Source organism: Desulfobacterales bacterium (assembly GCA_034520365.1).
In the GTDB taxonomy this organism is placed as follows: domain Bacteria; phylum Desulfobacterota; class Desulfobacteria; order Desulfobacterales; family Desulfosalsimonadaceae; genus M55B175.
Window position 1 is genome coordinate 1 of the sequence record JAXHNP010000001.1, and the last position, 51,076, is coordinate 51,076.

The window sequence follows — 51,076 nt, forward strand, 5'->3', positions numbered from 1 at the left end:
CCCATGTGTACCACGACCTCGTATCGCCGCTTTTCATCCAAAAGGGGAATGTCTGTCCCGGCCAGGACTTCGCCTTCGAGCAGGATCTGTTCGATCCCGCTGTTGACGCCTTTCGGGTTTCGGACCTGAATATGGTAAATTGATGCGCCGTGGCGGTAGGTTATGGCAAATCCGGGCCAGGCCCCGGGGATGCAGGGGGAGATGCGAAGAACATTTCCCTGGCGGCGAAATCCCAGAATCGCCTCCAGGCCAAGTCGGTACATCCAGGACCCTGATCCGGTATACCAGGTCCACCCGCCCTGTCCGGTATGCGGGGGCATACTGTAGACATCGGCCGCGATGACATAGGGCTCCACCCGGTACCGGGCCATCTTTTCCGGGGTATCCCCGTGGTATATGGGGTTTAACATCCGGAAAAGCGCTTCGCTGCGGTCTCCCTGGCCCAACTCGGCAAAGGCCCATACGGCCCAGGTTGCTGCGTGGGTGTACTGTCCCCCGTTTTCCCGGATGCCCGGGGGATATCCTTTGATGTATCCGGGATCGCGCGGGGAGGTATCAAAGGGCGGCGAAAAAAGCCGGATCAGTTGGTCCTCCGGTTTTACGAGGTGTTTTTGGACCGCTTCCATGGCGCGTTTGGCACGGGAGAAATCCGTCTCTCCGCCGGAAAGAAGGGCCCAGGACTGCGCAATAGAGTCGATCCGGCACTCGTCGGATTTAGACGAGCCCAGCGGTACGCCGTCGTCGTAGAATCCCCGCAAATACCACTCCCCGTCCCATCCGGACGCTTCGATATCACGGTGCAGTTCCCGGGACATGGTGATAAACGTATCCGCCTGCCCGCCCTGGTCCATCTGCCGGCATACATCGGCAAAATCAATGAGGGTGGCGCGCAGAAACCAGCCCAGCCACACACTTTCCCCTTTTCCGCCGATGCCCACCCGGTTCATGCCGTCGTTCCAGTCGCCCGCACCGATCAGGGGCAGCCCGTGATTTCCCCGGGTGGCGGCTTTCCGGATGGCCCGCAGGCAATGCTCATAAAGGCTGAAACCTTCGGCAGTGTGTTCATAATGGCCGTATCGTTCCTCCTCTTCGGCTTCGAGCTCCTTTGCCTGCAGAAACGGAATTTGCTCGGCCAATACGGAACCGTCGCCGGTGACTTTCACGTAATGGGCGGTCACATAAGGCAGCCACAGCAGGTCGTCGGTGATGCGGGTGCGCACCCCGCGTCCGGACGGCGGGTGCCACCAGTGAAGGACATCGCCTTCTGCGAACTGGTGCCGGGCGGAAAGCAGGAGGTGCTCCCGGGCGATTTCCGGCCGGTGGTGCAAAATACCCATCATATCCTGGAGTTGATCCCGGAAACCGAATGCGCCGCTCGACTGGTAGAGCGCCGAGCGCCCCCAGATGCGGCAGGAAAGATTCTGGTAAACCAGCCATCGGTTGAGCATCAGGTCCATGCCCGCATCCGGGGTTTCAACCGTCACGGAGCCCAGAAGCGCTTCCCAGCATGCTGTTGTCTCCTGCCATGCCGAATCGATGCGCCCCGGCTCGCGGTATTTTGCCACAAGCTGCTGCGCATCTTCCCGGTTTTTGCCCTGTCCCAACAGAAAACAGACTTCCTGGACTTCTCCCGGGGCCAGATTGAGGTGGACCTGGACTGCGCCGCACGGATCAATCCCCGCCGTAATGTCATTGGCCAGACCGATCCGTCCGAGAGCGGCCGGACGCCGGTAGTCTCCCATGCGACCCAGAAACTCGGAGCGGCTGGCGGTAAACCCGTGAAGCGGTTTGTCTGCCGAAAGAAAGGCCACCTGCCCGCCGAATTCGGTATTGTAGCTATTGTGCACAAACAGGGCATGATTTTCGTTGTCATACGACGTTACGATAAAGGGCTGCATGCCCTCCCGATCCGGGCCGAGCACCCAGTCCGCGTAATAGGTGGCTGTTATCCGGCGCATCCGTCCGCTCATGTTCTCCAGACGAAGGCAAATGAGCTTGATTGGGTCGGCAACAGGCGTAAACAGGTGCATCTGCTGACAAATCCCATGGCTGCGGTGTTCAAAGACAGTGTAGCCGGCACCGTGCCGGATCAGGTGGGGCTGGCGTTCTCCGGCCGGCAGCGGTGTCGGCGACCATATCTGTGCTGTTTCTTCATCGCGCAGGTAAAGGGCTTCTGCCGGGGGATCGGAGACAGGGTCATTGTGCCACGGGGTCAGCCGGTTTTCGCCGCTGTTAACCGCCCAGGTGTTGCCGGATCCGCTTTCCGAGATTGTAAAGCCGAATCCCGGATTGGCGATCACGTTGATCCAGGGGGCGGGGGGCATCTGCCCCGGTGCCAGGTAAATGACGTACTCGCGCCCGTCCGGCGTGAATCCGCCCAGCCCGTTGTCGAACAAAAGATCGTCCGGGCGGCGAAGCGGCGGTGTCTGCGCCGGCGTTTCAGCCGGGGCGGGTCCCGGGATGAAATCCGGAAGCGGCGGTGTCGGTGCGGTGTCAATGCCGGCCAGTTGGTCGGCCAGCGGGCCTTTATCCGCGTCGAGTATCCCCCTTGCGGCGGTGTCGAGCAAAACGCGGTCTGCTGGTTCCATCTGATCGGCATTTAACAGAAAAATGCCGCCGCGCCGGTTGACCCACGCATCGCTGTTGGTGCGCTGCAAAAGCCGATGAATCTGTCCCTGCAGTTCCTGGGCATATCCGCTTTCCTTCATGTTGACAATGACCAGATCGATTGTAAAACCGCGGTTGCGCCAGTAAGCATGCGCCCGAAGCAGCTCCTGGACAAGGGCCGTTTCCTCCTGGCTGGAGATGCGAACCAGGAGGATGGGATAATCTCCGGATATGGCATGGGGCCACAGCCCCGGCTGCCCCCTGGTATTGGCCGCCAGCGTTTGCGGATCGGCCCGCAGCACCGAATGGGGATAGAGCATCACGGAAAGAAGCTTTTCAATGGATGCCAGATCCGAACTCGAAAGCTCCAGCTGCCGGAGCTCCGATCGGGTATTTGTTTCAGCCTTTGAAAACGCGCGATCCACGGCTGAAAGGTTCCGGAAGCGTTCGGCGGTTTCCATGGCCAGTTCCTCTGCATTTGCCGCCAGGGTATACCATGCGATCTGGATTTTCTGATTCGGTTCCAGTTCAATCTCCTGGCCCAGAGACATGATCGGATCAAGTGTGGCTTCGCTGCTTTTATCCGCATCGGTCTTGTTCTGCCCGGGCCAAAGGGGATCGCGGACCGTCCGCCCCCTTCCCAGAAACCGAAGCCGGTTGGTTTCATGGGCGCCTGTGGCGGCTGTGCCTTCCGGGAGGATCAGACCGTGGACCAAAAAAATCGGGGACTCATCCGCCGAGCGCGGGCGGCGCCGAAAGAAAAGCCCGTTTATTTCTTCTATGAACCGGCTTTCAATAAACAGTTTGTTAAAAGCCGGATGACGCCGGTCGACCTCCGGCGGGGCAAGGACGACCTCCCCGTAGCTGGCGGCAAATAAACGGCGGGTTTGATGGCCCTGGTTGGTGATGGTAAGCCGGCGGATTTCCATGGCATCCTCCGGCGGCACGGTGATTTCGGTGTGCAGCATTATGTCTTGAAATTCTGTTCGAAAGTCGGCTTTATGGGGGGAAAAATGGGCCTCGGCCTTGTTTGGCGCCTTTCCGACGGGCTGATAAGTGGCCGACCAGAGCGCACCGCTTTGCTGATCGCATACATAGATCCAGCTCCCCTGGTTGTCGAGGGTGGTATCAGCGCGCCACCGGGTCAGAGCGGTTTTCTCCCAAAAGCTGCAACCGCCTCCGGCGCTGGTGATAAAGAGTCCGTAATGGCCGTTGGAAAGCAGGTGGACATGCGGAAAAGGGGTATGGACCGGCACGGGCCACGAATTCATCCCGATTTCCGGCTTTTCCGTCACCCGCCGGACGGCCGCCATTTCCGGAAGTGTTTCAAGCGGCGCCTGATTCGACGATTTCTCCTGCAGCAGGAGGTCTGCGCTTTGAATCCGGGGATCACTGTGGAACCGGTTGATCATTTTCCCGTCAGTGAGATAATTGGCCAGAGACAGCATAATCATGCCCTGGTGATGGCTGTAAAACGAGCGGATCACGGCCTGCTTTTCTCCCATGGAAAGCCGGGACGGTGTGTAGTCTATCGCCTCGTAGAAGCCGTACGTACCGAGCGCATTTTGTTCGATGAGCGCGGCAATATTGTCCACCACGGCCCGGGGCCGGATTGTCAGCGCCAGAAGGGATGCATAGGGGGCGATGACCAGATCTTCTTCCAGCCCCCGCTTGAACCCCAGATCCGGCACCCCGAAAGCGCGGTACTGGTAGTGCATATCCGCGTTGAACCGGTAATACGCGGACTCGGAAACCCCCCATGGTACTTTTTTCTGCTTTCCGAAAGCAATCTGGCGGGCCACTGCGGCCCGGGCGCTTTGCCCCAGAAGCGTGGATGCGTTTTCCCGCATCAGAAGGATCGGCATGAGGTATTCAAACATGCTTCCGCTCCAGGAAAGCAGATATCGTGTATGATCCACCCGCATCATCGGCCGGGACAGATGCAGCCAGTGGCTCTGGGGGATATCTCCCTTGGCGATGGCCACCAGGCTTGCAATGCGTGCCTCGGAGGCCATCAGATCATAGTGATTGGCGTCCAGGGCGTCTGCATCCACGTTGTAGCCGATCCGAAAAAGCTGGCGCTGCGGATTGAACAGAAACGGGAAATCCATGGCCGCCACCATTGCTTCCGCCTGGCGACCGATTTCCATGAAATCCGACAGGATATAACGGGCGTTTTCCTGCGCCGAGAGCAAGCTCTCTTTGAGTTGCGCGCACCACGTCACGGCTTCATCGCGCTCCTGTGTGGCGGCCATGGCATTCAGTGCCTTCTGCAGCCGATCAAGGCGTTCCAGAGCTGCCCCGCAAATTTCTTCCACCTCATCGATAGTCGGCATAAGCGGCAGCGAGCCCTTTAGCCCATTCCATTCCTCGGCTGCCGGTGTGTTGGCGGACTGCAACAGCGCCGGTACGTCATCGAGCATTGAAAGCCAGGGGGCGAGTTGCAAAATTTCCCGCCGCGCATTGCGCAACTGGTAATGAATTCGTTGTGTCCACAGGCGCAGGGTGTTTAAATCCGCTGCGTTCAAAAGATGTCCTTTGGCTTCCACCATGTCGGCCAGGCGCTGGTCCAGTTCCGGCAAAACCGCTTTTTCCATTTGATGCAAAAGGGGTATCCACTGCTTGGGTTCGTCCTGAACGGCCAGAATTTGATTCCGGATATGGTCCCACTGGGATTTCACCGGGCTGACCGCCTCGTATGCCTCCTTTTTTAAATTCGACACGATGTCGTCGAGCACATCAAGGGTATCGAGAAGGCCCTGGCATTGCTGCCAACATAATATCGGGGCATTCTGCAAACCGGCACATCCCTGGCGCAGCGTCAGGAGGCATGCAGCCAAATTCCCGCTGTCCACCGCGGACACATATCTGGGCTGAAGCGGCTGAAGGCTGCGGGTTTCATACCAATTGAGAAAATGACCCCGATGCCGCTCCAGTTTTTCCATTGCGTCAACGGTGTTGCGCAAACGGGCGGAGAGCAGCGGGAGGCCGATATATCCCAGGTCGTAAGCCGACAGGGTAGACAGCAGCAAAAGCCCGATATTGGTGGGCGATGTGCGGTGGGCCACAAGCCCCAGAGGCGATTCCTGAAAATGATCCGGCGGGAGCCAGTAATCTTCGGGGCCCACAAACTGTTCGAAAAAAAACCAGGTACGCCGGGCCAGACGGCGAAGCTGGTAGCGCTGCCCGGTCTCCAGAATCTCCTGCGCTATCTCTGCGGGCCGGCTGATCCGGTAGGCGATGTATGGAGAGAGTGACCAGGCAATCAGCAGCGGGGCTGCGCTGAAAAGAGCCGTGGCATTAAAGGCGCTCAGCAGGAAAAAAACGCCTGCGGCAATCATCAAAGCGCCCCACATCCGCTGCCAGAACCAGCCTGATTTGGCTTTGTTCTCAAGCCCCCGGGCGGTGCTGGCCGATGTCGTCCATTCCAGCAGTCGCCTGTGGGAAACCCAAACCCGGTAGAGGGTCCTGAAAACGGCATCCATTGTAATCAGGGCTTCATAGGGCAGAAATGCCAGCATCAGCAGCCAGCGCAAACCCGACAGCCGAAAGCTGGCCGCGGTATCCCGCAGAGACGCCCGACCCCGCAATTGTGAGGGAAGTTGTGTGATTGCCTGAAGTGCCAAAGGAGCCGCCGACAACAGCAGGGCGAGCAGTGTCCACACAATGACCGGCCCGGGAAACAAAAGCCATACGGCGATGAGCAGAACCAGCATTGCCGGCTGAAACAGGCTTCGGATCAGGTTGTCGAGAATTTTCCAGCGGCCGATCAGCGAAATCCGGTAGGGACTGGAAATGGCTTCGGGATGGGGTTTGCGAAACAAAAGCCAGGGCAGAAGCTGCCAGTCCCCCCGAACCCATCGATGCAGCCGGCGCGCATACACCGGATAGCTGGGCGGGTATTCTTCGAGCAAAACAATATCGGTCACCAGGCCGACCCGGACATGAAGGCCTTCGAAGAGGTCATGGCTCAACAGTGCATTTTCCGGAACCCGCCGGAAAAGGATACATTCAAAGGCGGTAATATCATAGATGCCCTTGCCCGTGTAGATGCCTTCTCCGAACAGGTCCTGGTAGACGTCCGAGGCTGCGGTGGAATACAGATCCAATCCGCTGCTTCCGGAAAAAATTCCGGAAAAAGGGATCGGTTGGCACTGACCGGATGAATCTCCGTTCTCGGCTGAAGAACCGTATATCCGGTGATGCCTTCGCCGGTTTGAGAATCGAATCGGACGCGGTTTAAGGGGTGAGCCAGGGTTCCGATCAGGCGATGGGCCGTTTCGCGCGGCAGCAGGGTATCGGCATCCAGGGTGATGACATAGCGGATATCCGACAGGGCGGCCATATCCCCGATCCGGACCACATAGGAAGTGTTTTCGTCTCCGCTGAGCAGGCGGTTGAATTCATCGAGCTTTCCTCTTTTGCGCTCCCATCCCATCCATATGTTTTCTTTGGGATTCCACATTCGTTCCCGATGGAAAAGAAAAAAGGGCGAATGCCCCGCCTCGTCTCCGGCAGATGCCCCGTAGCGCTGGTTGAGTCGTTCGGTGCCGGTGATGGCCCTTGCAATCAGCTCCCGGTCGTCGGGGCTCTCTTTTTCTTGCGCATCAGCCACGTCGGTCAGCAGCGCAAAAAAGAGGCGGGGATCGGGATTGCCCAGATAATGGCGTTCCACCTGGCGCAGCAGCGTGTCGATCTCATCGGTATCGCTCAACATGGCCGGGATCACCACGATAGTGCGGCAATCGGCAGCAATGCCATCTTTAAAGTCAAGTTTCGGAAGCACCCGGGGGGAGATGATGCGGGTAAGGCCCCAATTGGTCAGGGTGACAGCGGCGGTGATAACAGGGATCAGGGAAAAAACCGAAATCAGGCACAACTGGAAAGTCCCGGCGCCGGCGCTATACCCGTAACCCATGAGCAAAAGCAGAATCAACAGGGTCAAAATCCCGATTGTCCCCAAATAGACCAGGGTCGGACGATTCAGGAGCCATCGCTTCAGACCGGCCCCTGCGGCGGGCTTAAATCCCATTTGGGCTTCGAGCCGGGCGCGCCCGGCGTCGATGAGATAATAACCGACATGGCTGTGGTGATCTGCTCCGGATGGATTTTTTATGCCGCCTTGTTGCGCCAGCCGGACCACCTCCCGGGCCACTTCGGTTTCGCTGTAAGGCGTTTTTTCCGCAAGCGCTTCAACGGCTTTCCGGTACCTGTCCCGGGATTCAAAATCCATGAGACCATAGGCCGCTGACGGATCTTGCCTCAGGATCTGCTCCACAAGGGAAACCTGTTCAAAAAAATCTTTCCAGTCCTGGGTCTCCAGGCTGCGCAGGCTCTGAATCGACAGGGCGACCATGGACTCGTCGGAAACCGTTTCCAGAGCGGGCAGGGCCGCCGGGGCAAAGTCTTTTTCACTTTCCTGCGGTTCCAGAAGATTTCCCGCCGCCTGGGTGAGATAATCGAGAACACCCAGCCGCAGCATTACCGGAAGCGCCCAGAGTTCACCGATGTCTAAAATTTGGGATTGCTGATACGTCGAGATAAAGTCCTTTAACTCATCGGTTTTCAGGTCCGCCTGACATGCCTGGATGGCTTCCAGGGCGACCCCGTAGATGCGGGGTTTGCCCCGGAGCGCGGAGGTGTTTAGCTTGGGCAGTTGCCGGTAGAATTGTACCGGCATCGCCTCCTGAATATTGCGCCAGGCCTCCTGGATGATGTGGAAGTTGTCCAGAAGCCATTCGGATGCGGGAGACCGGGTAAACTCCTTTTCGGCCTCCCGGACGAAATGCCGGTAGGCTTTCCAAAGCACTCTTTTTTGTGCATTTAAGCGATTGTTGAGCCAGGCGGGACTGCCTGTCAGGCCAATGACGGAGCGGGTCAGCATTCTAATGCCCCTTTTTTTCAGCAGCCGCTGCTTCCGCCGCGGTCGGCTCTATTTTGTCGCGGGGGAAGTCCTGCACGAGAAGCAGCGGTGTGGTGCCATAGGCGATAAAGGTATGCGCGATGCTGCCGAAGGTCCATCTCGATTTTCCGGAATAACCGTGGGCGCTCAGGACCACCAGGTCCGCATTTTGCTCGGTCACCAGTTCATGGAGCCGGGCGGCTGCATCGTCGGATGTTTCCACAAGGGTACGGGCTTCTACAGCCAAACGGGGCAAAACCGTCTCAAAATGTTTTCCCATTTCTTCACGGTTGCGCGCCACCAAACGGTTTACCAGTTTCTCATCTTCCTGCGTCAGTTGGGTCCATCGCGGCATTTCCGGCATGTTTACCACATGGGCCAGCATAAGTTCCGCATTGTGGGTCTGGGCCAGGGCGGTTGCCGGGGGCAGGGCAAATTCAGATCTTTTCGAACCATCGAGAGGAACCAGTATCCTGCTGAAGCGAAACGGGGCGGACGGATCTTTTTCATCCCAGTGGTATGCCCGGACGATCATGATGGAGATGCGCGCGCGGGCGATGATTTTATGGAACACGCTGCCGGCAGACCATCCGCTCAGGCCGCTTCTGCCGTGGCTGCTGAGCACCATCAAATCGATGCCCTTTTCCTGGATGGCTTCTATGATGCGCTGGGCCGGATGCCCCTCCTTTAGCAAAAAATCCGCGCTGATACCCTCTGCTTCAAACCGGGCCCCCAATTCAGCCAGGTAGGCGTTGGCCTCCCTTTTGTACATGCTCCATTCCAGCGGATCAATGGGCTGCAAACACTCTGCGTTTTGCGCTTTTTCCAGAACCCGCAACAGCGTGACACGGGCGCCGAACGCCCGGGCAAACGCCACGGCGCAGGAAACAGAGCATTCGGCCAGACCGGAGCCGTCAAGCGGAATGAGGATGTGTCGAAACATCGATCTTCTCCTTATTTGGTTGTTTCGTTATGCCTGATGTATCATTGCTTACGGTTTGATTTTGCGATCTGATTTGTTCACACTCAAAAGTATAACGACGCGTTGCAGCACTGTCGATAAGATTTTGCCACATGTACTGGCAACATATGATCAGTGGTCATATATGATCAGTCCCGTTCACCCTCCTGCCCAAATCACCTCTGCCGGTTTAACCAAACATCCTCGTTAAACCAGTCAATTATCGCTAACATCGCGAATACAAAAATTCTGGCACGGATTGTGTAAGACGATAAAGCATAAAGCAGAAGACGCTTCAACTGAGTCGACCCGGTCTTCTGATCAATAATCGCTTTTCAAAGGACGTGCATTATGACTGAGACCATGACAAATGCGGATAATTTCTGGCTGCATATGGATCATCCCACAAATCTGATGATCATTACCGGCATTATGGAATTTAAAGAAACACTGGATTATGACGAAGCCTGCGCAACCCTGGAAGACCGCTTGTGCGCGTTTAACCGGTTCAAACAACGCGTTGTCATGCCATTATCGGGATACGGCATCGCCAGCTGGGAGTTTGACCCCTACTTTGATATCCGGTCTCATTTTCACCGGGTAGCCCTTCCGGGTGCGGGCGATAAGGCGGCGCTTCAACGAATGGTCAGTGATTTGATGACCATGCCGTTGGACAGGAACAAACCCCTGTGGTCATGCCATCTTATTGAAAATTATAAAAAAGGATGCGCGCTGTTCTTCAGGCTGCATCACTGTATTGCCGACGGCATTTCCCTGGTCCACGTTATCCTCTCCACCACTGACAAAGAACCCGGTATTCCCTTATTTGAAGCCAAACGCGCCAGACCGGAAAAGAAATGGACACCGCCTTCTTTCATGCCGCTCGGGCAATTGATCGCAAACGCGTCCGGAGTAATCAACAAGACACGAATAATCGGCGGAAAGTTGAGTGCAGAGGGCTCAAAAGTGTTCTCCAGACCGTCATATCTGAAAACGCTCATCAAAAACACTTCCGGCGCGTCTGTTGACACGGCAACAGTTTTGACCAGGCTCGCCATGATGCCGTTTGATCCCAAAACCTGTTTTAAAGGGCCGTTGGGCGTTCGAAAGCGGGTCGCCTGGTCGAATCGCATATCACTGGAAAACGTCAAAACCATCGGTAAAGCCCTTGGCGCCACGATCAACGACGTTCTCATCGCTTCGGTCGCCGGTGCGCTGCGACAGTATCTGATAATGAGAGGTGACAGGGTTCGGGAAACGGAGCTGCGCGCTGCAATTCCTGTCAACATCCGTGAACCCGGGACCGCATTTGAACTGGGCAATAAATTCAGCCTGGTTTTTCTTGCCTTGCCGGTCCACATCGAAGACCCGATTTTTCGCTTAAGAGAAGTTAAAAGACGGATGGATCATCTTAAACAGTCGCCGGACGCCGCTGTCGCGTTTATGGTGTTAAGGGCGCTGGGGATATCCTCGGCGACCATCGCCAAAAAGGCCTCCAATTTCTTCGGCAATAAGGCGACGGCTGTTCTGACCAATGTCCCCGGCCCGCCAAAGCCCCTCTATTTTTCGGGAAAGAAGGTCGAAAATTTTATCGGCTGGGTCCCCAGGGCCGGTCGGGTCGGCATGGGAATCAGTATTTTCAGCTATGCCGGTAAAGTCGGAATCGGTTTGGTGACAGATGAGGGGCTGGTTCCTGACCCGGATACCATTTTGAAAAATTTTGAAGCCGAGCTCAATCTCCTCTTTAATATCGTTAAAACCGGGAAAATAGCGCCCGATTCGCTCGTTTATGACAGCAACGCCAGCGACCTGAAAGCATTTTTAAAAGCCGAAAAGGGGAAAACCGACTCCGAAAAAACAACAGTCAAAAAAAAGGAGAAAAAGCATCATGAACAAAACAATTTAGCGGGCGGTACCAGTAACAGCGAATACGCAAAAGAAGTGGAAGGCGTCAAGGACGTCAACAATGAGATGACCATCGAAAAAACCGTGCCCACGACCAACTAAGACTTCCGTAGTTTAACAAAATGCACGAAAACCTAAATAAAAAGGAGTTTGAAAAATGAAAAAACTGATATTTTTGCTGATCACAATATCCATGTTGTTTGTCGTACCCGCCGCCATGGCTTACACGGAAGGGGATTTTGAATTGACGCTGGGTGGCAGCGGCTCCAGTGATGAAAGTCTGGATGGCACCGTGTTCAATATTGAAGCCGGACTGGGATATTTCATGACGCAGAATTTTGAAGCGGTGTGGCGGCAAGGGGTTTCATATGCTGATATTCCCGGCGATGACAACTGGAATGCGTCCACCCGTTTAGCCTTTGATTATAATTTCGATATGGGGAACTGGTTTCCCTACCTTGGCGCTAATATCGGCTATTTATATGGCGATACGGTCAAGGAACAATTTATCGCGGGGCCGGAAGGCGGCGTGAAATTTTTTGTCAATAACACAACGTTTATTACCGCCGGTATCGAATACCAGTTTCTCTTCGAAAACGCAAGCGACGCGGATGATAACTTCGATGATGGACGGTTTGTCTATCTTTTGGGCATCGGCTTTAAGTTCTAATCGGCCATGACCCTTGCTCCATCTGCCGGAAAAATATTTTTGGAGATGGAGCAAGGAGATCCTTTTAATTGCAAACTTTGTGGGGAGTGCGGCCTCATTCTTCCGATCGGCAAATGGGTGCTGGCCGATTCCTATAAAAACCAGTATGATGTGTCAATCCACCGACGAGGATGGAAATCTGGCATAATGATTGAGTCTATAGAAAGCAGGGATGGATGAATCCCCCGGGAAAGAATCCTCGAAATAACAAAGAATAACTGAAAACAAAAAGGACGAATACCATGAAATCAAGCATCAAAGACAACGCAGAAGGCAAGATGCACCAGGTAAAAGGCAAAGTCAAACAGATCGCCGGCATCGTCGCCGAAAACAGCGATCTGGAAGCCGAAGGCAAAGAAGAACATCTGGAAGGAAAAATTCAGGAAAAGGTCGATCAGATCAAGAAAGTGATGGGCAAGTAGAAGGATCTTTAAGTTCCACATGCTGATTTTTTCAGCATTCCTCCAGAAGAGAGCCGGCCGGGGCTTACAATACCGGCCATTCTTAAAAATGAATAAAGATAAAAGGAAAAATTAAATGAGAACAACCATACTTTTGGCAATCATACTGATTGGTATTGGGATCGCAGCTTTCGGGTATCAGGGAATCAGCTACACGACCAGAGAGAAGGTCGTTGATATCGGTCCGATTGAAATGACGGCGGACAAAACCCGAACGATCCCCTTGCCGCCGATCATCGGCGGAATCGCGCTGGCGGGCGGGATCGCTCTGCTGATCCGTGGAAAAAAAAGGGGATGAAATCGAGACACTGAGGCCCAATATGCGAGATATCAACAATTCAAACAGAAAGATTATGGAAATGAAACAAACCATCTTTGTCAAAAAATTACTCAGTATTTTTATTTTTATCGCATTGCTCACGCAAATATCGGCTTGCGGCTATCTTCTCCATCCCGATAGAAGGGGACAGACCGGCGGGCGCATTGACGTGGGGATCGTGGCCTTAGACGGAATCGGACTTCTGTTTTTCCTCGTTCCGGGCATTATCGCCTTTGCCGTGGATTTTTCCACCGGGTGTATTTACCTGCCGGGCGGCAGGTTTTCCGCCATTCCGGATAATGATGAAATCAGGGTAATTCAGGTCGATCCAGCCGAACTCAATGAAGCAGCCATCAAAAAAATTATTATCAGGGAAACAGGCGTGTCCGCAGGGTTTGATCTGAACCGGGCGCAGGTTTACGCTTTAAATGGAAGCGGGGATGTCCCGGGCCGGTTTGCCGCGGTTAAAAAGCCCGGCTATCATCATATCCGATAGCGTCCGATAACAATGAGGAACTACAAAGCTTCCTCCTTCTGCGATCTTGGCGACACCCCGGCGCCCGTATGGGGTCTGATAAAAATGAAACGATACGCGTCTATGAGTATTCAATTCTCACGGGGATGCCCGTTTAACTGCGAATTCTGCAATGTGACGGCGTTATTCGGTCACCGCCCGCGCATCAAAACGCCGCATCAGGTTATTGCGGAATTGGATCGTATTTATACTTCTGGATGGCGCGGCAGTATATTTCTTGTTGACGATAATTTTATCGGCAACAAGGGGCTATCTTAAAACCCATTTGCTGCCCGCCCTGGTCGAATGGCGCAAAAATAAAAAGGAATGTGTGTTCTTCACGGAAGCCTCTATCTATTAAACCTAAATTGTTGCCGTCTCGATGTTATGCTATTATATTGAATGTATTGGTTTTAATTGATAAGCATGGAGCCGGCAAATGCCAAAAAAATTTCTGGAAATTTTCAAAAGCATCCTGGGGTCGATCAGAGACCCCCTGGTGGTGCTTGATCCGGACCTGAAAGTGGTAACGGCCAATAACGCCTTTTACCACACCTTTGGTGCCAGCCCTGATGAAACAGAGGGCGTCCTGATATACGAACTGGGCAGCCGGCAATGGGATATTCCCAGGCTCAGGCAACTGCTTGAAGAGATTCTGCCCCAAAATACCAGTTTTCATGACTTTGAAGTCGAACATGACTTTGCGGCCATCGGCAGTAAAATTATGCATCTCAATGCCAGGCGGATCCATGGCGAGGGCAACCAAACCCAAGTGATTCTGCTGGCAATCGAAGATGTGACCGAGCGTGAATATTACAAAAGGCACCTCGAAAAAATTGTTGAGCAAAGAACGGCCGACCTCAGCACGGCCACGCAGGCTGCGGAAAAAAACAGGCAGGCGGCCGAGGACGCGCTTTTTGAAGTCAGCAAGCTCAAAGACCAGCTCGAAGCCGAAAGAGCCTATCTCCAGGAAGAAATCAAGCTGGTATACAATCATGAAAACATCATCGGCAAAAGCGATGCCATCAATTATGTACTTTACAAAATTGAACAAATCGCCGGCACAGACACCAATGTCCTGATTCTCGGAGAAACCGGGACCGGCAAGGAACTGGCGGCCCGCGCGATTCACGGCATGAGCCTGCGCAAGGATCGGGCCCTGGTGAAAATGAACTGCGCCGCCCTCCCCACCAACCTGATTGAAAGTGAGCTCTTCGGCCACGAAAAAGGCGCTTTCACCGGCGCGCATTCCAGCCGCCAGGGACGCTTTGAAGTCGCTGACGGCGCCACCCTGTTCCTGGATGAAATCGGCGAACTGCCGCTGGAATTGCAGCCCAAGCTGCTCCAGGTAATTGATAAAGGTGAGTTTGAACGCCTGGGCAGTTCAAAAACCAAAAAAGTCGATGTTCGCATCATTGCCGCCACCAATCGCAATCTGGAAGCGGAGGTCCAAAAAGGCGCGTTCCGTGAAGACCTCTGGTATCGGCTCAATATTTTCCCGATCACTATGCCGCCGCTGCGGGATCGCCTCGAAGACATCCCGCTGCTGACCGGTTTTTATGTTGAGCAGATCTCAAAAAGACTGGGCAAATCGATCAAGGTGATCCCGGCGGGTGTTATGGAGGCGCTTCAGCAATACCACTGGCCCGGCAATGTTCGCGAACTGGAAAATGTCCTTGAACGGGCGGTGATCAATTCCTCCGGTACCAAGCTGCGGCTGGTGGATGAATTGAAAAAGCCCTACAAAGATGCCGCAAAACCGGATCAAACCCTGGAAAATGTCGAGCGTGAATATATTAAACGGGTGCTGGAACAAGTCGGCTGGAAAGTGAGCGGCAAAAACAGTGCGGCTGAAATCCTGGGCCTGAATCGCAGCACCCTGCGCGCCCGAATGCGCAAATTCAATATCCGCAGACCCTGAAACTCTCATTTAAGATCCAACTCCGCTTTTCTTCCCCCTCGGCTCAAAAAAAAGCCGGCAAGGGGTCATAAAGGGATTGAATAGATGTGTTAAACCGGACGAATTATTTTTTCCGCACATTCAAAGAGTTACATTGACAAATGGCTTTTTAGCCCCTATGATTGTTTATAACGTAACGTCCTGGACAATAAAAGAACACTTTAAGCTCCGGAACAATTCCGGGGCTTTTTTTATGCCTAAATTGAGCGTTATAAATTTACATTAAAACTTTGTAACGCTCAATTTAAGTTATACCATTTAACAAAGAGGTTTTATGAATTTTCAAACATTTAAGTTCCATCCTGCTGTCGCGGCGGGCGTAACCGCCGCCGGATTCACCGCGCCCACCCCCATCCAAAAACAGGCAATGCCTCCGGTCATGGCCGGAAAAGACGTCATGGGCCTGGCCCAGACGGGTACCGGCAAAACCGCGGCTTTCGCGCTGCCGATTTTAAACCGCCTGATGGCGGGCAAACGCGGCACCACCCGGGCCCTGATCGTGGCGCCCACCCGGGAACTGGCCGAACAGATCCACGAAGCGATAACCCTGCTGGGACAAAAAACCGGCCTGAAAAGCATCGCCATCTACGGGGGCGTGGCCATCGGCCCGCAGATCAAATCAGCCCGCCGGGCCGATATCATCGTGGCCTGTCCCGGCCGGCTGCTTGACCATATCGGCCGGAAAACGGTTGACCTTTCGGCCCTGGAAGTACTCGTCCTGGATGAGGCCGATCATATGTTCGACATGGGGTTTCTGCCCGATATCCGCCGCATCCTGAAACAGATACCGGCAAAGCGTCAGACCCTTCTTTTTTCGGCCACCATGCCCGAAGAAATCCGGCACCTGGCAGGGGAGAGCCTGGTCGATCCGGTCACCGTAAAAGTCGGGATCACCGCCCCGGTCGAAACGGTTTCCCATGCGCTTTTTCCTGTAGCCCAGCACCAGAAGACGCCGCTTCTGCTTGAACTACTTCAGCAGACCCGGACCGATTCGGTCCTCGTCTTCACCCGTACCAAGCACCGGGCCAAGCGCCTCGGCGAGCAGCTCAGCCGGGCCGGCTACCGGGCGGCATCGCTTCAGGGCAATCTTTCCCAGAACCGGCGGCAGGATGCCATTAACGGTTTCCGCGACGGGACCTACCAGATCATGGTGGCCACTGACATTGCCGCGCGGGGCATCGATATTGCCAACGTATCCCACGTGATCAATTACGACATCCCCAACACGGCGGATGCCTATATCCACCGAATCGGACGGACCGGCCGCGCTGCGCACACAGGCGAGGCCTACACCATGATCACCGATGAAGATACCCAGATGGTCCGGGCCATCGACCGGGTCATGGGCGCAAAGGTTGAACGCCAGACCCTGCCGGATTTCAATTACGAAGCCGCAGCCGCAAAAGCAAACCAGCCCCCGCGACCTGCCGGGCAGAAACCGTCAAACCGCCAACCTGCGGGCTCAAAACCGAAGCACAGCCGATCCGCGCCGGCGAAAAAACGCAGAGCTTAAAGCAATGAAGGTCGGTTCTCAGGGAATTCAGGGAACAGGCCCTTCAAATAGCCATTACTTGATGATTGACCTTTTCGATACCCTTGGCTAAAATCGGATAAACCCGGTTAACCCCACCAACCAACAGGAGGTCGATGATGACAAATCCCTATGAAAACGGGAGTTCCGGCGGCGGCCCTACACAGCCGCCATTCCGTCTGGAAGACCTGGATTTTTTCCGGCTGACCCGGATGGTCAAATTCCTATGCCTGGGGTTGATTGTGCTGGCTGTCCTTGCGGGCTTAAACTGGGCCCGGGGGTTTTACACGGACTGGCTCTGGTTTTCCGGCCTGGGCCATGAGCAGGTGCTGTTTGTCCGCGTGACCACACAGATCTGGCTATACCTGCTCGGCCTCCTGGTGTTTGCTTGCCTGGTGGTGCCCAATTTTTATGCCGCCTGCCGGAACACGGCCCATTATCAATGGAAGCCGGGCAATGAGCTTTCCCAGGACAAATACGCGGCTGCCCGGCGCCTGATGGTATGGCTGGGAATTCTGGCCATCGTGATCCTGGCGATCTTTCTGGCGGGCTATCCGGCCGCCCGGTGGGAGTCATTTCTGCGCTTTTTCAACAGTGTCGCCTTTAATGAAATCGATCCGATTTTTAAAAGGGATCTGTCCTTCTATGTGTTCACCCTCCCGGTTTTAGGTTTCCTCAGAAACTGGCTTTTGGGCATGCTGGTGGTGGTTGTGCTGATTACCGGCGGGTTTTATTACCTCTCTGCCAGCCTGAAGGGGGAGCGCTTTTCCTTTGAAGGCCGGTTCAGAACACACATACTGATTCTGGGGGCCCTGTTCTTTGCTTTGATTGCTGCGGGGCACTGGCTCGGCCGTTATGATCTGCTTTTCTCAAAGACCGGCACGGTTTTCGGGGTAGGCTACACAGACCACAAAATTCTCCTGCCCGCCCTCACGGTGCTGACATTCGTCGCCCTGGCCACCGGGGCAATGCTCTTTCTGGCCGCCCTGCGCTCCGGGGGATACCGCTTAATCGCAATAGGTATCGGCATGTGGTTGATATTAAGCCTTCTGGGCACCACGGCGCTGCCCGGACTGGTCCAGCGCCTTCAGGTGGAACCCAGCGAACTGGCCAGGGAAAGGGAATATCTCGCCAAAAACATCGCCTATACCCGGAAGGCGTACGGGCTTGAGGACATGATTCGCAAAAACCATCCGGCGCGCGGTGAGGTCCGGGCGGAAACCATTGATGAAAATCAGGGCACCATCCAGAATCTCAGGTTCTGGGACGAAGGGCCGCTGCTTCAAAGCTATAATCAGATCCAGTTTTTCCGGCTGTATTACGATTTTTTAAGCGTTCAGACGGATCGCTATACAGTTGACGGCGATCTTCGCCAGGTCATGCTCTCAACCCGGGAACTCTCTTCAGAGAAGCTGCCGACAGAGGCCCAGCGCTGGGTCAACCGGCACCTTCAGTTCACCCACGGATACGGGGTGGCCATAAGCCCGGTGACCGAGGTGGCAGAAGGCGGACGCCCTGAATTTTTCCTCCGCGACCTGCCCCCCGCCGGCAAGATCGCGCTTGACCGGCCCGAAATTTACTACGGATTAAAAAGCCTGCCCTTTGCCATCGTCAACAGCGATATGAAGGAATTTAACTACCCGGGTAAGGACGGACCGGTCTATACCCATTACAAGGGAAAAGGCGGGGTTGCGCTCAGCTCCTTTTTCAGGCGGCTGTTGTATGCCTGGCAGTTCAAGGATTTAAATATCCTGATTTCGGGTGAGATCCACGAGGACAGCCGCATCCAGTACCGGCGGACGGTGGCCGAGCGCTTCGCCGCGGTTTCCCCGTTTCTCGGGCGGGATGGCGAAGCCTATACCGTGGTGGCAGACGGCCGGCAGTTCTTTATCCAGGACGCCTACACCACATCCGCACGCTACCCCTATTCCACGCCATGGCAGGAGCAATTCAACTACATCCGAAACAGCGTCAAGGCGGTTGTGGATATGTATAACGGCACCATGGACTACTACGTCTATGACGATTCATGCCCCATTATCCGGACATACATGCAGATATTTCCGGATCTTTTCAAGCCGGCTGATGAAATGCCCGGATACCTCCGGGACCATGTCAGATACCCCATGGACATGTTCAGCGTCCAGACCCGGATGCTTCTGCAGTACCACATGACCGACCCGGTGGTATTCTACAACAAGGAGGACCAGTGGTCCGTGCCCCAGCATGCGGCATCCGGAAGCACGGATACGCTTAGGCCCTATTACATCGTGGCCCGGCTTCCGGACGAGAAAAAAGAGGAGTTTCTCCTGATACAGCCCTTCACACCCGACAAACGCCACAACCTGGTGGGGTGGATGGCTGCGAGAATGGACGGCGAGAACTACGGCGAAAAGATCCTGTACCGCTTTCCGTCCGGACGCCACGTGGACGGACCGAGACAGGTCGAGGCCAGGATCGACAACGATGCCGTGATCTCCGAGCAGTTTACCCTCTGGGGCCAGGTGGGCTCAGAAGTCATGCGGGGGGATATTCTGGTGATACCGCTTGGCCAAAGCCTGCTGTATGCGGAACCCGTGTTTTTAAAGCCGGAAGCGCTCGAATTTCCGGAGCTGAGACGCATTATCCTCGCCGACAGCCGGCGCGTGGTGATGCACCCCATGCTGGAGGACTCGGTGGATGCGCTTGTCGGGAAAAAAGCCACGGTTGCCCTGGCGGTTGAAAGCGAGGCGGAACTCGCAGGAGATGAAACGGCGGCTGAACCGGCGGCGGAGACCGCCGTGCCTGAGGAGGGCCTGGAGGCTGTTCGCAAAGGACTGCAGGACGCCATTGACCAGTTGCAGGAAGTGGCGGACCAACTGCGTGATATGGAGTAGCATCGCCGGCGACGGAAAAAGCTGCAAAGCGAAGCGGCGCTTCTGTTTCCCGGTCCGGGTTGATGCTGTGGTTGTGTGTGCTGCCACTATTGGCTTAGCTTTGAGCTGGCAATACGGTTAAGACTGATACCGGCTTCGGCAGCCTGAATAGCTAACTTTCGATGGACATGAGGCGGAATCCTAACCATAAACTTTCCACTATACCGCTTGCAGGCTATTGGTTCAGGAATTTTTTCGTTATTTCCCTCCATGTCAGATATAACTTCTGCCACAATCCTTCGTATACCCTTTAGGGCTTTTTCAGGCGTATCCGCCAACCAGCTCAAACTTGGAAATTCAGCGCATAAGCCAACATATTCATTATCCTCTTCAGACCATGTCACCCTGTATGTATATTTGTCATTTTTTTGTGCCATGATTGACCTCCAGTTTTTCAATAGCCAAGAGAACCTGTTTAACCTGGTATATTTTGGCCTTTCCCTGAGCGTTTTGAATGTTTACTCGTGGATCACCTTCTAAGTAACTTCACGGTTTAAGGTATAGGGTGCAAGGTGTAAGGTCAATGAAATCAAAAATTTATGGTCGGCACGGTGGCCGACCCTACGATGAATCGGGTTTTTCCCCATTCGTAGGGCGGGCCACCGTGCCCGCCTGAAAAAATGATCACAGATCTTGCATAAGTCAGAATATCGAACATCCTTGGGATTCCGCCGTATCTTTTCAAGCAGGTCATCGATTTTTGTCATATTAATATAATATCAATAATGATACCAGTGTCAATAGGTGGAAGTGTTTTTTTGACACAACGTGTACGTTCAGGCGCGCTGTCAAGCGTCGCCTGGAACGCTTGGTTGGGGCTAATTTCCTTCTCCGTCCAAATCGCTATCGCTATCGGGATCGAAATCGCCTGTAGCCTCCTGGCCATAGAATGTATGATCCTCCTGACCTAGTATCCTCTTCCCCCCAGACCACTGAGCATCGCCGCCATACGGTCGATCTCGTCTTTCCGGCTCCGACTCTCGGCCTTGTCAAGGGCCTTGCCGACAACCAAAACATCCTGAATGGCGGCGCACTCCAGCGCCGAGCCACGTGCGATTTCAAAATAACGCCTTCGGTCGGCTGCTGCGGTCTTGCCATTACCTTCGGCGATATTCAGCGGTATCGACTGGCTGGCCCGAAGCCATTGGTCTCGTGCGGGGCGATGGACGCCGTTCAACCCCTTGGCCTTTTCGTATACCCAGGCCACGTAGCCGATCGATAGAGGGTAAACGTCAAGTCTCTCGTGTCCTAGCGTCATGATGCGTCGATCCCGATAGCGATCCCGATTTCGATTTCGATGGCCCCAACGCCCAGCATAACCGGCCGGGAAAAAGCTGCAAAGCGAAACGTTGCTGCTGTTTCCCGGTCCGTGTTGGTGCTGTGGTTAAAGAAAATGTGTCAATATAAAAATATGGTTTTTTATATGGCTTTTTTGATCCATAACAGGCTGCTCACCGGCTGGCGGTTGGGAGCACTGCCTTTGTTAAAACAAATTGCATTGGTGCTGCTCGGCTGGGCAAAGCCGCTCGCCCCAGCCAGTCCGGGGCAGCAGCAAGGTTCTGCAAAGTCTATTCGAGTTTACCAAAGACTCTGAACATATTGATAATTTAAAATTCTTTTATCCTTTGTAAGAATCTTTGCTTTCTCTTCCCTCGCAGTGGCCACAATTATCTGATCTGCTGGATCGTCATGGAAAGGTTTTGGAAGTACTGTTGAGCGATAGGCTATCATGGGTGTAAGATGGACAAATCTGAGTTGTGGCATTTCCAATGCGGAACTAATCCATTCCTCAGGGTGGCAGGAAATACCAATCTTGCCTTTTTCCAGAAGCTTACTGAATTCCCAAGGTGAAATTGCAGATAAAAGAAGCTCATCATATCCTTCTTCATTTTCAATCAGTTTTGCGACTTTCCGCGACAGATTTTGGGGGCGCATATTCCACCAAACCCAGGTATGCGTATCGAGCAGATATTTCATTGAGATGCTTCCCACAATCCTTCACCAAGCGGAGTGACTATATCCTTTTCGAAAACAAAAGCATCCGCGAGTTTGCCTGGCATCGGCTTCTGTCCGGAGTTAAGATAAGGTACGACTTGAGCAAGTGGCTTGCCTCTTTTCGTTATGACGATGGTTTCCTGGGATTTTGCAACCTCGCTTAGCACCTTTAACGCATGTGTCTTAAATTCACTAATGGCCATTGTCTTCATGCGACCACCTCCTTTTTCATAAAATAGTCAAATAAAGTGGTCAGGTCAAGAAAAAGCCAAAGGCTGCATGGGGCAGAGCGCAAAGTTCAGCGGCACCGGGGGACCGAGCGAGCTTGCGAGCGGAAGCCCCCGCTTATGGAAACTATAAGATTTGCCGAAATACGTATGGTGTCCCCGCAATTATCCCCGCAATAAATAGGTTCTTGCAGCCTGCATCCGGCCTGAAGTGTTGTAATAAGTTTTCCTGTTCCGTTTAGATCAGATACTGACCAAAAAGGGCGGCAAGGCCAAGAAAACTTAAAAAACCCACAATGTCGGTAATCGTTGTCAATAATATGGATGAACTTGTCGCTGGATCCTGCCCCATAGCAGTCAGAAGCATCGGAATGGCTGCACCGGACAGGCTTGCCGCCACCATGGCAAGGATCATGGCCGCTCCAATCACCAGTGCAAGCGGCAGGGATTGACTCCATATAAAAACGGCTATTGCGCACATAATACCAACTGACAGACCGTTGATAAATCCGACCGATCCCTCTTTGGTTAAAACACGCCATTTATGACGCAAGCGGATTTCTCTGAGTGATAAACCGCGCATCGTCACAGCCAGGGCCTGCGCTCCGGTATTTCCGGACTGTCCGGCGACCACCGGCAGCAATATGGCAAGAGCCGTTACCTGCGCTATGACGTTTTCAAATATACCGACAACCGCTGCGGCCGCAAAGGTGGTAAGCAGGTTTATGGACAGCCACGGCATTCGTTTTCGTACCGAGAACCAGGCCGTGGAAAGGGCCTTTTCTTCCTTGCTGACCCCGACCATCGTTTGCATGTCTCCCAGCGCATCTTCGTGCACAATATCGAAGAGCTCATCGTGGCGAATTGTCCCAATCAGTATTCCGTCAGCATTGACTACCGGGATTGATGACAGCTTGCTTGACTCGACAATTTCCACAACTTCATCGCGTGGTGCCATCTCATTTACACTCGGTGTCGGGCGGGACAGGGACTGCAGTGTTTCATGATCCTCGGCACCGATTATATCCTGAAGAGAGATTCGGCCCAGCAGCCTGCCGTCTATATCCACCAGGTAGATCAGCGTCAGATTTTTTGCCTTAAGGCGCCTGATTCTGCTGATAACCGTTTCAATCTTATCGTTGGGGTGGAAACTGACCACCCGGGTTGTCATAAGGCTGCCGGCCGTCCCTTCAGGATATTTCAAAACCGCTACAATCTCATTGCGCACAGGCTCCGGCAGCCGGCTAAGACAATGGGATCTGGTTTCACTGTCAAGCCTGGCAAAAATGCGGGCGAGGTAAGCCGGATCCGAAAGCTGGGAGATTTCAAAAAGATGGGAGACGTCTCTTACCAGTCTTGCGGCAAAAGCGGGATTGATCAAAGAAAGCAGCATCGCTGCATCTGCAGCTGACATTGCATTCAAGGTCTCGCTTGCATGCGCGTCGGGCAACTGCTCAAACTTTTCAGCCGCATCCAGCGGATATCTCTTAAAAAAATCTGCAGCCAGAGCGCTGGCCAGGGTCTGGGGCTCAGGATTCATCAGGCGACTCCGGTTGTTTTGTTGCCACAGAAGACGCAGCGCCCAGCAGTGCGAACACGCCCAACGTATATAACTCTCCCAGGGCATTGCCGGTTTCCAACAGTTCAGAGCTGCGCCTCGCCCCGCGGTTTTCGAGTTCATAACGCTTAATGGTTTCGTATTGAATGACCCCCAGATAACGACCGCGACGATCGGTGACCGGCAGGGCATGGTAGCGAAACCAGGCGGGATGTTTTTGCAGATTTTCTATGGTCATATCGGCAAACACGGCAGTTACTTCACGGCTCATATAGGCGGCAAGCGGGTCATGTATAAAGCCCGAGTTGTGTAACAGCTCTTTTAAATTCATTACCCCGCACAATTTATAATCCGGATCCACCAGGTAGAGGTAATAGATCGTCTTATGCTTTGCGCTTTTGAGCCGCTCGATACAACGGCCTACCGTTTCTGAGCTTAAAACCGACGGCACCGTACTATCCATAATCGAAGCCGCCGTCCCGCGGACAAAGCTGAGAAGCCGATTGATATGTTTCATGCGGACAGGGTCCATTTCAGCTACGAGCGCCAAACGTTTCTCCGGCAAAAGATGCTGCAATGCAAGTGCGCAGATGGAATCAGGCACATCCTGAAAAACCTCTGCTGCGCGTCCGGCAGGCAATTGCTCCAATACTAATGACAAGAGATGAGAAGACAGGTGGGGAATAAGGGCCGCAAGGTCAGGGGTTGACAATTCGATCAGATACGCCAGAGACGCCTCTCTGTTTTTGCTTTCAATTACATTGGCTGCGGCCTCGGGATGCAGTTGTATGTAGCTTTGAACGAATTGGCTAAGCCTTGTCATGCAACACCTCGACAACAGCTTCGTTAAACCGCCTGGCCGGAACAATGAAACGACCGGACTTGCACTCCAGGACAAACGAGGTCGTGGAAATATCAACCACCCTGCCCTCTATGCCGTCAATAATAATATGGGTGCCTGTCTTAATATTTTTCCTGGCATAAAAGGCGGCCAGGATATTGGTCACAACAGGTGCTGAACCAATCCCAAAAGAGAGTGCGCCTCCGGCCAGCAGGCAGGCAAGAATCACCAGTACACCGGTTGTGAGAAATTCAATTTCGATTCCGATCTGCTCAATGGAGACCAGGATGGTAACGGTAACACCGGCGATATAGATAATGGAACCAAATCGCGAAGCCGCTTGTATCCCGGCTGTTTTACCGGAGCGGGAAATGAGGTCCCCGACAACCCGGGAGACCAAAACACCTGCAATGAGTACGGCAAATGCGCCGATCAGCTTCGGTAAAAATGAAGAAGCCAGCACCACCCAGTGATCTATGACATTGAAGCCAAACACCTGAGCGGAAAAAACAATAAAAATCAGGATCGTAATCCAAAAGACACCACGTGCCAATCCATGACCGAATTGCTGTAAGTGACGTAAGGGAAACCAACCCGGCAAAAACGAAGTTTTGGTGGATTTAAATCTTTCTATACAAAACCATGTGAGCCGCGCAAAAAAAAGGGCGATCAATACGCCGGCAATCAGAATCATTGCTGCGATCAACAGCTCCGGCAGTACCGCTGCGAATCGGTTAAAAAGCGAGTGTATCACTTGCTGCATCCTATCCACGGGTCAATATCTCCTCTTTATTGTGCATTAAGCGATTGCTCGGTTTTCGGGTCGGGCCACGCTAACATACTGTATTTTAATATATTCAATGCCATGGAAAGACATTTTCAGGGCCTATTTTGCTTTTTTTACCCCCAAAATCATCAATATAGGGTTTCTGAATTGCTCACAGTTGATATGATTCTCCTGTTTCACGAGGCTTACCCCCCATTGCAGATGCCCCCATCGCCATCTGCACATTCTCAACAAAAACCTTGCTTCCCACAGCTAAATTCGCACTCCATTTGTCATCGCGGATATTGGCGCCGTTTTCCAGGCTCTTATCAACCCATTTTTTATAAGCCGCCGGCAAGTTTTCGTAGTTGTCGAATCCCAGAAGCTCTTGAAGTCTTTTATAATTTATCAGAACGTTTTTTCTTTTCGGTGTCTGGTCATATTTAAAAGATTAACTGTGATAATTAGGGTGTCAAAAAATATCACTTGAACCTGTGGAGAATCAGAAGTAGAAAGTCCTTTTTCAACTGGCAATCATGGGGGGCAAGCCAAGGCGATGTGCCGGGCTTGAAGTGATCAGATGAAGACACCCTTTTTACCTGCCAATAAAAAAAGGGCTTATGAGTGACTACACCCATAAACCCTTGATTTCTTTGGTAGGCGCGAGCAGACTTGAACTGCTGACTTCTACCGTGTCGGGGTAGCGCTCTACCACCTGAGCTACGCGCCTGTGTGATTACCCCAATCAAATAATATTACAAAAATCAGTTGTCAAGCATAAAACAGACGCCTCTCATGGCTAAAAAAAGCTATTTCATCATCGGGTTTTTTCTGGTTGCCGCGGTGGCCTGCGGGGCGGCCCTGGGCGGGGTGTTTGCCATGGTTCGGGACCTGCCCCAGATTCGCGCCCTGGAAGATTTCTCGCCCTCTGCGGTCACCCGGATTTACTCGGCGGACCAGGTCCTTCTGGCGGAACTTTACAAGAAGAAAAGGGACCCGGTGCCTTTATCCGAAATCCCGGAAGAACTCCAACAGGCGCTTATCGCCACAGAAGACCGGCAGTTCTACGAGCACAGCGGAGTGGACCTCAAGGGGATTCTCCGCGCCCTTGTCCGGGATATCATGGCCGGCGAGTTCGTGGAAGGGGCCAGCACGCTGACCCAGCAGCTGGCCAAGACCCTGTTTTTAACGCCGCAGAAAACCCTGGAGCGGAAACTGAAAGAAGCGTTTCTCTCTTTTCAGCTGGAACGCCGGTATACCAAGGACGAAATCCTTGAACTCTACTTAAACCAGGTATACTTCGGCTCAGGGGCCTATGGCGTGGAAGCCGCGGCCCGGAAATTTTTCGGAAAACCCGTCAGCCGTTTAAATATCTCCGAATGCGCCATGATCGCGGCCATGCCCAAAGCCCCGTCCGTTTACTCCCCATTGGTCAACCCGGAGCTGGCCATCCAGCGAAGAAATATCGTGCTGCGCCAGATGCTGAATGTGGGGGATATCAGCCAGGCACAGTATGAAACCGCCGCAAATCAACCGTTTGATCCGGTTCCGGTCCGCGAAAACCGCACCAAAGCCCCCTATTTTGTGGATTATGTCAAAAAGCGGCTGGAATCGGAAATCGGGGCGGCCCGGCTCTATACCGGCGGCCTTACAGTGAAAACCACACTTTCCTACCGCATGCAGCAGGCGGCCGAGCAGGCGGTTGAAAACGGACTTTCGGATTTGGGCCGGCGAATGGAAAATCTGCACCAGCTTGAAAATCCGGATCCCCAAGCCGCACTGGTCGCGGTTGATGTTTCAACCGGCGGCATTGTCGCCATGGTCGGCGGCAAAAACCATGATGAAAGCCCCTATAACCGGGCCACCATGGCCAAGCGGCAGCCGGGGTCCGCATTTAAACCGATTGTTTACGCCCGGGCCATTGAGCAGGGATTTTCTCAGAACATGCTGCTGCTGGATACCCCGGCGGCCTTTCAAGGGAAAAATCCGGAGACCCCATGGCGACCGGAGAACTTCTCCAATACCTATCAGGGGGAAATGACCCTTCGCAAGGCCCTCACCCATTCAAAAAACATCCCCGCGGTCCGTCTGATTGAAAAGCTGGGGACGGCCAGCGTGATCTCTTTTGCCCGGTCCCTGGGCATTGAATCGAAACTTTTGCCCAACCTGTCTCTGGCGTTGGGCACATCCGAGCTCACCCTCTTGGAATTGACCGCCGCCTATGCGGTATTTCCCAACAGCGGCACCTGCATCCGGCCCGCCCCCGTCACCGAAATCCGGGATAAAAACCGGCGGCTGATCTGGCAGCCGGAGATCAAGCGGCGGGCGGTCATGTCAGATGCCGGGGCGGCCATTATGGTGGATATGCTGCAAGGCGTGATTGAGGCGGGTACGGGCAGAAAAGCACAAGGGATGGTACGACCGATCGGCGGGAAAACCGGCACCACGAACCAATACAAAGACGCCCTGTTCATTGGATTTTCCCCCGCCATTGCGGCCGGGGTCTGGGTGGGGCGTGATAATTACACCACCCTGGGCCGGCATGAAACCGGCGCCCGGGCCGCGTTACCCATATGGCAGGCATTTATGCAAAATGCGCTAAAGAATGAACCCTATCGATATTTTGATATCCCGGATACTGTTACAGCGCGCTGCATGCATCCGGATACCGGCAAATTGACGGCACCGGGGCCGCACTGTGTAAACACCTTGTTCCGCGAAGAAACGCTTCAGCCTGACTGATAAAAAACTTGATCCCGCGCCGGATAATCGATACAACGCGCGTATGATCCGCAAGGCCAACATAGAGGATGTCAAGACCATTCATGCCATCCTCAAATATCGCGGCGAAAAGGGCGAGCTCCTCGCCCGGCCCCTGAGCCGCCTCTATGACCATGTGCGGGATTTCTGGGTCTATGTGGATGGGCAAACCGATCGCATTGTCGGCTGTTGCGCCCTGCAGTTCTGCTGGGAGGATCTGGCGGAAATCCGCTCCCTGGCGGTGGATGACACGCGGCAAAACCAGGGCATCGGCAATCAGCTCATAGAAACCGCCTTTGCCGAAGCCCGGCAGTTTAAAATCAAAAAGCTGTTTACCCTGACCTATAAGCCCGAATTTTTCAAAAAATTCGGGTTTGTGGTCATCGACCGCTCAGAGCTGCCCCTAAAAATCTGGGCGGACTGCATCCATTGCGTCAAATTTCCGGACTGTGATGAAATTGCGATGCTCAAAGAGCCGGTTTAAGAATATATAAGGTTATAGTACAGCGGCGGATAAAACCAGTTATGGGGCCTGGGCAGAATCTGCTGGGAGCCCACGGTCAGCCAGTAGGACTCGAGCTTTATCTCCCGAAGCTTTCCGGTATCCGGCGGTATGGCATGGGAGGTATAGGAATAGGTCACCTGGAAAAGGAATACCCCGTTTTTGTCTTCGCTGGCGATCAAATAATTCTCTTTGAACTCCTTGATCGTCATTTGATTGGCCTCGGCTACCCGGCTCATCTCCTTCTGCGAAAGCTTGATCAGAACAATTTTGGTGACCCCGCGGTCCGAATAGCGCAGCAGCGTCCGGGATTCGCTGCTTGAGACATAAACCGTGGAGATGCAGGGAATCCGCCGCAAAAATTGAGCGGCCACAATGGCGGCCGTACGCCGCCCCCCCACCATATCCGGCAGGCCGTAATATTCAAAAAACTTTTTCTGAATATCCTCGGCATGCTTCTCGCCCTTCTCATAGATATCCTTGGAAATATAGCGCAGGCGGCGGGCCATGTCTTCGGCCGCCTCGGTGATCGGCCAGTCGATGCGCACATGGAAATGCGAGAGCTGGTAGCGATGCTTTCCCCTGGGCTGGGCGGTATCCCGTTGAACAAGCAGCGCGTAATCCACGGGGAGCAGATCTTTTAAAAAATCAAAAAAATGAACGGATTCCAAAAACTTCTGGGTCCGGTCGAAATCATTTTTCAATGTCAGGGTCTTGGATCGGAGCAGGTTGGTTTTGGTCGTGCGGTTGGAATCAAAAAAACGGATGTATTTTTTATGCTTGGCCGGAATGTGATCTTCAAGAAATATCAAAAGAAATGAATTCTGGCACTCATACTCGACCTTGGGAATCCGGGCCCGGGGTTTTAACTCTTTGCGCTCGACAAACGGATAATCCATTCCTTTGCGCTTGAAATTCTCATAGGATTCGGTCAGCGCATACTCTAATACAAATTGATCCAGTTCATCGCGAAGCAGATTATAATAGGATCGCCGCAGGCGATCGGCTAAACTTAATTCCTCCCTGATACGCCAATGCAATACATTCCCCCGTTACCGGTAGATAGTTATCAATACCTAAATTGAGATCCCAACCCAAAGCCTTCCGCCGCTGTCATTTCGAGGAACGAAAGTGACGAGAAATCTTAAAAAAAATCATGTGAATATAAGATTTCTCGCTGCCGCTCGAAATGACAACCGAGCCAAATTAACATTCTGATTAAATCTATTGTAACATCGAATCAAAAAATAGTCAACTGAAATAATTGACTATCTTTCACCAAATCGTTCCGCCCACCGGTATATTGCGGTTCGATAATAAATCGCCGCACCGACCATTACCAGACTTACCCCCAAAATAATTGCATAAAGGCCGTACATGCCGTGAGACAAAACGCCGCCATGCAGGCTAAGCATTAACGTGCCCGGCATCCGGCCCAGACCCGCCATGATGATAAACATTCTAAAGGGAACAGCCGTCCCGCCCAGAAAAAGACAAAAATAATCCTTGGGAAACCCCGGAAAAATGAAAAACGCCAGGATCATAATCAGGCCCTGACGGGTGAGAAATACATCCATGCGCTCAAGCTGATCCCGGGGAATCAGCTTTCGGATAAACCGGTAGCCCAGAAATCGGCCGACCCCGAAATTGAGGGCCGAGCCGATGGTCAGGGCAATGGTGGAATAAACAAACCCGTAGCCCACACCGAAAAGATATCCGCCCACAAACCCGCTGAGCTCTCCCGGAATGGGGGCCAACAATACCTGAAGGATTTGAACCAGCATAAAAGCCAGAGGTGCGGCGGCCCCCCAGGCTTCAATGAATGATTTGACGGCTTCCCGGTCGGTAAGGATATCGTAGAGATCAAGCAGGTGATTGACAAAAATGCCGGCCAGCACTGCGGATACAATAACAAAGATCCCCAGCGCCAGCCCATACCGGCTAAACAGCCATGAGCGAATCGGCGGCATGGACCGCCCTTTATCCGGACACCGGATTTTCCAGCGCCGCCACACCCGGCAGGGGTTTTCCTTCCATCAGCTGCAGGAAAGCCCCGCCGCCGGTGGAGATATAGGTAAACCGGTCGCTCTGGCCGGTGGAATGAATGGCCACATCCGTATCCCCGCCGCCCACAATGGTCAGCGCATAGGAATTTGCGACATGGTGCACCATGGAAACGGTGCCGCGGCTGAATGCATCGATTTCAAATATCCCCATGGGCCCGTTCCAGATAACGGTGCGCGCGTCATAGAGGACCTCCTCGAACAGCCGGGAAGTGGCCGGACCGATATCCAAAGCCATCCAGTCATCCGGAATTTCCTGGATGGGCACGATTTTAAATTCCGCCCGCTCATCGATTTCCGGGGCGACCACTGCATCCACCGGCAGATAGAACTTAATGCCCTGCTCAATGGCGGTTCTCATGATCCGGCCGGACTCCTCCACCAGATCGTCCTCGACCCTGGATTTGCCGACACTGTAGCCCTTGCTCTTTAGAAAGGTATTGGCCATGGCGCCGCCGATGATAAACTTGTTGACCCGGCCCAGCATGTTCTTCAGGGCCCGGATCTTGCTTGATACCTTGGCGCCGCCGATGATGGCCACCAGGGGCCGGCGCGGATTCTCCATAGCCTCGCGGAAATATTTGAGCTCATTTAACAGGAGAAAGCCGGCCGCTTTTTCCTCTACATACCGGGTAATGGCCGATACCGAGGCATGCTCGCGATGGCAGACCGCAAAAGCGTCATTTACATAGACATCGCAAAGAGATGCGAGTTCCCTGGCGAACTCATCGTCATTATCCTGCTCGCCCTTATGAAACCGGAGGTTTTCAAGCAAAAGGACCTCCCCGGGCTTTAACTCATCAGCCATCTGCCGGACCTCCGACCCCACGCAGTCAGGAGCCAGCTTGACATCCAGTTTGAGATAGCGGCCCAGCCGCTTGGCCACGGGCGCCAGGCTGTATTTGGGGTCCACCTTGCCCTTGGGGCGGTCCATGTGGGCGCATATAATCAGAATGCCGTCATGGTCCAGCACATACCTTAAGGTTGGCAGCACTTCACGAATCCGGGTATCATCGGTGATGTTCTGAAAATCATCCATGGGGACATTCACATCCACCCGTACCAATACCTTCTTGCCTGAAACCTCAATGTCCTTTACGGAACGCATCCTACCCCCTCCCTTTACTTGCGTTTTTTCTGTTTGCTTTTCTGGTGCAGGGCTTTTCTTTTGGACCATCGTTCAAGAAAACCAATGGTTCGGGACTCATAGGCCCGGTCCACCCTTTCCGATTCAACTGCCGCCCCGGCCGGTTTTTCCATGGCCGCCTGAAGGCATTCGGTTTTAAATACACAGGCCATGCATAGGCGCGGAGAGTGGCGCAAGCCGTCCGCGCCTTTTGGAAACACGTTCTCAAGGTTTCCAAAACAATCCGGCCGATTTTCTTCCCTGTTACTCATTAATGCCCGTCCATTTGGCATTCTCTTTTTGAAATTCCCGGCACATCTGCTGGATATGCCCGGTGTCCGCAAAACTGAAATACGTGTAATCGCCGATCACCAGATGCTCATGGACCGTAATCCCCATTGTCAGGCACGCAAAAATAAGCTGCCGGGTCACCGAAAAATCGGCCGGCGAGGGTTTCGGATCACCGGAAGGATGGTTATGGGCAAATATTACGGCCGCCGCCTGATGCGCCAGCGCGCTTTTAACCACTTCGCGGGGATAAACCGAACTCGCCGTTAGTGTGCCCTCAAACAGCGCCTCAGAGCCCAGCACCCGGTTTTTGGCATCCAGGTACAGCACCCTGAAACATTCCCGGTCCTTTGCGCCCATGTTGTGGTATAAGTAATCAAAAAGCGCCTGGGAATTGGTCAGCGGATCCTCCCGGATCACCTTTTTTTCCAGATACCGATCCCATACCGCCTTGACCAGCTTGATACCGAAAGCATTTTTGGGGCCGATCCCCGGGACTTCACGCAGTTGTGCGTCACTGGCTTCAAAAACCCCCTGCAGGGTTTTAAACTTTTTAAGGGCGGCCTTGGCCATGTCCTTGCAGTCTTTCCGGGGTGTGCCAAGGGTCAGCAGGAGTTCAATCACTTCATAATCATGAAACCCGTCCAGTCCGGCGGTTAAGAACCGCTCCCGCAGCCGCTGTCGATGCCCCTCGCCTTTGTGTGCCAAAACCGCTATCTAAATTTAATTTAAACAGTCAAAAATCAGATGCCAGTCCAAATTCAAAGGAACTTCCGGTTCCTATCGGACATCCAGCATTTCATCCTTCAAATCACGGGTCATTAACTGGTAGAGGCCGTCTGCAGGGGAGAGGTGCTCATACAGGACGGCGTAAACGGAATGGGAAATCGGCATATCCACCCCGAGCTTGCGGGACAGGTTATATACCGATTTGGAGGTTTTCACGCCTTCGGCCACCATATTCATTTCAGCCAGGATTTCATCCAGGGATTTGCCCTCCCCGATTTTCTGCCCCACCGTGTGGTTGCGGCTCAGGCTGCCGGTGCAGGTGAGCAGAAGGTCCCCGATGCCGGCAAGCCCGGCAAATGTATGGGGATTGGCGCCGAGCTTGATTCCCAGCCGCCGGATTTCGGCAAGCCCCCGGGTGATTAGGGCCGCGCGGGTATTCAGGCCAAGGCCCAGGCCGTCCACAATTCCGGATGCAATGGCGATCACATTCTTCACCGCACCGCCTAACTCCACGCCGATCAGGTCATCATTGGTATAGACCCGGAAATACGGAGTGGAAAAAAGATTCTGAATATAGGCGGCAGCCGAGTGCTCCACTGAGGCCGCCGTCACCACTGTAGGCATTTTTTGGGCCACTTCGGCGGCAAAACTCGGCCCGGAAAGGACGGATATGCGGGGGGCCAATGCCTCAGGGAGGGTCTCTTTCAAGACCCCGCTCATGGTCAGATGCGTTTTGTTTTCGATGCCTTTGGAGGCGGTGACGACATAGGCGGCCGGATCGATATGGGCGGCCGCCTGGCCTGAGACCTCGCGCATCAAATGGGAGGGCACCACAAATACAATGACTTGTTTGCCGGAAACCACGGCCGCCAGATCATTTGACGGGGTAATGGCCTCAGGCAGCGAAATACCGGGCAAAAACATCTGATTTTCCCGGCTCTTTTCGATGCTTTGCTTAACCGCCGGCTCATAGGCCCACAAATTCACCGGATACCCTTTGCCCCCCAGCAGATGGGCAAGCGCGGTGCCCCAGCTGCCTGCCCCTACAACTCCGATTCGCGTGGTTTCCGCATCCATTATTTACTCTTCTTCGTCTTCGCTTTCAGCCAGCCGCGCCGCGCCGACCAGCCGCTCGTTGGGCTCCATGCCCATCAGTTTCACGCCCTGAGTGTTCCGGCTGATCACGGATATCCCCTTGATCGGCATGCGGATGATCTTTCCGATATCGGTCATGAGCATCACCTCATCCTCATCACCTACCACCAGGATGGTGACCACTTTGCCGTTACGCTCATTGGTCTTGATGGTGATCACCCCTTTACCGCCCCGGCGCTGGACCGGATATTCATCCAGCAGGGTACGTTTGCCGTACCCGTTTTCTGTTGCTGTAAAAAGCGTCTGGCCATGGGTCAGCACCTCCATGCCGACCAATTGATCGCCTTCCACCAGGCTCATGCCCCTAACGCCCCGGGCTATCCGGCCCGTGGGCCGTACATCCGACTCATGGAAGCGAATGGACTTTCCGAAAAGCGAGCACAGAAAAACATTTCGGGTGCCGTCGGTCATGCGGATGGCGATCAGCTCATCGCCCGCTGCCAAATTGATGGCAAGTTTGCCGCCGGATCGCGGGCGGGAGAATTCCATGATATCGGTCTTTTTAATCATGCCCTGCCGGGTGGCCATCATCACATGATAGCCGGGCTCATATTCGGGCACGGCCAGCACAGTGGTCAGTTTTTCGTCCGGCTTGAAGTTCAGGAGGTTGACCACCGCCTTGCCCCGGCTGGTGCGGCCGCTCTGAGGGATATCATAGACCTTGCACCAGTAGACCCGGCCCTGATTGGTGAAAAACATAAAAGTATGGTGCGTGGAGGCCACGAACAGGTGGGCGACAAAATCCTCATCCTTTACCCCCATGCCGGTCTTGCCTTTTCCGCCTCTGCGCTGCTGGCGGTACAGGGTAATCGGATTTCGTTTGATGTAGCCGCTGTTGGTGATGGTGACCACCATGTCCTCTTCGGCGATCATGTCCTCAAGCGTAATCTCCCGGGTTTCGGAAACGATTTTGGTGCGGCGCTCATCTCCGAAGGCATCCTGGATTTCGGTTAACTCATCTTTAATCAGGTTTAGGATAATGCGCTCACTGGAGAGGATTTCCTTGAAACGGGCGATGTCTTTTAATACATCCGCGTGCTCCTGCTTGATCTTGTCGCGCTCAAGGCCGGTCAGCCGCTGCAGGCGCATATCCAGTATGGCCTGGGCCTGGACATCGGTCAGTTCAAAGCGCGTCATCAACTGGGTTTTAGCTTCACCCGGCGAGGCCGACTTCCGGATCAGGGAGACCACCTCATCCAGGTTGTCAAGGGCGATGATCAGACCCTCCAGCACATGGGCCCGGGCCTCTGCCTTGGCCAGGTCATGGCGGGTGCGGCGGATTATGATTTCCTTTCGGTGCACAATGAAATACTCGAGGATCTCTTTCAGGTTGAGCATTTCCGGCCGCTTGTTCACCACCGCCAGCAGGATGATGCCGAAATTGCTCTCCAGCGGGGTATGCTTATAGAGCTGGTTTAGCACCACTTCCGCGATCTGCTCGCGCTTTAGCCCCACCGCCACCCGGATGCCGTCCTTGTCGGATTCATCCCGGACGTATCGGATCCCTTCCAGGTGCTTGTTCTTGACCAGGTCGGCGATTTTTTCAATCAGACTGGCCTTGTTTACCTGATAGGGAATTTCCCGGATGACAAGGGTTTCGGCCTTGGTCTTTTTATCCGTTTCAATCTCGATGCGCCCGCGTATCCGTATTTTGCCCCGGCCCGTGGTATAGGCGTTATAAATCCCCTGCGTGCCGTAAATGATCCCGCCGGTGGGAAAATCCGGCCCGGGGAGATATTGGATCAGCTCCTCGCAGGTCAGCTCGGGCGAATCGATCAGGGCCTTGATGGCCTCGGAGAGCTCATTTAAGTTATGGGGCGGGATATTGGTAGCCATGCCCACCGCGATGCCCGAGGAGCCGTTTAAAAGGAGCGAGGGGATTTTTGCCGGCAGGACCTGGGGCTCTTCCAGGGTTTCATCGTAGTTTAACTGGTGATCGACCGTCTCCTTGTCAATATCCTCCAGCATCTGATGGGCCAGGCGCATCATCCGGACTTCGGTGTAGCGCATGGCCGCCGGGGGGTCGCCGTCAATCGAGCCGAAATTGCCCTGGCCGTCCACCATGGGGTAGCGCAGGGTGAAACTCTGCGCCATCCGGACCAGCGCATCATAGACCGCGGAATCGCCGTGCGGATGATATTTACCGATGACATCACCGACGATACGCGCCGACTTTTTATAGGGCTTGTTCCAGTCGTTTTTCAATTCGCGCATGGCGAACAGAATTCGCCGATGCACGGGTTTTAAACCGTCCCGTACGTCCGGAAGCGCTCGGCCGATGATGACACTCATGGCGTAGTCCAGATAGGACTGCTTCATCTCCCGTTCGAGACTGATTTCGGGCAGGTTGGAATCCATTGGGTATCCGTTCTCAGATGTTTAATTGCTTAAAAAATATATTCAGCCGATCTTGACTCCGTCCCGGAAGGCGAATCCCAGGGCGGCAAACCCCAGGATGATTTCGAAGACGAACATGGCCGGAAAGCTCTCCCAAAGGGCATACACGATGCCGCCGCCCACGATCGCGGGGATGCCGAACACAACGAGTGTGCCGAGTATTCTGCTGACTCTCATGGATTGGTCTCCTTATCGAAAAATGTTTAGGCCTCAACCATCATGGCCATGCCCATACCGCCGCCGATGCACATGGAGATCAGGCCGGAGGCCAGCTGGTTTCGCTTCATATGATACAGACAGGTCACGGTCTGCCGGGCGCCCGTGCAGCCGATGGGGTGTCCCAGGGAAATCCCGGAGCCCACCGGATTGGGCTGTTCATAGGGAAGCTCCAGCTCCCGCATGCAGGCGATGGCCTGGGCGGCAAAGGCTTCATTTAGCTCGATGGCGCCGATATCTTTAAGATTTGCGCCGGTCTTCTTCAACACCTTGCGGATGGCCGGGATCGGCCCAAGCCCCATATATGCCGGATCCACGCCCCCGCCGGCAAATGCCCTGATTTTGGCCATGGGTGTCAACCCCAGCTCCTTGGCCTTCTCTGCGCTCATCAGCACCACCGCGGCGCCTCCGTCATTGATGCCCGAGGCGTTTCCGGCCGTCACGCTGCCGTCTTTCTTGAAAACCGGTTTGAGATTTTCCATCTTTTCCATGTCGGTTTCCATGGGGCGCTCGTCCGTATCCACCACCACATCCCCTTTTCGGGTCTTAATGGTTACCGGCACGATCTCTTCATTAAAATGGCCCGACTGAATGGCTTCCCGGGCCCGGTTGTGACTCAGCACGGATAGCTCATCCTGCTCTTTTCGGGGGATGCCGTATTTTTCAATAATATTCTCCGCGGTCAGGCCCATGTGATAGCCGTAAAAAATCTCATACAGACCGTCATAGACCATGAGGTCGGTGACCTCGCCCTTGCCGGTCACTTCCATGCGATGGCCCCAGCGGGCCTTGGGAAGCGCCATGGGCGCGGTGCTCATGCTTTCCTGGCCGCCGGCCACGATCACGTCGGCCTCGCCCAGCATGATGGACTGGGCGGCCAAAGTAATGGCTTTAAGCCCGGAGGAACAGACCTTGTTAATCGTAAAGCCCGGGGTCTCCTTGGGCATTCCCGCCCGGATCATGGCCTGCCGGCCCGGATTCTGGCCTTGGCCGCCAGTTAACACGTTGCCCATGATCACCTCATCCACCACCACCGGAGTGGCGCTGCTGTCCCACTGATCCGCCTGGGTTTCAAGCTCGATCGGCCCCTGATCCTTTAGTTTATCCGGAGCGGCCGCTTTCATGGCATCGCTTACCACCGGACGGAGGCCCGCCCGCTTCACGGCTTCACGGATAACAAGGGAGCCTAACTCCACCGCGGTTATATCTTTTAATGAGCCCCCAAAAGCGCCGACCGGGGTTCTGGCACCGCTTACGATCACCACCTCTTGCATATCTATTCCCTCCTTGGTATAAAAATTTCAATGGCTGTGCAAACAGCAGTTGCGCAACCAACCCGCTGTTTAGACAAAACCGCCTGAAAACATATTTTTCACCGATCCGGTAGACTGCTTCGCCCGGATCCCATAAAATTAATTTTTTTATCAAACCCGTTTTCAAAAGACAAGAATAAACCCATGTGCCTGATTGCTATCGCCATTGCCCGCCATCCGGACTATCCGCTGATTATCGCCGCCAACCGGGACGAATTCTACAGCCGTCCCACCGCCCCCCTGGATTATTGGGAAGACAAGCCGCATATTCTGGCCGGCCGGGATCTACAAAGCCTGGGCACCTGGCTGGGCATCACCACATCCGGAAGGATCGGCGCCATCACCAACTACCGCCACCCGGATGCCCTGCACCGGAAAAGCAAGGGGCCTTCCCGGGGGGATTTGGTCCGGGAATATTTAGCGGGCTCAGATCCGCCGCAGAGCTATATTGAAGCCATCCGGCCGTCAAAAGACCAATATAGCGGCTTTAACCTGATTGTGGGCGAGACGACCGATCTGTGGTGGTATTCCAATGTATCCGATGAGATCAGAAAATTAACGCCCGGCATTCACGGCATCAGCAACCACCTCTTAAACACCCCCTGGCCCAAGGTGGAAAAAATCAAATCCGCGCTGGCCGGTATCATCGCCGAAAACCGGCCCATAGACCCGGAGCGCCTTTTCAAATTGCTCTCTGATCAGGAACAGCCGCCGGACCGCGAGCTTCCGGATACCGGCATCGGCCTGGAATGGGAACGGATCCTCTCGCCTGTTTTCATTACCAGCGAAATTTACGGCACCCGGTCCTCTTCGGTGATTTTTATTGACCGCTCCGGCCATGCCACTTTTTATGAAAGACGCTTTACCCCCCAAGGCGGCGCCATTGTGACCGAAGAAACCCGGCGGTTTGCATTTAATATCGAAAATCCGGAAAAATAAGTTAACGGACAGACAGTCGGCACGGTGGCCGACTCTACGACGCATGTCGCCGTAGGGCAGGTCACCGCGCCTGCCTGAAAAACGACAGAACAGATTTATCATATTTAGGCCTGAAAAACCCTTTGATTTTTTATCATTTTTCGATTATTTATATATTGAAAATTCGGTAATTTCATTCCTGTTTCTATAGCCCAACCCGCCTGCCGGATTTCATGCACGGATGCTTGAAATTGACACTGTATACGCTGAAACGCCCTGGCTTTGCTTATTGTCCGTATAAAAAACTGCGGATTGATAAAATATACCTAATACCCAACACCTAACCCCAAATTAAAGGAGTCGTGCCATGACAGAGCCTCAGTTTTGGAAAAAATCCTGGGACCCCGGCCTCAATGATCTGGATCATAGTTCCTGGGAAATTTCTTACGTGGATGCCATCCGCCCGACGCTTGAAAAATATGCGGATACACCCGCCATGAGCTTCATGGAAATTGAAATCTCTTTTCGGGATCTGGACCGCTACTCCAACCGCTTTGCCCATATGCTGATGGCAAACGGGCTGAAAAAAGGGGACGTGGTCGGCATCAACCTGCCCAACATTCCGGAGTACGTGATCGCCTGGCTTGGCACTTTAAAAGCCGGCTGTGCGGTCTCCGGGGTCTCTCCCCTGCTCTCGGCCGATGAACTCAAACACCAGCTCTCAGACGCCAAAGCCAAAGCCCTGGTGACCCTGGATGCCATTTTCGCCGCCCGGGTAACGCAAGTCGCTTCGGACCTGCCATCGCTTCAGGTCATCGCTGTTACCAGCGTGGGCGGGTTTCTGCCCTTTTACAAGCGATTTCTGGGCCAGCTACTGGGGAAAATCCCCAAGGGGAAAATCTCGCCGATTGACACCAAAACCATCCTGCCTTTTAAATCGATTTTAACAAGCAGGGAATATTCGGAAAAAGACCCGAATGTCTCCGTCACCCCGAATGACATCGCCTACATCCAGTACACCGGCGGCACCACCGGCCCGCCCAAAGGGGCGATGCTAAGCCATAGAAATGTGATGGCCGATGTGCTCATCATCCAGACCTGGCTGAAGTGGGAGGAGGGTCAGGGGCTTGCCCTGTCCGGCTTTCCGTTCTTTCATATCGCCGGCCTGTTTTTTAACATCAACTGCGTCTATCTGGGCTGGACCCAGGTGCTGATACCAGACCCGAGAAACACCGACCATATCTGCAAGCAGATTGAAAAATATCGGCCCACGGCCCTGGCCAACGTCCCATCGCTCTACTACCTGTTGATTCAAAACCCCAAATTCAAAGAGCTTGATCATTCAAATCTCGAGGCCGCTGTCTCAGCCGCCGCTCCGTTTCCCGAAGAATCCCAGCGGCAACTCGAAAAAATCATCGGCGAGGGAAAACTGGTTGAAGCTTATGGCATGACGGAAACCTCGCCGCTGTCTATCGTTAATCCCTACAAGGGCAAAAAAAAGCTCGGCCACATCGGACTGCCGCTTTTGAATACGGATGTCAAGCTCGTGGATCCGGCCAGCGGCGAGCCGATGGAAATCGGCCAGCCCGGGGAGATCTGCGTCAAAGGCCCGCAGGTGATGGTGGGCTACCTGAACAATCCGGAGGAGACCGAAAAGGCCATTGATGCGGATGGCTACATGCACACCGGCGACGTGGGTATATTTGACGAAGAGGGGTATGTGCGCATTGTGGACCGGACCAAGGACATGATCAATGTCAGCGGGTTCAAGGTTTTCTCCAAAAAAGTGGAGGAAATCATGGCCGCCCATCCCGCCATTGACATGATCGCCACCATCGGGGTTCTCAATCCGGAAAACCCGGGCTCTGAGATCGTCAAGGCCTATGTGACGCTATCCCCGGATTATTCAGATGACGGCGACCCGGAAAAATTAAAAACCGATATCATCAATTTTGCCAAGGAGAAGCTGGCGCCATACGAGGTCCCGAAAACAATTGAAATCCGGGACGAACTGCCGCTGACCGCGGTGGGCAAAATCGACAAGAAAGAGCTTCGCAAAGAAAAATAGGTATCACTGACCTAAATTGAGCATACTGACTGACCATGTTGATTGATCAACTCCGCGCCTTTTTCCTGCCAAACTTTAACAAAAGATTTGTCATTCGGGCGGCCCTGGTGGCCGCCCTCGCGTTTGTTGTGTTTCACTTTTTCCTGATCCCGTTCCGGATTCACGGCCACAGCATGGCGCCGACCTATTCCGATGGCCGGATGAACTTCTGCAACACGCTCAGGTATGCCTTTTCATCCCCGGACCGATACGACATCGTGGCCGTCCGGATGGCCGGCCGATCCGTGATGCTGTTAAAACGGGTGGTTGCTGTTGCCGGCGAGACCGTAGCGTTTGAAAGCGGCGAACTGCATATTAATGGCCGCAAACTCGAGGAACCCTATATTAACTATACTTATGACTGGACGCTTTCGCCGCGGCAGGTCAAGCCGGATCACCTCTATGTGGTCGGCGACAACCGGCGCGTGCCCATGGAACAGCACCATTTCGGCCAGACCCCTAATAACCGTATCGTCGGAGCCCCCCTATGGTAAGCCCCAGAACCTTGATCATTATCGCCGTCTGCCTGGCCGCAGGCCTGATGGGATTCTTCTTTTTTTATCAAACCGATGCGGAAAAAATCCGCAGCCGGCTGGATGAACTCGCGGAGCGGGTCTCAAAGGATGAATCGGAAAACAAGCTTATGGCGGCGGGCCATGCCAAAAACATTGCCGAGATTTTCACGGACCCGTGTGTGCTGGAAATTCCGCAGACGCCCTACAGAGACGTTTCCGGAGAGTTCTCCAGGCAGGATATCCGGGCCTATGCCATGTCCGGCCGCGCCCGCTATGAGCGCATCAAGTTGGACATCTACGATATATCAATCGATTTTCCGGATGAAAACACCGCCAGCGTCCGCCTCACCGCCCGAATCAATGCCGGCGCACAAGACAGCAAGCGCCAGTTTGATGAATTCCATGAACTGGCGTGCAAATTTAAAAAAATCGAGGGCGACTGGTTAATTAACCGGGTGGCAGCGGTGGAAGTGCTTGAAAGATAGCCCTTTGCGCGCTCTGCGGCTTGGCGGGATAAAAATATTAACCCTTTATCCTAACCGGAATCCCGGCCACCATCCATATCACCTGATTTGCACATTCGGCCACGCGCTGGTTGGCAAAGCCGGTCAAATCCCGAAACCGTCTCGCCAGTTGATTTTCCGGCACAATGCCCCCGCCCACTTCATTGGAAACCACAAACACCGGGCACTGAACATTATCCAGGGCCCTCTTCAGGGTCTCAACTTTTTCAAACACCGCCTCATCTGACAAATCTTCCATTATCAAGTTGTTCATCCACAATGTCAGGCAGTCCACCACCATCACATCTGCTGTTCTGCCTTGTTTTTCAATGGTCTCCGGCAGCTCAAGCGGCGCATCCACCGTGCGCCAGTTTTCCCCGCGCTCCGCCTGATGCCGTCTGACCCGATCGTTCATCTCATCATCATAGGGCACACAGGTGGCAATAAAGCAGTTTTCCGCCCCGAGCCGCTTTTGCGCCAGGGTCAGGGCATGGCTGCTTTTCCCGCTCCGGCACCCGCCTAAAACAAATGTCACTTCCCGCATTATTTTATTTCCATTCTCAACCATCTTAAAACTTAGTAAATCCGGTTTGAAAATATTCATTTTTGTTCAAGTTCAAGGAAGGCGAAAATTTTAACCGGAGCAATACTTGAAGTATTGTGAGGATTAAAATTTGAGCCTGACGCAGAAATTGGACAAAAGGGGACGTTTTTAAACCGGATTTTAGCTTTCGATGCCGACCCGTGCCAACACCCCGTCCTCATAATAATGCTTGATGGGCCTCATCTCGGTAATCAGATCCGCCCGGGCCATGACCGCCTCTGACACGCCGCGGCCGGTGATCACCAGTTCCAGGGCTTCCGGTTTTATATCAATAATATCCAGCACATCCCGGGCCTCAATCAGCTTGAAATGCTCCGCCACCCCGGCTTCATCCATGATGACGATGTCATAATCGCCGGATTCCACGACCGCGCGGACGGCCGCCAAACAGCGCTCTGCCGCCTCGATATCCGCGGGCTCCGGATTTCCCCGGATGTATCTGCCCGTACCGAACTGTTCAATGGTGATATAATCCGCATACCGCTTCAGCGAATCCAGTTCACTGTAGCAGCCCTGCTTGATAAACTGCGCGATATAGACCTTTAAGCCGGCGCCCGCGGCCCGCAGCGCAAGCCCCAGCGCGGCCGTTGTCTTACCCTTGCCGTCTCCCGTGTATACCTGAATATAGCCTTTTTCCATGGTTTGCCCCTTTTCGGATATTTTTAAACCTGCTATCATTAATTAATATGATTCTGAAATTCATATTTGAAAAACCCCCAGGTTTTCAATAAAAAAACGGATGCGCAAGAGTGTTTCAGGCTGAAACAATTTTTCCATACTGCATACAAGCAGCCCAATAATGGCTGGCCTGCATGCCAAAAAACCCATTTCTGACCCGAAAGGAACGGTTTATGACAGAAAGTATTTATCAAGACCTCCAGCAGCGGCTGGACAAGTATTCACTGGGATTTCCGGCAACAAAATCCGGCGTGGAAATAAAAATCCTAAAGGAGCTCTTCTCAAAAGATGACGCGGAGATGTTTCTGGCGTTAAGCCCGATGCTTGAGCCGCCAGAATCCGTTGCCGAGCGGATCGGCCAGCCGGTTGACACCGTGCGGGAAAAACTCGAAGACATGGCCCGGCGCAAGCTCCTGTTCCGCCTCCGGAAAGGGGATTCCGTCAAATACGGGGCTGTCCCGTTTGTCCACGGCCTGTTTGAATTTCATACCACGGATATGACAAAAACCCTGGCTGAATTAATGGAGCAATATTATCAGGAAGGATTCAAGCAAACCATGGTTGAAAATGCCGAGAACTTTCTCCGCACCATCCCGATCCAGAAATCCATTGATGTGACTCAGCATGTGGCCGCCTATGACGATGCCTGCGAGATATTGAAAAACACCAGGAAAATCGTGGTCACCGAATGTACCTGCAGAAAACAGAAACAGCTGCTCGGTAAAGCCTGCGACAACCCCCTGGAGGTCTGCTTCATGTTCGGCTCCATGGGCCAGTATTACATTGACAATCACATGGGCCGCGAAATCACGTCGGATGAGGCCATCGAAATCCTTAAAAAAGCCCACGAGGCAGGCCTGGTCACCCAGCCCGCCACCGCCCAGAACCCGGGCGGCATGTGCAACTGCTGCGGATGCTGCTGCGGGGTATTGGCCTCCTTGAATGAACACCCCCGGCCGGCGGAGATGGTGTTTTCAAACTACTTCGCCCAAGTGGATCAGGATGCCTGCACCGGGTGCGAGACCTGCTTGGACCGCTGCCAGATGGGGGCCATCACCCTAACCGCCGATGAAGTGGCGGAAGTCAACCGGGACCGGTGCATCGGCTGCGGCCTGTGCGTGACCACCTGCCCCTCGGAGGCCATGCAGCTTGTGCCCAAGGAGACGGATAAGCAGCGCACCCCGCCCAAAACCGGCATGGATCAGATGATGACCATGGCCCAAAAACGGGGCATCCAGTTTTAAGACCCAATTAACCGAAAGTTTCATCCCATGAGCAAATGGCATAAAACCGCATGCGTGCTGTGCGCCCAGAATTGCGGCCTGGAAGTTTTGGTGGAAGACGGCCGGTTGGTCAAGGTCCGGCCGGACAAGGCCAACCCGCGAAGCAAAGGCTATGTATGCAGAAAGGGGCTTAATGTCCTTTATCACCAGTACCCCGGGGATCGGCTGACCGAACCCTTAAAACGCGTGGGCGATCGGTTTGAGCCCGTCTCCTGGGACCAGGCCATTGATGAGATCGCCGGGAAAACGCAGGAAGTGGTCCAGCAATACGGCCCGCGCGCTCTGGCCTACATGGGTGCCAGCTCCCAGGGCGGGCATTTTGAGGGCGCATTCGGACTTTCCATTCTGCGCGCCATGGGCTCCCAGAATTTCTATTCCTCTGCCGGCCAGGAATTTTCCGGCTCGTGGTGGGTGTTCGGCCGGATGCTGGGCAAGCAGTATAATGTGGCCATTCCGGACGAACATCAGGCCGAGATGCTTGTGGGCTGGGGATGGAACGGCATGGAGAGCCACCAGATGCCGCGGGCGCCCAAGGTGCTGAAGGACTTTTCAAAGGACCCGGATCGGCTCCTGGTGGTCATTGATCCCAGAGAGAGCGAAACCGCAGCGGTCGCCAACATGCATCTGCCCATCCGGCCGGGAACGGATGCCCTTTTAATCAAGGCCATGATCGCCGTTATTCTTGAAAACGGCTGGGAATCGACGGATTACCTATCGCAGTTTGTTGAGGGATGGGAAAGTATCCGGCCCTGGTTTGAGAAGTTTGATGCAAAATCGGCCATCAGGGTCTGCGAACTCGACTACGATCAGGTTGTTGAGCTCTGCCGCCTGATGACCACCCGGCGCTGGTGCATGCATCCGGATTTAGGGATCTACATGGGCCGGCACAGCACCTTAAACTCCTATCTGATGAACATTCTGGGCGTGGTGTGCGGTATTTTCGGGGTACGGGGCGGCAACATCATTCCGGGCATGGTGGTGCCCATGGGGTTTCATGCGGATGAGCGCGATCCAAAAACCTGGCGGACGATTGCCACAAACGTCCCGCCAGTGGCGGGCGGGGCGTTTCCGCCCGCGGTGATGCCCGAGGAGATCATGGCCGGGCATCCGGAACGGCTGCGCGCGGTGTTTGTAAGCGCGTGCAACCCGCTCAGATCCTATCCGGACACATCAGCCTATGAAGAGGCCTTCGCAAAACTTGATCTTTTGGTGACAAATGAGCTCGTAATGAGCGAAACCGCCCGCTTTGCGCACTATGTGCTCCCCTGCCGATCCTACTACGAATCCTGGGACGGCACCTTCTTTCCCTGGACTTACCCCGAGGTTTTCTTCCAGATGCGGCGGCCCGTTGTGGAACCGCCCGGTGACTGTCTGGAAGGAGCCCAGATTTTTACCCGCCTGGCAGACCGGCTGGGACTGATCCCTGAAATCCCCGAAAAACTCCATGAAGCGGCTGACGGCGACCGCCTGACATTCGGCGCCAAACTTATGGAATGGGCCCAAACCGAACCCCGGGCGCTTTCCGCCATGCCCTTTGTTTTGGCCCAAACCCTGGGCCGAAAATGGGACAGCGCCAACCTGGCGGCCCTATGGGGGATCCTCATGACCGCACCCAAATCATTTCGGAAAAACGCGGCGCGCGCCGGATTTGAAACCGGCATGGACCAGGGCGACCGGATCTTTCAGGCCATCCTGGATACGCCCCAGGGCCTGTGGGTGGGCCAGGCGGATGAAGAAAACCCCATGGACGGCATCAAGACGCCTTCCGGCAAAATCGAAGTCCATATCCCGGAACTGGAAAACGAGGTCAAGGCCCTTAATGCGCAGACCGAAGCCGAAGACTTAAAGATGCCGGATGAATTCCCCCTGATCTTAAATGCCGGGCGGCACATGCGAACCAATGCCAACACCCTGATGCGGAACCCGGACTGGAACAAGGAAAGGCGGGCCGGCACCATTGCCATGAGTCCGGCGGATGCAGAGAAAATGGGATTTTCGGACGGCCAGAAAGTGCGTGTGACCACCCGGGCGGGCAGCGAGACCGGGGAACTGGAGGTCAGCCGCCGGGTGCGGCCGGGAACAGTTCTCATCCCGCACGGGTTCGGGTTGATCTACGAGGGCCAAACCCATGGCCTGAATGTCAATTACCTGACCCAAAACATCCACCGAGACCCCATCGGCACGCCCATCCACCGGTTTGTGCCCTGCCGGGTGGAAGCATAAGAAGCCCATAAGAGTTTTTTCTTGACACTTGTTGCCCTATGGAGGATTTTTTCAAGTTTACAATCAATTCCAAATCAGAGGGGGATGCCATGCAAGACCCATTGTTTCAGCCGATCACCATCAACCGGCTGGATGTAAAAAACCGGATTTATCTGCCAGCCATGCATTTGAACATGGCGGAAAACTTTGAAATCACCGACCAGCTCGTGGCCTTCTACGAGCGCCGCGCTCGGGGCGGGGCGGGCATGATCACCGTGGGGTTCGCCACGGTGGATGAAATGTCGGGCAATTCGTTAAACATCGGGGCGCACAAGGACGACTTCATCCCCGGCTTAAAGCGCCTGGCCGCGGCCATCAATGATAACGGCGCCCGATCCTGCGTGCAGTTAAACCATTCGGGGCGCTACAATTTTTCCTTCTTTTTGGACGGCAAGCAGCCGGTGGCCCCCTCGCCCATTGCCTCGCGGCTGACCAAGGAGACCCCGCGCGAGCTCTCCATTGAGGAAATCAAAGGTATCATTGAAAGCTTTGCCCAGGCCGCCGGCCGGGTGAAGGCCGCGGGGTTTGACGCGGTGGAGGTCTTGAGCGGCACCGGATACCTGATCAGCGAATTTCTCTCGCCCCTGACCAACAAACGCGAGGATGAATACGGCGGCTCATTTGAAAACCGCATCCGGTTCGGCATTGAAATCATGCAGGCCATCAAAAAAACGGTGGGCGAAGACTATCCCCTTATTGTCCGGATGAACGGCAATGACTTTATGGCGGGCGGCCAGGGCCGCGACGAATTGCGGGAATATGCCAGGGCCCTGGTGTCAGAGGCCGGTGTTGACGCGCTCTGCATCAACGTGGGCTGGCATGAAGCCCGGGTGCCGCAGATTACAACATCCGTCCCCCGTGGGGCATTCGGCTATCTTTCGCGCGGCATCAAAGAGGTGGTGGATGTGCCGGTTATTGCCAGCCACCGGATCAACGACCCGGAGACCGCCCGGGAGATGATTGCGGACAGCATGTGTGACATGGTGGCCATGGGCAGAAGCCTGATCGCGGATCCGGATTTTCCGGAAAAATGCCGCACCGGCCGGGAAAAGGAAATCATCCACTGCGTGGCCTGCGCCCAGGGCTGTTTTGACAATCTGTTTAAATTAAAGCACGTGGAATGCCTCTGCAATCCGCTGGCGGGGCATGAGTGCGAGATCAGCTGTGAAACCGCCGAAAATCCCAAAAAAGTCATGGTCATCGGCGGCGGGGCGGCCGGCATGAATGCAGCCATTGCCGCATCCGACCGGGGCCATGACGTCAGCCTTTACGAGAAAGGCGATCACCTGGGCGGACAGCTCTATTTAGCGGCCGCGCCCCCGGGCCGCGAGGAGTTCGCCGAACTGGCCCGGGATCTGGAAAACCAGGTGGCCATCCGGAATATCCGGGTCTGCCTGAATACCGCCGTGGATGAGGCTTTGATTGATAAGGAAAAACCGGATCACATCATCCTGGCCACCGGGGCTGTGCCCATGGCGCCGCCGATCCCCGGCATTGAACTGCCCCATGTGGTCCAATCCTGGGATGTGCTGTTTGGAAAAGCCTATACCGGCAGAAATGTGGTGGTGGTCGGCGGCGGGGCGGTCGGCGTGGAAACCGCCCTCTTTCTGGCGGAAAAAGGCACCTTGAGTGCTGAGACGCTTAAGTTTCTGTTTGTGAATCAGGCGGAGGACCCGGATGTGCTCTATGAAATGGCCACCAAAGGAACCAAGCAGGTCACGGTGCTTGAGATGATGGAGAAAATCGGCAAGGATTTCGGCAAAACCACGCGATGGGGGATGCTCCAGGATGTTTCCCGCTATGGGATCCAGAGCCGGGTGGCGGCCAAGGCCCTTGAAATCACGGAGAAGGGCATCAAGATCGAGGCGGAAAACGGGGCTGAAGAAATCCCCGCCGATACCGTGGTGCTATCCGTGGGCGCGCGATCGGACAATGACCTTGAGCAGCTGATCGAATCCAGGGGCATTGCCTGCACCGTGGCCGGGGACGCCGGCAATGTGGGCATGGCCTTTGATGCGGTGCATCAGGGATTTCGGGCGGGAATAAACGTATAGGAGAGTTCTGAAGAACTATCCGTCGTACTCAGTTCCGCGTAAGCGGAACGGTGCTCGTACTCGTACTCGAACTTAAATCGATTACGAGTACGAGCACGAGTACGAATACGAATAATAATTAAAAGAGAAGAACAGGCATTTAAAGAGAATCAATGCTGGATGACTACCTGAAGCACAAGGCGGCGCGCGAATCGCTGGGCATACCGCCAAAGCCCTTAAATAAGGATCAGGTTGAAGCGCTGCCCGCCTCCGAATTCATACGGCAGACCCTGCCGCTTTTACTCAGCCGCTATACCATCAGCTTTCTGGCGGAAGGCGACTGCATTGCATATTTCCTGACCGACAACGCAACGGATGATGAAGTTTCGCAAAACCTCACCATTTCCCTGAATCGCTTTGCCCGGCGGATTGAAATCATCCGCTTTTACCCGGAGCTGAACAAACAGCCGAATACCAAATATTTCTCAGCCGCCTGCTTTTACCTGCTCGTCCATCATTTTGCCCGGTATTTCGACCTTTCCTGTGATCATAAAATATTTGTGCGCACCCAGCCGGAGATCTATACCCGCTTCTATAAATCCCTGGCGGATTTCAATTTTTACCCGAAATCCCAAATCGCCAACACCATTGACCTGCTCTCCGACTACACCCGAACGGACGTGGATATCTCGATGATCTCGGAAAAGGCAGCGGATCCGGATGAACTGCTATTTATGATCGCTTAAATTGAGCGTCTCTACCAGTCATAAAGAATTTCCCAGTGATCATTAAATGACTGATCATTTTTGCTGTAGCGCAGGGTATAGGTTTTTCCCCGGCCGGGTTGTAAATCTCCGTCTTCTTTCCAGTAGCGAATATATACGGCCGGGATAAGTTGCCCGGCAGAATTATCTCCGACCGATTCCGGGATCCAGTCCTCTTTTTCTTCGATTACCTTCCATACTGTATCGGTATCCTTGTTTCTCACCCGTTCTCCCACCCGGGGCAGGCCGAACTGTTCCCGAAGCTCCCGGAATCGATAGGAGGCGGTTTCGCTATGATCCAGGATCCGTTCTCCCATGGTCATGATCCCGAAGGCACCGATGGGGGCGGTAACAAGGATGGATAACACCGCCACCGCCAGGATGAGCTCGCCAGAGGCAACCCCGGCGGCCAGAGGGACCGCGCCGATAGCGGCCTGCACCGTGGCCTTGGGCACGTAGGACACGATGCAGAACAGCTTTTCCCTGAAGTTGAGCGGGGTTCCGATCAGGGAGAGATAGGTCCCTAAGCTTCTGAAAACAAGTCCGATGGCAATCACCGCAATTCCGGCAAGTCCAGCCTTCCAGGCCACGTGGATGTTGACCTGGGCCCCCACCAGCACAAACAGCAGAAGCTCGGCAAATACCCACAGTTTTTTTAATTTCTGGGAGATGAGATGCGCGATGGGTTCGGATTTTTCCAGGATGATAAAGCCGATGGCCATCACCCCCAGAAGGCTGGCTACCGGCACTATGCCTTCTGCGGCCGTTTCCAGCCAGGTAAGGAAAATAGCTACGCCCATGACCATCATAGTGCGCTTGGGCGGCCGCCAGTCGTATTTCTTAAATAACAGGTAAAGCAGGTAGCCCGGGATCATCCCCGCCAGTATGCCCAGGCTGATGGATATGGGAATTTCGGTGAGCTTCAGCCACAGATTGACCTCCTCGCCGCCGTGCATGCCCATCAGGATTGTAAAAATAACGATCACGAACACGTCGTCCACCGATGAGGCGCCTAAAATCAGGGTAGGGATGCCCTTTTTCGCTCCCCGGCCGCGGTCCATGAAATCGATCATCAACGGCACGACCACTGCCGGGGATACCGCAGCCAGGATGGCGCCCAGAAGGGCCGAATCCAGGAGGCTCATGTGTAAAAGCCGGGGAGCTGCCAGCATGATGCCGGCCATTTCAAATAAAGCCGGCACCGTGCTCATAATCAATGCCGCCCGGCCCACGCGGTTTAGGGTGTCCCGGTGGAGTTCAAAGCCCGCGCGGAGGAGGATAACGATAAGCGCTATTTTCCTGAAATCCCCGGATACGTCCATCATTTCAGGCCGCATCAGGCCCAGCACATAGGGGCCGGCAAGGATGCCTGCCAGAAGCATTCCGACCAGGCCGGGAACTTTGATTTTTCGGAACAGATAATCCGCCAACAGCCCCAGAATGATGATCACCGCAATGCTGAACGCCATGTTTGCCTCCTGTCTAAATATACCGCATTGCCCCGCCCGAAAATAAAAACCCCCGCCGGATATCCGGGCGGGGGCTGTTTATTATTTTACCTTGATGAAGCCTACCCGCCAATAGGGGTAGAAGTCATCATCTCTTTTCGCAATCAGCGGAAAAAGCGGTTCTGGCAGACTTCATTGCCGTGAAGATTGTTGTGTATGAAACGATCTCTTACCTTGAAGG

General features: G+C 54.2%; 42 protein-coding genes, 1 tRNA gene and 1 riboswitch. Of the genes, 20 read left to right on the plus strand and 23 right to left on the minus strand.

The window, feature by feature from the left end:
* From U5L07_00005 to U5L07_00015, 3 genes are all read right to left on the minus strand, one after another.
* The coding region (locus U5L07_00005; GenBank protein ID MDZ7830112.1) for a glucoamylase family protein at positions 1-6,323 on the minus strand (6,323 nt) is incomplete at its 3' end.
* A 254-nt stretch (positions 6,324-6,577) separates the two neighbouring features.
* Positions 6,578-8,491, minus strand: a complete 1,914-nt coding sequence (locus U5L07_00010; protein MDZ7830113.1) for a hypothetical protein — start codon at positions 8,489-8,491, stop codon at positions 6,578-6,580.
* Position 8,492: 1 nt separating this feature from the next.
* The gene (locus tag U5L07_00015) at positions 8,493-9,452 is read right to left on the minus strand and encodes a universal stress protein (GenBank protein ID MDZ7830114.1); all 960 of its coding nucleotides are present in this window, start codon (positions 9,450-9,452) and stop codon (positions 8,493-8,495) included.
* Between the two features lie 369 nt (positions 9,453-9,821).
* Between U5L07_00015 and U5L07_00020 the strand changes: the two genes are divergently transcribed.
* The 9 genes from U5L07_00020 (at position 9,822) to U5L07_00060 (ending at position 19,745) form a co-directional block, all read left to right on the plus strand.
* Positions 9,822-11,477: a wax ester/triacylglycerol synthase family O-acyltransferase gene (locus U5L07_00020; protein MDZ7830115.1), complete on the plus strand. Its 1,656-nt coding sequence runs from the start codon at positions 9,822-9,824 to the stop codon at positions 11,475-11,477.
* Positions 11,478-11,532: 55 nt separating this feature from the next.
* A complete protein-coding gene (locus U5L07_00025) occupies positions 11,533-12,045 on the plus strand; it encodes a hypothetical protein (protein MDZ7830116.1) in 513 nt (170 codons plus the stop codon).
* A 281-nt stretch (positions 12,046-12,326) separates the two neighbouring features.
* Entirely contained in the window at positions 12,327-12,506 is a 180-nt protein-coding gene (locus U5L07_00030; GenBank protein ID MDZ7830117.1) for a CsbD family protein, read from the plus strand.
* 115 nt (positions 12,507-12,621) lie between these two features.
* Complete coding sequence (locus tag U5L07_00035; protein ID MDZ7830118.1) at positions 12,622-12,843, plus strand: DUF3185 domain-containing protein; 222 nt, start codon at positions 12,622-12,624, stop codon at positions 12,841-12,843.
* A 22-nt stretch (positions 12,844-12,865) separates the two neighbouring features.
* Entirely contained in the window at positions 12,866-13,360 is a 495-nt protein-coding gene (locus U5L07_00040) for a hypothetical protein (protein ID MDZ7830119.1), read from the plus strand.
* A gap of 102 nt (positions 13,361-13,462) precedes the next feature.
* Positions 13,463-13,657, plus strand: coding sequence for a radical SAM protein (locus tag U5L07_00045; GenBank protein ID MDZ7830120.1), 195 nt, complete (start codon positions 13,463-13,465; stop codon positions 13,655-13,657).
* Positions 13,658-13,817: 160 nt separating this feature from the next.
* Positions 13,818-15,299 (plus strand): sigma 54-interacting transcriptional regulator, encoded by a 1,482-nt coding sequence (locus tag U5L07_00050; protein ID MDZ7830121.1) that lies wholly within the window; start codon positions 13,818-13,820, stop codon positions 15,297-15,299.
* Positions 15,300-15,612: 313 nt separating this feature from the next.
* On the plus strand, positions 15,613-16,851 hold the full coding sequence (locus U5L07_00055) for a DEAD/DEAH box helicase (GenBank protein MDZ7830122.1): 1,239 nt from the start codon (positions 15,613-15,615) through the stop codon (positions 16,849-16,851).
* 137 nt (positions 16,852-16,988) lie between these two features.
* Entirely contained in the window at positions 16,989-19,745 is a 2,757-nt protein-coding gene (locus tag U5L07_00060; GenBank protein MDZ7830123.1) for a UPF0182 family protein, read from the plus strand.
* 86 nt (positions 19,746-19,831) lie between these two features.
* Here the strand turns inward: U5L07_00060 and U5L07_00065 are convergent, their stop codons facing one another.
* Together U5L07_00065 and U5L07_00070 are read right to left on the minus strand one after the other, a co-directional pair.
* On the minus strand, positions 19,832-20,161 hold the full coding sequence (locus U5L07_00065; protein ID MDZ7830124.1) for a toxin-antitoxin system HicB family antitoxin: 330 nt from the start codon (positions 20,159-20,161) through the stop codon (positions 19,832-19,834).
* Between the two features lie 530 nt (positions 20,162-20,691).
* Complete coding sequence (locus U5L07_00070) at positions 20,692-21,042, minus strand: four helix bundle protein (GenBank protein ID MDZ7830125.1); 351 nt, start codon at positions 21,040-21,042, stop codon at positions 20,692-20,694.
* A 39-nt stretch (positions 21,043-21,081) separates the two neighbouring features.
* On the opposite strand from U5L07_00070, the gene U5L07_00075 reads away from it, so the two are divergent.
* Entirely contained in the window at positions 21,082-21,378 is a 297-nt protein-coding gene (locus U5L07_00075) for a hypothetical protein (protein ID MDZ7830126.1), read from the plus strand.
* On the opposite strand, the gene U5L07_00080 is transcribed toward U5L07_00075, so the two are convergent.
* The 6 genes from U5L07_00080 to U5L07_00105 form a co-directional block, all read right to left on the minus strand.
* Positions 21,363-21,761 (minus strand): type II toxin-antitoxin system VapC family toxin, encoded by a 399-nt coding sequence (locus tag U5L07_00080; protein ID MDZ7830127.1) that lies wholly within the window; start codon positions 21,759-21,761, stop codon positions 21,363-21,365. The two genes, U5L07_00075 and U5L07_00080, sit on opposite strands and share 16 nt — an antisense overlap.
* A complete protein-coding gene (locus U5L07_00085) occupies positions 21,758-21,991 on the minus strand; it encodes a type II toxin-antitoxin system prevent-host-death family antitoxin (protein ID MDZ7830128.1) in 234 nt (77 codons plus the stop codon). Before U5L07_00085 ends, U5L07_00080 begins: the two co-directional genes overlap by 4 nt.
* Before the next feature lie 253 nt (positions 21,992-22,244).
* The gene (mgtE, locus tag U5L07_00090; GenBank protein ID MDZ7830129.1) at positions 22,245-23,546 is read right to left on the minus strand and encodes a magnesium transporter; all 1,302 of its coding nucleotides are present in this window, start codon (positions 23,544-23,546) and stop codon (positions 22,245-22,247) included.
* Positions 23,536-24,387, minus strand: coding sequence for a hypothetical protein (locus U5L07_00095; protein MDZ7830130.1), 852 nt, complete (start codon positions 24,385-24,387; stop codon positions 23,536-23,538). The genes mgtE and U5L07_00095 overlap by 11 nt, the downstream gene beginning before the upstream one ends.
* Positions 24,374-25,099 carry a hypothetical protein gene (locus U5L07_00100; GenBank protein MDZ7830131.1) on the minus strand — a complete coding sequence of 242 codons (726 nt, stop codon included), beginning with the start codon at positions 25,097-25,099 and terminating at the stop codon, positions 24,374-24,376. Before U5L07_00100 ends, U5L07_00095 begins: the two co-directional genes overlap by 14 nt.
* A gap of 726 nt (positions 25,100-25,825) precedes the next feature.
* Positions 25,826-25,901 (minus strand) — tRNA-Val (locus U5L07_00105).
* 65 nt (positions 25,902-25,966) lie between these two features.
* Between U5L07_00105 and U5L07_00110 the strand changes: the two genes are divergently transcribed.
* On the plus strand, positions 25,967-27,913 hold the full coding sequence (locus U5L07_00110; GenBank protein ID MDZ7830132.1) for a penicillin-binding protein 1A: 1,947 nt from the start codon (positions 25,967-25,969) through the stop codon (positions 27,911-27,913).
* 43 nt (positions 27,914-27,956) lie between these two features.
* On the plus strand, positions 27,957-28,415 hold the full coding sequence (locus U5L07_00115; GenBank protein MDZ7830133.1) for an N-acetyltransferase: 459 nt from the start codon (positions 27,957-27,959) through the stop codon (positions 28,413-28,415).
* Here the strand turns inward: U5L07_00115 and U5L07_00120 are convergent.
* The 9 genes from U5L07_00120 to U5L07_00160 form a co-directional block, all read right to left on the minus strand.
* Entirely contained in the window at positions 28,412-29,473 is a 1,062-nt protein-coding gene (locus tag U5L07_00120) for a hypothetical protein (GenBank protein ID MDZ7830134.1), read from the minus strand. The genes U5L07_00115 and U5L07_00120 overlap by 4 nt on opposite strands.
* A gap of 228 nt (positions 29,474-29,701) precedes the next feature.
* Positions 29,702-30,403, minus strand: coding sequence for a VTT domain-containing protein (locus tag U5L07_00125; GenBank protein MDZ7830135.1), 702 nt, complete (start codon positions 30,401-30,403; stop codon positions 29,702-29,704).
* Positions 30,404-30,413: 10 nt separating this feature from the next.
* Positions 30,414-31,604, minus strand: a complete 1,191-nt coding sequence (locus U5L07_00130; protein ID MDZ7830136.1) for a phosphoglycerate kinase — start codon at positions 31,602-31,604, stop codon at positions 30,414-30,416.
* Positions 31,605-31,618: 14 nt separating this feature from the next.
* Positions 31,619-31,894, minus strand: coding sequence for a hypothetical protein (locus U5L07_00135; GenBank protein ID MDZ7830137.1), 276 nt, complete (start codon positions 31,892-31,894; stop codon positions 31,619-31,621).
* Positions 31,887-32,618, minus strand: coding sequence for a DNA repair protein RadC (gene radC, locus U5L07_00140; GenBank protein MDZ7830138.1), 732 nt, complete (start codon positions 32,616-32,618; stop codon positions 31,887-31,889). Before radC ends, U5L07_00135 begins: the two co-directional genes overlap by 8 nt.
* Before the next feature lie 72 nt (positions 32,619-32,690).
* On the minus strand, positions 32,691-33,716 hold the full coding sequence (locus tag U5L07_00145; protein ID MDZ7830139.1) for an NAD(P)H-dependent glycerol-3-phosphate dehydrogenase: 1,026 nt from the start codon (positions 33,714-33,716) through the stop codon (positions 32,691-32,693).
* 3 nt (positions 33,717-33,719) lie between these two features.
* A complete protein-coding gene (gene gyrA / locus U5L07_00150; GenBank protein MDZ7830140.1) occupies positions 33,720-36,152 on the minus strand; it encodes a DNA gyrase subunit A in 2,433 nt (810 codons plus the stop codon).
* A 42-nt stretch (positions 36,153-36,194) separates the two neighbouring features.
* A complete protein-coding gene (locus U5L07_00155; GenBank protein MDZ7830141.1) occupies positions 36,195-36,368 on the minus strand; it encodes a hypothetical protein in 174 nt (57 codons plus the stop codon).
* A 26-nt stretch (positions 36,369-36,394) separates the two neighbouring features.
* The gene (locus tag U5L07_00160; GenBank protein MDZ7830142.1) at positions 36,395-37,681 is read right to left on the minus strand and encodes an acetyl-CoA C-acetyltransferase; all 1,287 of its coding nucleotides are present in this window, start codon (positions 37,679-37,681) and stop codon (positions 36,395-36,397) included.
* A 183-nt stretch (positions 37,682-37,864) separates the two neighbouring features.
* Between U5L07_00160 and U5L07_00165 the strand changes: the two genes are divergently transcribed.
* The 4 genes from U5L07_00165 (at position 37,865) to U5L07_00180 (ending at position 41,745) form a co-directional block, all read left to right on the plus strand.
* Complete coding sequence (locus tag U5L07_00165) at positions 37,865-38,659, plus strand: NRDE family protein (protein MDZ7830143.1); 795 nt, start codon at positions 37,865-37,867, stop codon at positions 38,657-38,659.
* A 346-nt stretch (positions 38,660-39,005) separates the two neighbouring features.
* Positions 39,006-40,706 carry an AMP-binding protein gene (locus U5L07_00170; GenBank protein MDZ7830144.1) on the plus strand — a complete coding sequence of 567 codons (1,701 nt, stop codon included), beginning with the start codon at positions 39,006-39,008 and terminating at the stop codon, positions 40,704-40,706.
* Between the two features lie 35 nt (positions 40,707-40,741).
* Positions 40,742-41,239, plus strand: coding sequence for a signal peptidase I (gene lepB, locus U5L07_00175; GenBank protein MDZ7830145.1), 498 nt, complete (start codon positions 40,742-40,744; stop codon positions 41,237-41,239).
* Positions 41,233-41,745: a hypothetical protein gene (locus U5L07_00180; protein ID MDZ7830146.1), complete on the plus strand. Its 513-nt coding sequence runs from the start codon at positions 41,233-41,235 to the stop codon at positions 41,743-41,745. The genes lepB and U5L07_00180 overlap by 7 nt, the downstream gene beginning before the upstream one ends.
* 37 nt (positions 41,746-41,782) lie before the next feature.
* Here U5L07_00180 and cobU read toward each other — a convergent pair whose 3' ends face one another.
* Both cobU and U5L07_00190 read right to left on the minus strand, forming a co-directional pair.
* Entirely contained in the window at positions 41,783-42,307 is a 525-nt protein-coding gene (cobU, locus tag U5L07_00185; GenBank protein MDZ7830147.1) for a bifunctional adenosylcobinamide kinase/adenosylcobinamide-phosphate guanylyltransferase, read from the minus strand.
* Positions 42,308-42,487: 180 nt separating this feature from the next.
* Positions 42,488-43,006 carry a cob(I)yrinic acid a,c-diamide adenosyltransferase gene (locus tag U5L07_00190; protein MDZ7830148.1) on the minus strand — a complete coding sequence of 173 codons (519 nt, stop codon included), beginning with the start codon at positions 43,004-43,006 and terminating at the stop codon, positions 42,488-42,490.
* Between the two features lie 212 nt (positions 43,007-43,218).
* Here U5L07_00190 and U5L07_00195 point away from each other — a divergent pair, with 212 nt between their 5' ends.
* The 4 genes from U5L07_00195 (at position 43,219) to U5L07_00210 (ending at position 49,369) form a co-directional block, all read left to right on the plus strand.
* Entirely contained in the window at positions 43,219-44,289 is a 1,071-nt protein-coding gene (locus U5L07_00195) for a 4Fe-4S dicluster domain-containing protein (GenBank protein MDZ7830149.1), read from the plus strand.
* A 27-nt stretch (positions 44,290-44,316) separates the two neighbouring features.
* A complete protein-coding gene (locus U5L07_00200) occupies positions 44,317-46,551 on the plus strand; it encodes a molybdopterin-dependent oxidoreductase (protein MDZ7830150.1) in 2,235 nt (744 codons plus the stop codon).
* A gap of 89 nt (positions 46,552-46,640) precedes the next feature.
* Positions 46,641-48,644, plus strand: coding sequence for an FAD-dependent oxidoreductase (locus U5L07_00205; GenBank protein ID MDZ7830151.1), 2,004 nt, complete (start codon positions 46,641-46,643; stop codon positions 48,642-48,644).
* 152 nt (positions 48,645-48,796) lie between these two features.
* Positions 48,797-49,369, plus strand: coding sequence for a hypothetical protein (locus U5L07_00210; GenBank protein ID MDZ7830152.1), 573 nt, complete (start codon positions 48,797-48,799; stop codon positions 49,367-49,369).
* 11 nt (positions 49,370-49,380) lie between these two features.
* Here U5L07_00210 and U5L07_00215 read toward each other — a convergent pair whose 3' ends face one another.
* Complete coding sequence (locus U5L07_00215) at positions 49,381-50,856, minus strand: sodium:proton antiporter (GenBank protein MDZ7830153.1); 1,476 nt, start codon at positions 50,854-50,856, stop codon at positions 49,381-49,383.
* A 111-nt stretch (positions 50,857-50,967) separates the two neighbouring features.
* Positions 50,968-51,044: riboswitch (Fluoride riboswitch) on the minus strand.
* Positions 51,045-51,076 lie beyond the last annotated feature (32 nt).

Bases quoted from the DNA above. Each gene is read 5' to 3' on its own strand.
- U5L07_00070 (MDZ7830125.1), bottom strand. From the start codon at position 21,042: ATGACGCTAGGACACGAGAGACTTGACGTTTACCCTCTATCGATCGGC.
- U5L07_00200 (MDZ7830150.1), top strand. From the start codon at position 44,317: ATGAGCAAATGGCATAAAACCGCATGCGTGCTGTGCGCCCAGAATTGC.
- U5L07_00135 (MDZ7830137.1), bottom strand. From the start codon at position 31,894: ATGAGTAACAGGGAAGAAAATCGGCCGGATTGTTTTGGAAACCTTGAG.
- U5L07_00170 (MDZ7830144.1), top strand. From the start codon at position 39,006: ATGACAGAGCCTCAGTTTTGGAAAAAATCCTGGGACCCCGGCCTCAAT.
- U5L07_00125 (MDZ7830135.1), bottom strand. From the start codon at position 30,403: ATGCCGCCGATTCGCTCATGGCTGTTTAGCCGGTATGGGCTGGCGCTG.
- U5L07_00130 (MDZ7830136.1), bottom strand. From the start codon at position 31,604: ATGCGTTCCGTAAAGGACATTGAGGTTTCAGGCAAGAAGGTATTGGTA.
- U5L07_00025 (MDZ7830116.1), top strand. From the start codon at position 11,533: ATGAAAAAACTGATATTTTTGCTGATCACAATATCCATGTTGTTTGTC.
- U5L07_00075 (MDZ7830126.1), top strand. From the start codon at position 21,082: ATGGCCCCAACGCCCAGCATAACCGGCCGGGAAAAAGCTGCAAAGCGA.
- U5L07_00055 (MDZ7830122.1), top strand. From the start codon at position 15,613: ATGAATTTTCAAACATTTAAGTTCCATCCTGCTGTCGCGGCGGGCGTA.
- U5L07_00045 (MDZ7830120.1), top strand. From the start codon at position 13,463: ATGAGTATTCAATTCTCACGGGGATGCCCGTTTAACTGCGAATTCTGC.
- U5L07_00020 (MDZ7830115.1), top strand. From the start codon at position 9,822: ATGACTGAGACCATGACAAATGCGGATAATTTCTGGCTGCATATGGAT.
- U5L07_00100 (MDZ7830131.1), bottom strand. From the start codon at position 25,099: ATGATTCTGATTGCCGGCGTATTGATCGCCCTTTTTTTTGCGCGGCTC.
- U5L07_00065 (MDZ7830124.1), bottom strand. From the start codon at position 20,161: ATGGCACAAAAAAATGACAAATATACATACAGGGTGACATGGTCTGAA.
- cobU (MDZ7830147.1), bottom strand. From the start codon at position 42,307: ATGCGGGAAGTGACATTTGTTTTAGGCGGGTGCCGGAGCGGGAAAAGC.
- U5L07_00145 (MDZ7830139.1), bottom strand. From the start codon at position 33,716: ATGGATGCGGAAACCACGCGAATCGGAGTTGTAGGGGCAGGCAGCTGG.
- U5L07_00195 (MDZ7830149.1), top strand. From the start codon at position 43,219: ATGACAGAAAGTATTTATCAAGACCTCCAGCAGCGGCTGGACAAGTAT.
- mgtE (MDZ7830129.1), bottom strand. From the start codon at position 23,546: ATGAATCCTGAGCCCCAGACCCTGGCCAGCGCTCTGGCTGCAGATTTT.
- U5L07_00010 (MDZ7830113.1), bottom strand. From the start codon at position 8,491: ATGCTGACCCGCTCCGTCATTGGCCTGACAGGCAGTCCCGCCTGGCTC.
- U5L07_00180 (MDZ7830146.1), top strand. From the start codon at position 41,233: ATGGTAAGCCCCAGAACCTTGATCATTATCGCCGTCTGCCTGGCCGCA.
- U5L07_00030 (MDZ7830117.1), top strand. From the start codon at position 12,327: ATGAAATCAAGCATCAAAGACAACGCAGAAGGCAAGATGCACCAGGTA.
- U5L07_00095 (MDZ7830130.1), bottom strand. From the start codon at position 24,387: ATGACAAGGCTTAGCCAATTCGTTCAAAGCTACATACAACTGCATCCC.
- U5L07_00015 (MDZ7830114.1), bottom strand. From the start codon at position 9,452: ATGTTTCGACACATCCTCATTCCGCTTGACGGCTCCGGTCTGGCCGAA.
- U5L07_00050 (MDZ7830121.1), top strand. From the start codon at position 13,818: ATGCCAAAAAAATTTCTGGAAATTTTCAAAAGCATCCTGGGGTCGATC.
- U5L07_00215 (MDZ7830153.1), bottom strand. From the start codon at position 50,856: ATGGCGTTCAGCATTGCGGTGATCATCATTCTGGGGCTGTTGGCGGAT.
- U5L07_00035 (MDZ7830118.1), top strand. From the start codon at position 12,622: ATGAGAACAACCATACTTTTGGCAATCATACTGATTGGTATTGGGATC.
- U5L07_00165 (MDZ7830143.1), top strand. From the start codon at position 37,865: ATGTGCCTGATTGCTATCGCCATTGCCCGCCATCCGGACTATCCGCTG.
- U5L07_00085 (MDZ7830128.1), bottom strand. From the start codon at position 21,991: ATGAAGACAATGGCCATTAGTGAATTTAAGACACATGCGTTAAAGGTG.
- U5L07_00115 (MDZ7830133.1), top strand. From the start codon at position 27,957: ATGATCCGCAAGGCCAACATAGAGGATGTCAAGACCATTCATGCCATC.
- U5L07_00160 (MDZ7830142.1), bottom strand. From the start codon at position 37,681: ATGCAAGAGGTGGTGATCGTAAGCGGTGCCAGAACCCCGGTCGGCGCT.
- gyrA (MDZ7830140.1), bottom strand. From the start codon at position 36,152: ATGGATTCCAACCTGCCCGAAATCAGTCTCGAACGGGAGATGAAGCAG.
- U5L07_00155 (MDZ7830141.1), bottom strand. From the start codon at position 36,368: ATGAGAGTCAGCAGAATACTCGGCACACTCGTTGTGTTCGGCATCCCC.
- U5L07_00080 (MDZ7830127.1), bottom strand. From the start codon at position 21,761: ATGAAATATCTGCTCGATACGCATACCTGGGTTTGGTGGAATATGCGC.
- U5L07_00060 (MDZ7830123.1), top strand. From the start codon at position 16,989: ATGACAAATCCCTATGAAAACGGGAGTTCCGGCGGCGGCCCTACACAG.
- U5L07_00210 (MDZ7830152.1), top strand. From the start codon at position 48,797: ATGCTGGATGACTACCTGAAGCACAAGGCGGCGCGCGAATCGCTGGGC.
- lepB (MDZ7830145.1), top strand. From the start codon at position 40,742: ATGTTGATTGATCAACTCCGCGCCTTTTTCCTGCCAAACTTTAACAAA.
- U5L07_00190 (MDZ7830148.1), bottom strand. From the start codon at position 43,006: ATGGAAAAAGGCTATATTCAGGTATACACGGGAGACGGCAAGGGTAAG.
- U5L07_00110 (MDZ7830132.1), top strand. From the start codon at position 25,967: ATGGCTAAAAAAAGCTATTTCATCATCGGGTTTTTTCTGGTTGCCGCG.
- U5L07_00040 (MDZ7830119.1), top strand. From the start codon at position 12,866: ATGCGAGATATCAACAATTCAAACAGAAAGATTATGGAAATGAAACAA.
- U5L07_00205 (MDZ7830151.1), top strand. From the start codon at position 46,641: ATGCAAGACCCATTGTTTCAGCCGATCACCATCAACCGGCTGGATGTA.